Origin of the sequence: Nostoc sp. 2RC (assembly GCF_014222165.1) — a bacterium.
Taxonomy (GTDB): domain Bacteria; phylum Cyanobacteriota; class Cyanobacteriia; order Cyanobacteriales; family Nostocaceae; genus Nostoc; species Nostoc linckia.
Map to the genome: position 1 here is coordinate 1 of NZ_JACKZU010000019.1, position 41567 is coordinate 41567.

General features: G+C 40.8%; 34 protein-coding genes. 19 read left to right on the plus strand and 15 right to left on the minus strand.

The annotated features are described in order from the left end of the window. Positions 1 to 677 precede the first annotated feature (677 nt). From gshA to GNE10_RS04040, 3 genes are all read left to right on the plus strand, one after another. A complete protein-coding gene (gene gshA, locus GNE10_RS04030; RefSeq protein WP_185563759.1) occupies positions 678 to 1817 on the plus strand; it encodes a glutamate--cysteine ligase in 1140 nt (379 codons plus the stop codon). Between the two features lie 385 nt (positions 1818 to 2202). Next, positions 2203 to 2664 (plus strand): tRNA (cytidine(34)-2'-O)-methyltransferase, encoded by a 462-nt coding sequence (locus tag GNE10_RS04035; protein WP_185563760.1) that lies wholly within the window; start codon positions 2203 to 2205, stop codon positions 2662 to 2664. 801 nt (positions 2665 to 3465) lie between these two features. Next, positions 3466 to 5745, plus strand: coding sequence for a peptidoglycan DD-metalloendopeptidase family protein (locus GNE10_RS04040; protein ID WP_185563761.1), 2280 nt, complete (start codon positions 3466 to 3468; stop codon positions 5743 to 5745). Between the two features lie 512 nt (positions 5746 to 6257). Here the strand turns inward: GNE10_RS04040 and GNE10_RS04045 are convergent. Beyond that, on the minus strand, positions 6258 to 7454 hold the full coding sequence (locus GNE10_RS04045; protein WP_185563762.1) for an NAD(P)/FAD-dependent oxidoreductase: 1197 nt from the start codon (positions 7452 to 7454) through the stop codon (positions 6258 to 6260). 350 nt (positions 7455 to 7804) lie between these two features. On the opposite strand from GNE10_RS04045, the gene GNE10_RS04050 reads away from it, so the two are divergent. From GNE10_RS04050 to GNE10_RS04075, 6 genes are all read left to right on the plus strand, one after another. Continuing rightward, complete coding sequence (locus tag GNE10_RS04050; RefSeq protein ID WP_185563763.1) at positions 7805 to 8308, plus strand: hypothetical protein; 504 nt, start codon at positions 7805 to 7807, stop codon at positions 8306 to 8308. Positions 8309 to 8313: 5 nt separating this feature from the next. Beyond that, complete coding sequence (locus tag GNE10_RS04055; RefSeq protein ID WP_099070445.1) at positions 8314 to 8598, plus strand: hypothetical protein; 285 nt, start codon at positions 8314 to 8316, stop codon at positions 8596 to 8598. Between the two features lie 454 nt (positions 8599 to 9052). Beyond that, a complete protein-coding gene (locus tag GNE10_RS04060; protein ID WP_185563764.1) occupies positions 9053 to 9601 on the plus strand; it encodes a (2Fe-2S)-binding protein in 549 nt (182 codons plus the stop codon). Beyond that, a complete protein-coding gene (locus tag GNE10_RS04065; RefSeq protein WP_185563765.1) occupies positions 9588 to 10562 on the plus strand; it encodes a xanthine dehydrogenase family protein subunit M in 975 nt (324 codons plus the stop codon). The genes GNE10_RS04060 and GNE10_RS04065 overlap by 14 nt, the downstream gene beginning before the upstream one ends. A gap of 623 nt (positions 10563 to 11185) precedes the next feature. Continuing rightward, on the plus strand, positions 11186 to 12139 hold the full coding sequence (locus GNE10_RS04070; protein ID WP_185563766.1) for a hypothetical protein: 954 nt from the start codon (positions 11186 to 11188) through the stop codon (positions 12137 to 12139). A 300-nt stretch (positions 12140 to 12439) separates the two neighbouring features. Then, entirely contained in the window at positions 12440 to 14629 is a 2190-nt protein-coding gene (locus GNE10_RS04075) for a xanthine dehydrogenase family protein molybdopterin-binding subunit (protein ID WP_185563767.1), read from the plus strand. Positions 14630 to 14668: 39 nt separating this feature from the next. Here GNE10_RS04075 and GNE10_RS04080 read toward each other — a convergent pair whose 3' ends face one another. Then, complete coding sequence (locus tag GNE10_RS04080; protein ID WP_185563768.1) at positions 14669 to 14980, minus strand: hypothetical protein; 312 nt, start codon at positions 14978 to 14980, stop codon at positions 14669 to 14671. Between the two features lie 13 nt (positions 14981 to 14993). Further along, positions 14994 to 15413: a hypothetical protein gene (locus GNE10_RS04085; RefSeq protein WP_185563769.1), complete on the minus strand. Its 420-nt coding sequence runs from the start codon at positions 15411 to 15413 to the stop codon at positions 14994 to 14996. 690 nt (positions 15414 to 16103) lie between these two features. Between GNE10_RS04085 and GNE10_RS04090 the strand changes: the two genes are divergently transcribed. After that, entirely contained in the window at positions 16104 to 16328 is a 225-nt protein-coding gene (locus GNE10_RS04090; RefSeq protein WP_185563770.1) for a hypothetical protein, read from the plus strand. 471 nt (positions 16329 to 16799) lie between these two features. Here the strand turns inward: GNE10_RS04090 and GNE10_RS04095 are convergent, their stop codons facing one another. From GNE10_RS04095 to ssuD, 5 genes are all read right to left on the minus strand, one after another. Continuing rightward, a complete protein-coding gene (locus tag GNE10_RS04095; RefSeq protein ID WP_185563771.1) occupies positions 16800 to 17291 on the minus strand; it encodes a TerB family tellurite resistance protein in 492 nt (163 codons plus the stop codon). Between the two features lie 360 nt (positions 17292 to 17651). Continuing rightward, complete coding sequence (locus GNE10_RS04100; protein ID WP_185563772.1) at positions 17652 to 19007, minus strand: (Fe-S)-binding protein; 1356 nt, start codon at positions 19005 to 19007, stop codon at positions 17652 to 17654. A 60-nt stretch (positions 19008 to 19067) separates the two neighbouring features. After that, complete coding sequence (locus GNE10_RS04105) at positions 19068 to 20381, minus strand: FAD-binding oxidoreductase (RefSeq protein WP_185563773.1); 1314 nt, start codon at positions 20379 to 20381, stop codon at positions 19068 to 19070. 225 nt (positions 20382 to 20606) lie between these two features. Further along, positions 20607 to 21173, minus strand: a complete 567-nt coding sequence (ssuE, locus tag GNE10_RS04110; RefSeq protein WP_099072057.1) for an NADPH-dependent FMN reductase — start codon at positions 21171 to 21173, stop codon at positions 20607 to 20609. A 165-nt stretch (positions 21174 to 21338) separates the two neighbouring features. Then, the gene (gene ssuD / locus GNE10_RS04115) at positions 21339 to 22496 is read right to left on the minus strand and encodes an FMNH2-dependent alkanesulfonate monooxygenase (protein WP_185563774.1); all 1158 of its coding nucleotides are present in this window, start codon (positions 22494 to 22496) and stop codon (positions 21339 to 21341) included. A gap of 597 nt (positions 22497 to 23093) precedes the next feature. Here ssuD and GNE10_RS04120 point away from each other — a divergent pair. From GNE10_RS04120 to GNE10_RS04140, 5 genes are all read left to right on the plus strand, one after another. Next, positions 23094 to 23627, plus strand: a complete 534-nt coding sequence (locus GNE10_RS04120; RefSeq protein WP_185563775.1) for an MgtC/SapB family protein — start codon at positions 23094 to 23096, stop codon at positions 23625 to 23627. A 203-nt stretch (positions 23628 to 23830) separates the two neighbouring features. Next, positions 23831 to 24325, plus strand: coding sequence for a peptide-methionine (R)-S-oxide reductase MsrB (msrB, locus tag GNE10_RS04125; protein WP_099072060.1), 495 nt, complete (start codon positions 23831 to 23833; stop codon positions 24323 to 24325). 162 nt (positions 24326 to 24487) lie between these two features. Beyond that, the gene (locus GNE10_RS04130; protein ID WP_185563776.1) at positions 24488 to 24754 is read left to right on the plus strand and encodes a hypothetical protein; all 267 of its coding nucleotides are present in this window, start codon (positions 24488 to 24490) and stop codon (positions 24752 to 24754) included. Beyond that, positions 24751 to 25194: a type II toxin-antitoxin system VapC family toxin gene (locus GNE10_RS04135; RefSeq protein ID WP_185563777.1), complete on the plus strand. Its 444-nt coding sequence runs from the start codon at positions 24751 to 24753 to the stop codon at positions 25192 to 25194. Before GNE10_RS04130 ends, GNE10_RS04135 begins: the two co-directional genes overlap by 4 nt. An 86-nt stretch (positions 25195 to 25280) precedes the next feature. Then, entirely contained in the window at positions 25281 to 25727 is a 447-nt protein-coding gene (locus tag GNE10_RS04140) for a thioesterase family protein (protein WP_185563778.1), read from the plus strand. Here GNE10_RS04140 and GNE10_RS04145 read toward each other — a convergent pair. From GNE10_RS04145 to menA, 3 genes are read right to left on the minus strand one after another with little or no spacing between them, the layout of a single operon-like run. Next, complete coding sequence (locus GNE10_RS04145; RefSeq protein ID WP_185563779.1) at positions 25720 to 27162, minus strand: 2-succinylbenzoate--CoA ligase; 1443 nt, start codon at positions 27160 to 27162, stop codon at positions 25720 to 25722. The genes GNE10_RS04140 and GNE10_RS04145 overlap by 8 nt on opposite strands. Beyond that, positions 27147 to 28208, minus strand: a complete 1062-nt coding sequence (locus GNE10_RS04150) for an o-succinylbenzoate synthase (RefSeq protein WP_185563780.1) — start codon at positions 28206 to 28208, stop codon at positions 27147 to 27149. The genes GNE10_RS04145 and GNE10_RS04150 overlap by 16 nt, the downstream gene beginning before the upstream one ends. A 4-nt stretch (positions 28209 to 28212) precedes the next feature. Next, positions 28213 to 29112, minus strand: a complete 900-nt coding sequence (gene menA / locus GNE10_RS04155) for a 2-carboxy-1,4-naphthoquinone phytyltransferase (protein ID WP_099072066.1) — start codon at positions 29110 to 29112, stop codon at positions 28213 to 28215. Positions 29113 to 29502: 390 nt separating this feature from the next. Here menA and GNE10_RS04160 point away from each other — a divergent pair, with 390 nt between their 5' ends. Continuing rightward, the gene (locus GNE10_RS04160) at positions 29503 to 30915 is read left to right on the plus strand and encodes an isochorismate synthase MenF (RefSeq protein ID WP_185563781.1); all 1413 of its coding nucleotides are present in this window, start codon (positions 29503 to 29505) and stop codon (positions 30913 to 30915) included. Positions 30916 to 30930: 15 nt separating this feature from the next. Here GNE10_RS04160 and GNE10_RS04165 read toward each other — a convergent pair whose 3' ends face one another. Both GNE10_RS04165 and GNE10_RS04170 read right to left on the minus strand, forming a co-directional pair. Next, on the minus strand, positions 30931 to 32238 hold the full coding sequence (locus tag GNE10_RS04165) for a glutamate-5-semialdehyde dehydrogenase (RefSeq protein ID WP_185563782.1): 1308 nt from the start codon (positions 32236 to 32238) through the stop codon (positions 30931 to 30933). Positions 32239 to 32391: 153 nt separating this feature from the next. Beyond that, entirely contained in the window at positions 32392 to 34647 is a 2256-nt protein-coding gene (locus GNE10_RS04170) for a S8 family serine peptidase (RefSeq protein WP_185563783.1), read from the minus strand. 419 nt (positions 34648 to 35066) lie between these two features. Here GNE10_RS04170 and GNE10_RS04175 point away from each other — a divergent pair, with 419 nt between their 5' ends. Further along, a complete protein-coding gene (locus GNE10_RS04175; RefSeq protein ID WP_185563784.1) occupies positions 35067 to 36536 on the plus strand; it encodes an aldehyde dehydrogenase family protein in 1470 nt (489 codons plus the stop codon). A gap of 421 nt (positions 36537 to 36957) precedes the next feature. Continuing rightward, positions 36958 to 38166 carry a transporter substrate-binding domain-containing protein gene (locus tag GNE10_RS04180; protein WP_185563785.1) on the plus strand — a complete coding sequence of 403 codons (1209 nt, stop codon included), beginning with the start codon at positions 36958 to 36960 and terminating at the stop codon, positions 38164 to 38166. 168 nt (positions 38167 to 38334) lie between these two features. Here GNE10_RS04180 and mazG read toward each other — a convergent pair whose 3' ends face one another. Then, entirely contained in the window at positions 38335 to 39168 is an 834-nt protein-coding gene (gene mazG / locus GNE10_RS04185) for a nucleoside triphosphate pyrophosphohydrolase (RefSeq protein ID WP_185563786.1), read from the minus strand. Positions 39169 to 39220: 52 nt separating this feature from the next. Then, positions 39221 to 39823, minus strand: a complete 603-nt coding sequence (locus tag GNE10_RS04190) for a metal-binding protein (RefSeq protein ID WP_185563787.1) — start codon at positions 39821 to 39823, stop codon at positions 39221 to 39223. 370 nt (positions 39824 to 40193) lie between these two features. On the opposite strand from GNE10_RS04190, the gene GNE10_RS04195 reads away from it, so the two are divergent. Further along, positions 40194 to 41558, plus strand: coding sequence for a nitrate/sulfonate/bicarbonate ABC transporter ATP-binding protein (locus GNE10_RS04195; RefSeq protein ID WP_185563788.1), 1365 nt, complete (start codon positions 40194 to 40196; stop codon positions 41556 to 41558). Positions 41559 to 41567: the final 9 nt, after the last annotated feature.

The window sequence follows — 41567 nt, forward strand, 5'->3', positions numbered from 1 at the left end:
ACCCACCCTTAAAAGAGTGGGATTGTAACAAGGAGGTTTTATACCTTGCTGCAAGCAGTCTCAGTATAATTATTTATCTGGACTGTAGCTCAGACCCAGAACTAAAGTTTTGATTGTTACTCCTAACATAAGTGCCTTCTGCCCTGTCTTCGACACGCTGCGCGAACGAACTTCTGCCTTTCTTTGTAAAAAAATATTCCGCCCAAAAGTGTTGACCGTTGACCCTTCGACTTCGCTCAGGGTCAACTACCTGAATCGGAATAATTTATTTTTTGGAGTAACCTTACTGATATTTAGTTCATACTTAAGTAATCTTTGTACAAGATTTACCGTATATTTGACCAAAATCAACAGTATCAGTATGTATTCATCGAAAGACGACAATTTTTCCCATTCCCAGAAAGAGTGGGAGGAATTGTCGCCAAGTCATCTTAGTCATTAGTCAGTGGTCATTAGTTATTAGTATTACTGAATACGATAAATTAAATATAAGTACTAATTACTAATGACTCGAAATCCTTGTTGCGTAAAGCAGGGGAATGAGTTAAAAGTTTGTCGTCTTGATTTGGGATGAGTTGGTAATTCAATGATTCTTAACTTTTGATTGAATCAAGGTAGATCCAGAGATTCGTCTAATTCGATACAATTTATAAGCTGAGAGAGCCAAGGAGAACAAGGTGGTGTTATTAAAAGGCTTTGAGATTGAGATGTATACTGGCACGCCTCAAGGTGAAATCGTTGGTCTCTCCGACAAAATTGTTGCAGCTTTGGATGGATTTGTTCGAGAGCCAGATAGCCGCAATGTGGAATATACGACCCAGCCATCGGCTAGTTACGAGAGTTTATTATGTGCCCTACTACATCCCAGACGGAGGTTGCGAAACTACCTCAATCGCTTGGGAAATTATACCCTGATACCGGGAAGTACTTTATCTTTGGCTGGGAGCGATCGCTTTATGCGTTCCGATCCAGCCAACCCTTATCATGACTACATAGAACAAACCTATGGCACAAAAGTAGTCACCGCTAGCGTACATATCAATGTCGGCATTAGCGATCCAGAAATATTAATGCGGGCGTGTCGGGTGATTCGTCTAGAAGCACCTTTATTTTTAGCCCTGAGTGCCTCATCTCCGTTTTTGGATGGCAAAGCCACAGGCTATCACTCAACTCGTTGGGGTCTGTTCCCACAAACCCCCAAACATGTGCCGTTATTTGCCAGCCACGCCCATCATATTGAGTGGGTGGAAAATCAGCTGGCTGCTGGAACAATGCAAAATGTACGGCATTTATGGGCTTCAGTGCGACCAAATGGCGATCGCCGTCCCTACGATCTAAATCGCCTAGAACTGCGAATTTGCGATTTAGTCACAGACCCCATTGCCTTACTCGCAATTAGCGCCTTATTAGAAGCACGTCTGTTACAAATCATCGAAAATCCCAGCATCGACCCGTTAACTCAAAGTACCTTTTCTCCTGAAGAACTCGTTACTCTCAATGCTCACAATGAAACTGCGGCAGCTGCCACTAGTCTAGATGCTCAGCTCATCCATTGGGAAGATGGCAGAAACATCACAGCCAGAGATTGGATTACCGAAATGTATAAAGAGGTTTGGGCGATAGCCAAACAACAAGGCTTTAGCTGTTTCCTTTCACCTTTGCACAAAATTCTTCGCGAAGGCAACGAAGCTCAACAGTGGTTGCAGCTACACGGAGTTGGTTTTGACAGCCAGCGCGTCATTACCCAGGCTATCACCACCATTCAAGAACGGGAAATCGAACTCGAAGACAAATTGTGTTCGTCCCTGCTGGCGTAACTGAAGGTTTTAGGGACTCTGTTAACAGTTGACAGTTGACCGTTCACAGTCTACTGTCAACTATCGACGCGCTTGTATGTTTCAATCCCAATCTTTGATGCTCAATCCACAGCTGTCGTCAAACAAATGGTAGATTTTTCCGCAGACAGTACTTGTTGAAAATCACACAAACAACCACTTAACTTTACATAAAATTTAATATTTAATGATTTCAGTAAAATACGCTCTCAGGTACTATTCTGAGAGGTTTTGCAGTTCGTTTTAAAAATCTAATCGATGGAGAATGCTTGATTATTATTAACAAAACCTATGAATAACCTCTGCCTTTTGGTAGATTTTACATTGATGATAGATTATTTTATACAATACGTAAATTATACGGACAATGCCTCAGGTAGTTTTAGTTAACCCCCAAATTCCTCCTAATACAGGCAATATTGCTCGTACTTGTGCAGCTACTGACACGGAGTTACATTTAGTGGGGCCTTTAGGTTTTGAAATTAGCGATCGCTACCTCAAAAGAGCTGGTCTGGATTACTGGCCTTACGTCAAGCTGCAGTATCACGAATCTCTAGAAGCCTTCAAAACAGTACACCACAAGCGTGGAGGTAGATGGTTGGGTTATAGTGTCGCCGGAAATATTAATTATGCCAGTTTTCAGTTTCAAGCCGATGATTGGTTACTATTTGGCAGTGAAACCACTGGTTTACCACGAGAAGTTTTATCACATTGTGATGCTACTCTGTATATTCCCATGAGCCAGCCAGGAGTCCGGAGCTTGAATTTGTCGGTGAGTGTGGCTATCGGTTTGTTTGAAAGCCGCCGTCAATTAGGCTATTTACAATAGTTGTTTAACTAATTTTTAATTAAGTAAATGTACTTAATTATTTCGCAAAAACCAAGTATATCAATGATTTATAGGGGCGACTATTTGCTGGTTACGTCCGAGTAAATGTCAAAAAATACACGTAAAATTGTGTTTTTGCATAAAATGTAGTGGAAGATACTTACAAGAGGTGCGGGCTTATTATAAGAAATTTGTATATAAAATTCGGGATAATGCCAAATTTGAATGATAGATTTTGATGAATTTGCAGCATTCCATATTGGGGAACAAATGCCCCATAACTCAGTCATATAGCGCATTTGAGCTATTCTTGCTCGAATGTCCCCAAGATTCTCCCCAGAATTAGCCGAGAGTTAATACGGTTGTTTTTTAGGGAATAATCAACGTAAAGTCTCGTGTTGGGAAGACGGATTGTGTAGAAATATCTTGAAAAGATCTACAGCAGGGGGCATCGCTTTTCCAGAGGTCGCAGCAATTTGATTTTCGGTAGCGACTATGGACTTGACAAAACTGTAATAATTGGCAAGTCCCCGCGATTGACGCAAGACAGTCTCGGAAAACTGGAAAAAAGAAAACTTCCTAAATGGTGTGAGGAGTGGTTCAGACAAGTAAGCACAGCAATTTTTAAGTTTTGCTAAAACATGTGAACTTGTCTAAATCAGAGAAGCAGGTTAATCTTGCGTAAGCATCTCTGGTGAATGTGATCTCGATCTATCATTTGTTGCGATCTAGATCATTGACTAGATATCCAGCTGAAAAATCGAGGTCAGTTAAGCGCTAGTGATCGTAAGGAGGTCGTCTTTGAAACGAGCATTGAAAAAGAGAGTGAAAGCTGTGTTGAAAAATAGCCCCAGCAGCGATGATGCCCCGGTAGAACAGCTAAATTCAATTAATCCAAAAGTTAACCGTCGGGTGCGGACAAAAGCCGCCATGATTGGCTTGGCAATCTCTATGGGAGCAACCAGTCTTTTGGTGACTCGACAAAGCGATCAAGCCCAAGCAGCGGTGCCTGTAGGCAGCCAAAAGGCAACCTCAACCATTCCTGCTGTTCGTGATACTGAGGTGAAATTCGCCTCCACCAAGCTGGAATCCCAAGCAATCTCATTACCGAGTGTGCCTGAAAATCCTGTCGTGGTGGAACCAACAGCAGTCTCACAGTTGCCTGGGCTTGAAGCTAAATGGCAAGTCGCGACCAATGGAACGCCTTTGCAAGTTCCTGCATCAGAAACCTTTTCCCAAGCCACACCAGTTGATAAAAATCTCACTGGCTCAAAATCCCAACCGCTACAGGGGTCAAACAATACACTAGCTGAGACTAGCTTTCCAACAGTCAACAAGCTATCGAACCCCATTGCTGAAGATACTGTAGGCACTACAAACATAGTACCGACAGTACCACAAACAGTGGCAACATCTGGGACAGCAAACAGTGAAATAAATGCACAACTTAAAGCGCAACAAGAGTTTGCGCTCAATCGCTTACAAGAAAAATCAAACCGTTTAAGAAAGAGTCTTGCACAATTACGGTCTGGGGAGACCGAAAATTTATCACAAACTGGTATTGGCAATACTGTAGTTGAGAAAACTGTGTTAGCGCAGTCAGAAACTACTAACAATGCTGCCCAAGCCAAGCTGATATCGAGGTTAAAGCAGAAGACACAAAAGGAAATTGCATCAACTACACCAACAACGTTGATTGCTTCCTCTACTACAACAGCCTACGAAGTTAAACCTGGAGATACCCTAGCGGCGATCGCCAACAGATACAATACATCTGTATCAGAACTAGTTAAGGCAAATAACCTCAGTAATCCCAATCAACTGCAAATCAGTCAAAAACTGATTATTCCAACTGCTCAAGTTGAGGTAGCTGTAGGGACTAGACCCAGTTTTGTAGAGCCGACTAATACTCCCAAAGTTACTTCTTCTGTGACCATTGGTAGTGCTAACTCATATCTACCAGGCTCGCCATCGTCAATTATTGCTGATAACAGTAGCGTTACTGTCCCCACACCGGTAACTGCGAACAACCAAGTTCAAACAAATACTCCCATTGAGTTAGAAACAGCTCCCATTGCTCCTAGAGCTTATGGCATGGGTGGTGAAACCCCAGTACCAAAAGCCTTTGTTGAAATCCAGCAACCTGAAAAAATAACAAATAGGGTAGTAAGGGGTAACAATAACAACAACGACCGTCTACGGAGTTTACAAGCAGAAATCCAGAGGTTACAGCAAAAATATCGCGCTCAACAGTCTGGAAACTTACCAGCGCCGACAGCAACCTCTGAAATTAACACTGCTACAACATTCACTCCTGTTTCTACCCCCAGTAATTTAGCTGTACCTATCTCTGTGTCTCGACCGAATAACGTAGCGATACCAATTCCGGTTCCGACGCCAAACAGAGCTAACTACGCTCAACCAATTCAGCCTCAATTCCGTGCCACCGTACCTGCTAACGAGCCTATAAATCCAGAGTTCTTACCCAATCTAGGATCTGCTGGTCAGTGGACTCCCCCTCGCAATCCATCTGGTACCAGAGTTGCAACGCCTCCTAGACGAGTAAACGCCTCGGATTCCTTAGGGAAGTTGCGCGGAACGACAGTTTCTCCACAGGCAATACCACCTTTGGCAGCAGTCGATCAATACTTACCCAAAGTAATTGACGAAACAACAGCTCCTCCATCTAGCTCATCAGTTGCTTACCAATGGCCAGCAAAGGGTACTCTTACCTCTGGCTATGGCTGGCGTTGGGGAAGAATGCACAAAGGAATTGATATTGCCAATTCTACCGGCACACCTGTTTTCTCATCTGCTGAAGGTGTAGTAGCAAAAGCTGGCTGGAACAATGGCGGTTACGGTAACCTCGTTGAAATCCGCCATCCTGATGGCAGCACGACTCGCTACGCTCACAACAGCAAGATTCTGGTGCAACCAGGTCAGCAGGTGAGCCAGGGAGAGACAATTGCTTTAATGGGTAGCACTGGTCACAGTACCGGGCCACACACCCACTTTGAAATTCATCCATCAGGCAAGGGTGCTGTTAACCCAATAGCTATGTTACCAACAGCACGTCTGTAATTTGTTGGCTATCTATAACTAAATTATTGCCTTGTTGATTGAGGGAGTTTATCTCCCTCTTTTGTTTTTGATTGAAAAATTGCTTTATGGTAAGGGACTCAATACGGTTGGGATAAGCAGTATGAACTTCCCTTGTGGTCTGGGAAAAGGTTAAAGGGTAAGGGGATTTGGATGTATTTGAAACCTTTCCCCTTTTCCCTTTTCCCTTTAACCAAACCGTATTGGTAAGGGACTTCCAATTAAATAGGACTTACGCAACGCCGATATTGTCATTGCGACCAGAACGAAGTGTAGGGAAGCAATCCCAGCGTCAGGGGGGATTACTTCTCTACGAGACGCTCCGCGTAGCTTGCTTCTCCGTAGGAGTACGCTATCGCTCGTAATGACGGAATTACGTTATTTTTGCGTAAGTCCTGTTAAAAAAATATTCCACAGAAGACTGTTAACTGTATATTGTTGACCGTTGACAGTCAGCAGTCAAAGCGCGTTGGACGGGTTATCAAAATTTACTATCAAATTAAACTCAGTACATTGGGCTTGTAACTATAAATCCATTTGTGAAAATCGTCATTCAGCGTCATTTGTCGCTGTGGGGTGTGGTTAGAAGATGTAAAAGTGTCATCGTAGTAACGCATTTCGCCCAAAGCACTACGAGCTTGAATGATTTTTGTACGGTCGATGCGAGACTGTTCGTAGTTGGCGAGGGCTGCTTCAAGGGTGGCTGAATGGGAAAAACACTGTGCCAGTTCGTATGCATCTTCAAAAGTGGTGTTGGCTCCTTGTCCCATAGCTGGTGCCATTGGATGGGCGGCATCACCTAAGAGGGTTACTCTGCCTTGACTCCAGTGGGTTAAGGGTGGGCGATCGCAAATCGGCCCTTCCCAGATTTGCTCGGCTGGTGTCGCTTCCACCACCGCCCGAAAGGATTCATCCCAATCGGCTAATTCTTGGAGAATGCGAGATTTGACCTCATGTGCATGGTGAGAAAAAAAGTAATCAGGATAAAACTTGCGACTAATCCAACTGGTATAGCCGCCTCCCACATTGAGAATGTACATGAACTGTTTATTACCTTTGACGAAAACGAGTTCATAGTCATTAAATAACTCATGGTGGTACTTGATAACGGCACGCCAACACATACTACCAATATAATTGGGCTTACCCTCGCCAAATAAAGTTTCTCTAACTACGGAGTTGACGCCATCAGCACCAATGAGCAAATCTGCGTCTACTGATTCTTGACCATCAAAATGAATTTTTACACCGTTTTCTTGTTGGTCAAAGCCGATGCAACGATGATTGAGGTGAATAATGTCAGATGGCAATCTAGATGCGAGAGCTTGCTGTAAACGATACCACCACACAGTCAACAATGGTTGTCCGTATTGCTCTAGATATTTAGTTTGATTAGTGCGGATTGTTTCTCCCTGAATATTCTTTAAAATTGTGTGGTTCACTTGGCATCCTGAGCTTTTAAGGGTTGCCACTATACCCGGTGCGATGGCATCCAGAGAATTCAAGCCATTAGGAGCCAATCCTAGTCCGGTTCCCGCTGGGCGAAATTCTTGTGCTTTTTCGTACACTTGCACATCAATACCTTGGCTTTGAAGTGCTATGGCAGCAGCCAAACCGCCTGGGCCAGCACCAACGATCGCAACTTTTTCTACTATCGGTTTAGATAATTTCTGAGTTAAATTTTTGTTCATATACAAAGTCAGAATTCAGAATTTAGAATCTCCCCATCGATAAATCCGCAGAAGTTCTACCCTTACGTTGACAGCATACCCATAGTCGTTATTCTGGCTCCTAAATATTTTTTTAGTCAATCGTCCCCAAGGATCAACCTTGATTTACCGTTGTAATGGGTTGTCATCAGTGCTGTGGTTGATAGTGGTAACAAAAAATTCATAAACATGAAATTTTTGTTAATTTAATAAACTCGATTTTGGCAGTAAATTTGTGAAATTCTACATTTATTGACCAAAAAACTTGATATCAGGTACATAGCTTGCTGTATTATTTTTGTATTCAAAAATAATTACCAACAAGGTTTTGTATGAAATCAAAATCAGCCTCCATATATATTGCTTTAGGCCTTGTGAGTTTTTCAGTCAGTTCATTGCCACGTGTTGTAAATCCACAACAAGTACTTGCCCAAGAAGTTAGTCCTTCATGCCCTTTACCAGCTGATATTGCCATTACCTTCCTCAACTCAGAATGCAAGGAAGTCAAACTAGAGCAACCCCAAACTTTTTATCGCTACTATAGTAGCAGTAGCAACAAATATGGCAGGTATTTAACAACTGACCAATATAAAACGAACGTAGAAGTCATCAAAAATCTAGCTCTCAATCAAGAATGGGGTAATCAAGCCACTCAAATACTAACAGTAACTTTGCCAGCAGGAACCCTAACTTATCAAGGCATTGTCGGCCCTCAAACTCCTAAAGAATGCTATCCAGGTGGCGGTCAACAGACATTTATTAAAGATTCCAAAGATCCGAATATCAAGTGGTCTGAGGGAGGAAGTATTACTGTAGAAAAGTTTAGCTGTCCGTAAAACTTATGGAAACCAACACACAAGAATTTGTCAAGCTAATAGACCGAGCTTCTGAAATCAGCCAACAGATGCTTAAAGACAAACAATCTGAGTCTTCACCACGTTTAAATAACGTTATCAATGCCCTACAATCTATAAAAACTAAGGCACTGAATGGGAAACTCGAACCATCAGGAGGAGTTTCAACTCTTGGTTTGGCTCGTGAAGTAGCAGATTGGATTGAACCTTTGGATTCGCCATTACTAAAAGCTGTAGGTAGTATAGAGGAATATTATCAACAACACCTCTAAATTGACTACATAGTTTCTATAGCAATCCTATTTCAGTTGTGAAGAATATCGGTGTTAACTGTTGATTGTTGACTGTTGACTGTCAACACCCCTAATACGTAATATTCCACAAATTATTTGGGATTGCTATATATTGAATTACCGTCAAGTAATTTCAGATTTGAGATTTTGGATTGATTGCATACTCGCATCTGATAATCTATTAGGGAATTCCAAAAAATAAATAATTTTGGTTGGGGTCGTTGACGGTTTACAGTCAAGCGTCAACGGTCAACAGTTAACAATCTTCTGTAGAATATTTTTTACTTGGAAGTCCCTTACTGCTGAAATATGGGTTATAGTAAAAAATTATAAATCTTCATGAAACTTGAGTTTTCAATTTTACATTTCAAATCCAAAATTTCAGATCTAAAATTTGGTAATTGATTTAATTTTTAACATCTCCACTAAGAATATGGAAGAAAATTCCTTAGCTGCGATCGCTTCCAACTCTACAAGGCAAGAATTCAAAATATTGAGTTCCCAGGAAGTCGAAATATCTCTGAAGGTGAATAATTTATGCTATTCGCTGAAACTAGAACCTCGTGTTACTTTACTCGACGCACTACGGGAAAAGCTGGGGTTGATGGGTACAAAAAAAGCTTGCGATCGCGGTGAATGTGGCGCATGTACTGTATTAATTAATAATCGACGAATTAACTCCTGTATGACATTGGCAGTAATGCACATCGACGCTGCAATTACTACTATTGAAGGATTAGCAGAAGACGACAAACTCCACCCCCTACAAACAGCTTTTATTAGCCATGATGCTTTTCAATGTGGTTACTGTACATCGGGACAAATTGTATCTGCCGTAGGAATGATATTACAAGAACTGCCCAAATCTGAAGCAGAGATTCGCGAAAAGATGAGTGGAAACCTTTGTCGTTGTGGGGCATATCCGAATATTATTGCAGCGATTCAGGATGTGCTAGAGGAAATGGAAAATGCAGCCATTTAATTATACTAAAGTCTTTTCAGAACAAGCAGCGATCGCCACATTTGAACAAGACAAAACTGCGGAATTTATTGCTGGTGGTACTGATTTACTAGGATTAATGAAAGATGGCGTACAAGTAGCGAATACATTAGTTGATATTAATAGTTTACCACTAGGAGATATTGAATTTCACACTCATCAAATTCGTATTGGTGCAACCTGTAGATTGAGTGATGTAGCTTTTAATTCCCAAATTCAAGAATCTTATCCAGTAATTACTCAAGCTTTGCTACAAAGTGCTTCCCCACAACTGCGAAATATGGCAACTGTGGGCGGAAATTTACTACAACGAGTTCGTTGTGGGTATTTTCGTGACCCAGTTTTTTCTTGTAATAAACGCACTCCAGGTAGAGGTTGTGCGGCAATTACAGGCTACAACCGAATGCACGCTATTTTTGGGGCTAGCGAACATTGTATCGCCGTTCATCCCTCAGATTTAGCTGTGGCTTTGACAATATTAGATGCGGTGATTTGCATTCAAGGTGCAGAACAAACACGACAAATTTCAATTCATGATTTTTATGTTTTACCAGGTGAGACACCAGAGATAGAAAATTTATTACAGCCTGGAGAATTAATTATTGCTATTGAAATTCCCAATTTAGTATGTAAATCTCACTATTTAAAAGTTAGAGATCGGGCTAGTTATGAATTTGCTCTCGTTTCCGTAGCTATTGCTTTAGAAATAGAACAAAATTCGATCCAATCTGCACGTATCGCTTTTGGTGGAGTAGCGCCGAAACCTTGGCGTGCATGGGAAGTAGAGGAATTTCTCAAAGGACAAACAATCAATACAGCTACCTTCATAGCCGCAGGGGAACTAGCAATTAAACAAGCCAAACCGCAAACACACAATGAATTCAAAATTGAATTAGTCAAACGCGTTTTAATTCGTGGGCTTTCAATTTGTTGTGAAAGTTGAATTTTATATAGGAGTTATATGTTATGTAGGTATTTCCAGGTAAGTGAGGTAGAGATAATAGTTTGAAACGCAGAGGTAACCAGAGATTTGTACCTCAGCAGACTAGGAAACGGGATATGGTAAATAGTGACATTGGTCACAATAGTAGTGTGACTAATATCACTAATTAGCTATGATTTAGATTGTAATATTTGTGTGATGGCTTATAAAGTTAACAGCTAGCTCATAAATTGATACTAGCCTTAAAAGCTCGTTATCCCTCAATTCAGCCGATCGAGAAGTTAAGACTATGTTTGAGTAGTGATAAATATTACCCTTTCATACCTCAATTGTCTTCGTAAATACATTTGGGGTCTGGATTATAGATCAATACAGTTCACATAAGGCCAAAACACTTGTAGAGGCAGCGATTTATCGCGTCTGGTAAATCCACAATTTTATAGAATTAGCCTTTAACCCAAGCGTATTGGATTATAGATAAATTTAGATGAGTACTATCAAGTATTAGCAAATTGCTATGCGAAAATACATAAATTAAATTTCTTTTGATAGTAGCTAAAACTTTGAATTAGAGTTACCTAGCTCTGTAGATTTATATTGACTATTAATAAAAATTCTTGATCATGCTACAAAATATAAAAAAAAAGTTTCCATTCTTATATAACATTTGTTATGAAAACTATATAGGTTTAACCAAAAACCCTCGTTGGTTGTTGATGCGGAAAGTTGGCAAATTTCGTTTAGGAAGACTTGTAAGAGATTTTTTACCTGATGAAAAAAAATACTTCTCTCCAACATTGATAAATAAAAATTCTACTTTATTTCCAGATATTGATATTGATTTTGTAGTTAATGAACTCAAAAAAAATGGATTTTATTTGGGTCTGAACTTGCCAAAACAAATAGTGGATGAAATCACTGATTTTGCTGAATATCATCCTTGCTATGGTGATTATAAACCTCATTTAGGCTTCTTTTATAATCAAAAGGAATCGGCAGAAAAGCATTGCGGTAAAACATTTAAAATAGCTGGTTATTTTAATACTTCTTTGCTTTGTTCTGCTATTAAAAAGCTGCAAAACGATCCTACATTATTGGCGATCGCAGCTAAGTATTTAGAATGTAATCCAGTACATTTATCTAATCAATTATGGTGGAGCTTTGCTGGTGAAACAACAACATTTGAAAAAATGAGAACATTTCAAATGTTTCACTACGATTTAGATGATTATCGGTTTTTAAAATTTTTCTTTTATTTAACAGATGTTGATGCATCTGGTGGCCCCCATGTTTGTGTTAGAGGCAGCCATAATCAGAAAAAACTTTCACATTTATTATTACCTAAATATCAAACTGATGAAGCTATTATTAGCTATTATCAACAAGAATCATTAGTAACTATTTGTGGTAAAGCAGGATTTGGCTTTGCTGAAGATACTTTTTGTTTCCACAAAGGCACTACTCCAATTACTCAAGACCGCCTGATGTTACAAGTGGAGTTTGGCACAGTTGATTACAATATGCAGCATGATATAAGAGATCCATTAATTTTACAAACTATGAAAAATTCTCAGTAGCAATTTAATATGAAGACGCATACAAAGACCCCACCCGCGCTAACGCGCACCCTCCCCTTGCCAAGGGGAGGGTTGGGGAGGGGTAAAGTTCTATGCAGCTTCATGAAGAATTGGTATCAGTAGCAATTGATTTATCATATAGCAGTCCGATTTGATTAATGAACTCATCTATATAGGCATAAGTACTGTTATCTATTTAGGCAGAGAGTAGTAATGGATTGAAATTTTTAAGTTTAATTTGCCACAATTTGATATGAAACTCTACTAAATTGAATTTTTCAGGAAAAGGAAAGCAACGGTATGAGTAAAATTGTTGGTAAATCAGTAGATCGCGTTGATGGTAGACTGAAAGTAACGGGAGAAGCAGCTTATACTGCTGATATGCCCATAGACAATTTGACTTATGGCGTAATTTTTGAAAGTACCATCGCCAATGGTAAAGTTATACAAATAGACACATCAGCAGCCGCAGCAGCACCTGGTGTCATAGATATCATTACTTATGAGCAAACACCATCGTTAATAAAAGTACCTTTCTTTTCTCCTGAAAAAACTCAACCAACAAAGAAAGATGACAAAATTTATTACAATGGTCAACATTTGGGAATTGTAGTAGGTCAAACTTTAGAACAAGCCCAAACTGCTGCTGATTTAATCAAAATTATCTCTGAAGCAGCAGCGCCAACAACGACATTGGCACAGGCAGAAATATTTGAACCAGAAACACTTTATTTTGGCATTATGCCAGGTAAAATCACTAGGGGGAATATAGAATTTGGAAAAGCACAAGCAGATGTTTTAGTGCAAGAAGTTTATTCCACACCAATGGAACATCATAATCCCCTAGAGACTTCTGCAACCGTAGCCATGTGGGAGGGGGATAATTTGACATTATATGAAACTACCCAAGGCATTTCTGCAACCCAAAGAGCCATTGCATCTGTTTTGGATATTCCTCAAGAAAACGTCCGCGTCATCTCCAAATACTTAGGCGGAGGATTTGGTTGTAAAGCACTTTTAAGGTCTCATACTATTCTCTGTGCCATCGCTGCCAAACGAGTCAACCGACCGGTGAAAGTTGCCTTAGAGCGATCGCAAATGTATACTAGCTGCGGTTACCGTTCCCAAACTCAACAACACCTAACCCTGGGCGCAACTAAAGAAGGTAAGCTAACAGTCATTACTCACACTGGCACATCCTTAACATCGCAATTTGATGACTTTGTGGAACCCGTCGGTGCAGCTACAACGATGATGTACGCTTGTGAAAATTTGGAAGTGAAATATCGTTTGGGACGTATCAACGCTGGTACACCAACCTTTATGCGCGGCCCCGGAGAAGCAACAGGAATGTTTGCCTTAGAGTCAGCAATGGATGAACTCGCATGTGCCTTAAATGTTGACCCCATTGAACTGAGACTGAGAAATTATGCAGATATCGATCCTCATACAGGATTACCTTGGTCGAGTAAATCCCTGAAACAATGTTATCAAAAAGGTGCAGAAATTTTTGGTTGGTCACAACGCAACCCAATTCCTCGTTCCATACAAGAAGGTGATTTTTTAATTGGTTGGGGAATGGCCAGTGCGACATTTCCCAGCAATTCTGGTTCAGCATCAGTGAAAGTTGAAATTTTTGCCAGTGGGGAAGTTAAAGTACAAACTGGTACTCAAGACATCGGTACTGGTACGTATACAGTGATGAGTCAGGTAGCTGCGGAAGCATTGGGCTTACCAGTGCAGTTTGAACTAGGTGATAGTAATTACCCCAAAGCACCGATTACAGGCAATTCAATTACAGTGGGTAGCGTTTCTCCGGCGGTACATAAAGCAGCGATCGCCGCACGGGATAGAATGATTGAAATGGCGATCGAAGATGCAAATTCCCCTTTGTATCAATCTCAAGCAAAAGATATTACAGTTGAGTCAGGGCAAATATTTTTAAAACAAAACCCCTCCCAGCGAGACAACTACACCGATATTCTGCGCCGCCAGGGCTTAGCAAGTTTAGAAGTTACAGAACAAACTTCACCCAACCCAGAGAGTAAAAACTATTCTAAACACTCTTTTGGCGCTATCTTTGTGGAAGTCGCCGTTGATGAACTTTTGGCAGAAATCAAAATTAGACGTTGCGTAGGTGTTTATAGTGTAGGACGAATTCTCAACCTCAAGACAGCACGCAGTCAAGTTGTCGGTGGTATTACTTGGGGAATTGGCATGGCATTAATGGAGAAAACCGTAATGGATGCTAATCAAGGGAGAATAGTTAGTGCCAATCTTTCAGACTACTTGATTCCCGTTCATGCAGATATACCAAATATAGAAGTGCTATTTGTTGAAGAAGAAGATGCTTATGTGAATGCACTCGGAACCAAAAGCTTGGGAGAACTTCCCATTGTTGGCGTAGCCGCCGCCATATCAAATGCAGTTTATCATGCCACAGGTAAACGGATTCGTGACCTACCAATTACACCAGATAAGTTGTTGTAGGTCAAAATAAAATCTAGAGAATTATTCAGTTGATAACCTTCACCACTTAATAGTTTCACTGACTTCTTTGACTTCTTTTCTAAATTTTTCGATAACATCTTTTAATTTGGCTTCACGTTCTGAATCTAAATTATCTAAATTAGCTTCGACAAAAACTTTTACCACAGATCCTTGGTTAGGATTTTTAACACAGTTAATACATCTACTATCCTTTTCATAGGGAGACGCCTTAGTTTCTCTCCTGTTCGCTGCACCCTTTTTTTTTGGATGGTGCATATTTGTCACAAACTTCAATGTAGTTGCTAAAGCAGACAACCCCATTATGCTAGAAACAATTGCTATAATCTCCATAATTTCCTCCGAATTAAGACATCGATAAATACTTACAAAAAAGACTGGTAGCAAAAGAAAATAAAAATATAGCTACCGTAGCATAAAATATACTTCTATCAACGTTTTGACTAGTTGTTTTTTGACTAGTTGCTGGAAGATTTTTGATGTAAGGATAGAGTATACCAGCAGCTAATGTAGTCAAAAAGCAACTACCGATGATTAGAATTTCATACCATTGATTTAACTTAGACCTAATTAGGATATTACCTATTGATTCCGCTCCAAAGGACACAGCAATTATTAGTAACTGCCCATCTCTGTAATGTTGATAGTCAAACCATGCTTGTTGGTTAAATAGCCTAACCAGACAATCAATTCCTAATGGAAGCACCGAGACTACAAACGTAAATAGTAGCCAAACAAGTACTTCTTTTGGTATTGGAGGCAACATAATTATGTTAGATCAATATAATAACTTATTCTCTAGCAAAAAATAAAATGAAATAGCTGATAATATACAAAAAACTGGCTAAAAATTGTTTGTACTATAACTTTTTTTAGAAAAAAATTATATTTATATCTTTCGCTTAGGTACTTTTTACAAGCGCATTATGTTTAGAATAAACAATGCACCTGCACCCAGAAGTATTCCAGCATTATGTTAATACTTTGAAAAATATGCTTTCGGAAGTGGTAAGTAGTAACATAGTGCCTTAGCTTAAAGACATAACGCTAAAGCAGTTAAGTAGGTCAACTTAATTAAACATAAAACAATAGTAGGGTGCGTTATTGCAAAGCGCGACGCACCTCAATTGATATAGTACAGTCTATCAAGGTGCGTTAGCCTACGGCATAACACACCCTACATTTATTTACATCTACGTGTTAATTTTTTTAGGTTGAGCTACTTATCATCCCTGCGGAGGGCTGTAGCAATGTCGTTACTACTTCTCTACGAGATTGTTTTTCTCAAAACTTATGTAGCTTGACATGAATTTATAGCCAAGAAAATACAGAGTAAATAACTCTTAGTAAAGAATGTGGTTTTAACTACGTTATTGAGTTGAATTATTCAGATAAACTTGCCTAATGAATGTCATCAAAGTACTTAGTTTTATTTAGTAACAAAAAAGGATAACCAATGAGCAAAGAAGTAGCCAAAATAGTCTTATGGGAAGAAAATCAAAAAGATTTTCTCAAAAAGTTCTATGATTTACAATTTGTTCCTAGAGTAGGAGAGGAAATTTACCTAAAAAAGGAGAAATGGAAAGTAACCAGAGTTGAACACGATCTAGAGGTAAATGAGGTTAATATCTACATAGAATTAATCAAAAAAGTCAAGCAGGATAAATCATCTAACTCATAAATAAAAAGGAGTTAGAATTCGGGGTTTTCCAAATGGAGTAAAAGTCTCTTAATCTAACGCTAGTGGCTTATAAGGGAAAGTATGCCAGTTGATTCAACAGAGGGTACTCTCCGTTTGCGTTGCGTCTGGCAGAGAAGTTGGATGCCTAGCGGCTCTCCAACTTACGCTGTTTAAGGTTTTGAGTTCTAACACCAAGCGTATATTTACTCAACCTGATAACAATAGACTTATTGCATAAGTCGGGAAAAGGGGAAGGTGGGGCCCCTGAAGGGGATAAGGGAGTTGGGGAAAGGGTAAAGGTTTTGTATTGTCCCCTTCCCCAATAAAGATGCATCCCTTTTCCCAACTCTTGCAAAAAACACTTTTGCAAGAAACTCCATGAGCGGCGCTCACAAGGAACAATTAAAATACCTCTTCCCTGTTCCCCGTTCCCTATTTTTAAGGCAGGTATAATGTAGGGCTTTTGCTCAATTAAGCTAAAATCTCAGTCCGTAGTAGCGATTTGCGTAATGCAGTTAAGGCTTCTTCTGCGTCTACCAATTTATTCAGAGCAAGCGCAATATCATCTTCAACCTTTAGTAATTTAGCTGCTTTCTTAACAGCTTGTTGCTCTTCAAGTGAGTAACTATCATCAGCACGAGCCATTTGAATTGCATGATACAACAATGTTCTTGATTTCGACCAATTAGAAACATCAACTGTAATCTTGTTCAGCAGATCTTCTAAATCAGCATTTTTATATTCAAATGTTTTGTATTTTTCTATTGCTTCTTCAGGAGCACCAACTATACGCTGATGATTTAGTAACCAGTTAAATTCGGCTTCTGAAACCTCTCCATCTGCTCCCGCAATAGCTAGCAATGCATATCCATAGTTCAAGTATGCTTCAAGGGGAGCTGAGGAAATTCCTAAATTCTTTTTCATGAATTCTGAAGCAGGCACTAGTTGTTGAATATCGCTCATAAATTACCTCTTTTTTGTTTGTAAATTCTGACTCCTGAATTCTGCTGTGAGATTTCAGCCCTAACAATACATAAGTGCTTTGCTGTGAAATTTTCACTTCAAAACTATGTTTTGAGGCTATTTCAGGAGCCAAAAATTAATGTTCTTAATCAAGATTTCAGATTTTTAATGACAATGCAAGGACAGTTAAGACAGTTAAGACAGTTAAGGAGATATTTAACAAAGGCTTAATAATTAATTCAGCGATCTGCTAATATCACCCCAGGTTGAAGTTATCCCACTCTGAAGAGAAGAAGGATAAATTTTTGTTATATTTTGGCATGATATTAACATGTCAACTTGTACTGAAATTTTTGTTTTTCAAACTTCCAACTTCACACCCCGAATGGAATAATCTAATAACTCCATCGGGTGAATTACTGAAATCTTCTTACCTTGCAACTGCAAATGCTTAGTAATTTGCAAAGTACATCCAGGATTAGGAGAAGCAATTAACTCAGCACCAGTATTCAATAAATTCTGTACTTTTTGCTGACCCAATTCTTCAGAAACTTCTGGTTGCAACATATTATAAACCCCAGCGCTGCCACAACACAAAGCTGCATCTAGAGGTTCTTTTAACTTCACCTCCGGAATTTGCCGTAACAACTGACGCGGTTGGACGCTAATCTTTTGACCGTGCAATAAATGACAAGCATCTTGATAAACTAAATTCAAGGTTTTATCAGTCAATGGTGAAAGTTTAGCTGTTAAACCAACAGTTGCCAAAAACTCTTGGGCATCTCTGACTTTGGCTGCAAAATCCTTAGCTTTTTCGCGATATTCTGGGTCATCTTCTAATATATGACCGTATTCTTTTAAAGTATGACCGCAACCAGCAGCATTGATAATTACAAAATCTACATCACTCTTAGCAAAACTATCAATCATCTGCCTTGCTAAAACCTTCGCTTGTTCTGTTTGTCCTTGGTGTTCGGGAAGCGCCGCACAACAACCTTGAGATTTGGGAATCACAACTTCACAACCATTGGCTGTTAAAACCCGCACTGTCGCTTCATTCACAGGAGAAAAGAACAACCGTTGCACGCATCCTAAAATTACCCCAACGCGGTAGCGCTTTTCACCTTTAGCAGGAATTACAGTAGGCAAATTATCTTGAAAAGATTTGAGAGTAATTTTTGGCAGAATCGATTCCATTGCTGCCAAACGCGGAGAGATTTTATTGAGTAAACCAGTAGTCCGGAATAACTGACTCAAACCCAACTTTTGATAAACCAATAAGGGAACTAATAAAATTCGTAAAAGCTGGGGATAAGGAAACAGAGAAAAGATTAACTGCCGAAATAATTTATCTGGCAAATTCCGGGGATAATTGCGTTCAACTTGGTGACGAGTTGCAGAAATTAACTTGTCATACTGCACCCCAGAAGGACAAGTCGTGACACAAGCAAGACAGCCCAAACAAGAATCAAAATGTTCTACTGTTGCCGTATTGAGAGCAATCTTATTTTCATTAATTGCATCCATTAAATAGATGCGTCCTCTTGGAGAATCCATCTCCTTACCCAACACCCGATAACTCGGACAAGTAGAAAGACAAAACCCACAATGCACACAACTATCAATTAACTTCGGTGCTGGTGGATGACTTTCGTCAAACCCCTGCAAATCTTTCAAACTAGCCGTCTTATTCGCAGAATTTTTTGAAACTTGCATAATTAATTTTTCCCCTCTATTCCTTGGCTTTCTGGGCGTATTTGCGGTTATTTTTGACAACTAAATCCCACCCAAAAACCGGCCAGGATTTAAAATATTTTTACTATCAAACTGTTGCTTAATACGCCGCATCAATGCCAAACTATTCCCCGTATAACCCCAAACATCTACTTGTTCTTTAACCGTCGCTGGTGCTTCCAGAATTGTTAAAAAACCACTATAAGCTTGAGTGCGATCGCGGATTTGCAAAACCTGATTTTTATCCCTTAATTTTAACAAACCCAAACCACTACTAATATGAATTAAACCAAGCTCTACCTTAGACAAAATTGCCACCGCATTTGTGGGTAACACTCCTATTTTGCAGCTAATTAGAGAATCTTCAACAGGAGAATATATTTGTTCTTGCAATCTTTCCCATAGATGAGCTTCATGGCCATCTACATAAACTGCACCATCTAAACCCAATTTTTGTCCTAGTTCCAAAACTCGGTTTGACTGTTCTTGAACGCTTTCACGAATACTTTGAAAACGAGCAATTAATCCCAGTCCTCTACCCACATTTAAACCGGATACCAATTTAGTCGATAGCAAATCAGCCTGGACTGGTGTTAACCCCGAACCCCGCAGAGTATTAGCCGCCTGAGATATAGCCTCAGCTTCCCCAGTTAGTAGCACCGTTACCGATGCCTCTTGTAACGGGTAGAGCCGAAAAGTTACTTGACTAATAACCCCTAATGTGCCGTAAGATCCTGTAAGCAACTTCATCAAATCATATCCGGCAACATTTTTAACTACTCTTCCGCCAGCTTTCGCAATTTGTCCATCAGCACGCACAAAACTAATACCTAATAATTGGTCGCGCACGCTACCATAACGCTGTCGTAGAGAACCCGTATCACCTGTGGCGACAATACCGCCAATAGTTGCCGACTTTGGCGCTGTGGGGTCAAGGGCGAGAAATTGCCGTGAATTTGTCAAAAGTGCTTGTAAATCAGAAAATTTCATCCCAGCTTCTACAGTCACAGTCAAATCACCCACAGCATGTTCAATCAGCTGGTTGATACGTTCTGTGCTGACTACAATATCAACGCCCTTAACTAAACCACCCCAAGAGAGTTTACTACCACTACCACAGGGAAGAACACGCCAGTTATTTTTGTCAGCTGCGGCGAGGACTGCGGCTAGCTGTTCTTGAGTGCGGGGATAGACAATACAACTGGGAAAATTTCCAGCAACTATACCCTGTTGAATCCGTTTTTGTTGATTTTCTTCGATATTTTCCCAAAGGCAAACAGCATTTTCTTCACCGACGATAGATGCAAGTTCCCAAGGGTAGACGCCTTGCGGCTTGTCGTTAGACATCGCTATCATTGAGTTTATTTTTTTACGCCCTACATCTAATTTACTGGGTAACTTGACCAAAAAAGCGGATTGGTGAGGTTGGGGAGGTGGGGGAGACAAGGGGACAAGGAGAAAAATAATTCTTCAGTCAACAGTCAACAGTGAACAGTCAACAAATCGGTAATTAAAAAAAGGTAGCAGATGGGTAAAAATCACCCTACTGCTACGAATTAACGGAGGTATAAACTTGATTATTTAATTGGCATGAACCAATTCTTCAGGGGCTGCGGCATCATATTCTACAGCTTTCACAAATTCCTTAACAACGTCTTTGAGTCTTTGGTCAATTTCTTCATCTAAGATGACGCTATTATCGGGTTGTCGTTGGACTTGTTTGTCTACTGCATAAACAGTAGCTAGGATATGCCGTGCCCCTAATTCAGATAACACAGGTTTTAGGGCGTATTCTATTGCTAATAAATGAGCGATCGTCCCACCAAGGGCAATTGGTAGTACAGGTTTACCTGTTAATGATTTTTGTGGAAGCAAATCTAGAAATGCTTTCAGTACTCCTGTGTAAGCAGCTTTGTAAATTGGAGTGGCAATAATCACACCATTTGCATTTGCAAGTAAGGCTTTTGGTTCTTCTAAAGCAGGGCTGTCATATCGCCCAAAAACTAAATCTTCCGCAGGCAAATCCGTAGCTGAAATAATGTCTACATGCAAGCCTTGTTGTTGTAAAAGCTTAGCAGCGTATTCGATAACACCGTAAGTTCTAGAAGGATGAGTTGGACTACCAGCGATCGCTAAAATCTTTGTCATTTAATTAAACTCCTAAATTAATGGGCATTGGGCATGGGGCATTGATTGGGAAAGGGGTAAGTGGAAAAGGGGAAAGATTAAATTTATTCCTTTTCCCTTTAACCTTTAACCTTTTCCCCTGCCCCCCATCTTCCCAGTCCCCAGTCCCCAATACCCTAAACTTTACTAGGATATGGATGTAGCTTTGTTTTTATGCTGCTGAGGAAAATCTTCGTTTGCTACAATCTCGCCAAATGGACTCAAGACGTGTTGTTTCTCGACTACGGGTAGATTCGTTAAGGGCAAATGAGGAAATAATAGTTCTGCAACTCGATAAGCTTCTTCTAAGTGGGGATAGCCAGAGAGGATAAAGGATTCAATACCCAAAGCAGCGTATTCTAATATCCTGGCGGCTACGGTTTGGGGATCGCCTACTAGGGCTGTTCCGGCTCCACCCCGTACTAAGCCAACTCCCGCCCACAAATTCGGGCTGATTTCTAATGCTTCCCGGCTACCATGATGTAGTTGAGTCATGCGCCGTTGTCCTTCTGAGTCCATGCGGGAATAGGCTTTTTGGGCTTTGGCGATCGCTTCGTCATCTACATATTTAATCAATTGATTGGCCGCGTCCCAAGCTTCACTCTGGGTTTCCCGCACAATCACGTGTAGGCGAATACCAAACCGCAATGTCCGACCTTGTGCTTGTGCAAGTCTTTTTACTGCTGCAATTTTCTCTGCTACTTGCGCTGGTGGTTCGCCCCAAGTTAAGTAAACATCCACATGTTTGGCAGCAATTGTTTGGGCAATGGCAGAGGAACCACCGAACCACAACGGCGGATGTGGCTTTTGCACTGGTGGAAACAGCAGTTTGCCATCTTGGATGTTGAAGTAATCTCCCTGGAGGTTGGCTTGTTCGCCACTAGCAATGGCTCGCCATACTGTCAAAAATTCATCTGTTAATTCATAACGGCGATCGTGATCCAAATGCAAACCATCTCCGGCTAACTCTATGGGATCGCCGCCTGTAACCACATTAATCAATAAACGCCCACCAGAAAGGCGATCGAATGTCGCCGCCATCCGTGCTGCTACTCCGGGTGATACCAAACCAGGGCGAATCGCCACCAAAAAACGCATCTGCCGCGTCAGTGATACCAACGTTGACGCTACAATCCAAGCATCTTCACAAGAGCGACCAGTTGGCAATAAAGCCCCCGTATAACCAAGGTCATCCACCGCCTGGGCAATCTGCCGCAGATAGGCAAAGCTCACTGCCCTTCCGCCTGTAGCAGTTGCAAGATAGCGTCCGTCTCCGTGGGTTGGGATGAACCATAGTAGCTGCATGAATCTTATCCTTTTAAACTACGGTAGATTGATAAAAATACCGTACTTTATTTACAGCTTTAGAGTATTACATATTCAACTTTACTAAGCAAGAAGTTTTTTGAGAAACACGGGGTGTGATGAGTGGTGAGTGGTGAGTGATGAGTTATGAGTTATGAGTTATGAGTGGTGAGTGGTGAGTGATGAGTTATGAGTTATGAGTTATGAGTTATGAGTTATGAGTTATGAGTTATGAGTTATGAGTGGTGAGTTATGAGTGATGAGTGGTGAGTTATGAGTGGTGAGTTATGAGTTATGAGTGGTGAGTGGTGAGTTATGAGTGGTGAGTTATGAGTGATGAGTTATGAGTTATTATTTTCCCTTGCCCTCTGCCCCTCTGCCACATCTTCCTGGTCTTCCCAGTGACCGGTAAGAATCAAGAAATCACATCTTTGCGTATATTATTTTGCTTATTGCTTACCTTTTGTTAAATTATTCTTAATGTACGACAAACCTATTGATTTATTGTAGTTAATTTTTTATCTCTAGACGTGGGTACTTATCCAGTCAACTAGCAATAGGCGTCCAATTTCGTTCTGTCTCCAGGAGAATAAGACAATGGGGCCGATGTTTATTACTGCCAATGATTGGCCGCATATAGCGTTAAGACTGTCTTTAGCGTTGGTGGTTGGTTGCATGATTGGATTTAACCGTCAGCAAGGAGGTAGACCCGCAGGGATGAGAACTTTTATGCTAGTGAGTATGGGTGCTGCATTATTCGTCATGATTCCTTTGCAAGCTGAGGGTGATAGTCCCTATGCTGCTACCAATGCACTGAGTCGGACAATACAGGGTGTAGCTACGGGAGTAGGATTTCTGGGAGCTGGATTAATTTTACAAGAGTCCCCTAGAAAATCTGCGACACCAAAAGTACGGGGGTTAACCACAGCTGCGTGTGTGTGGACAGCAGCCGGATTGGGGGCTGCTATTGGCTGTGGTCTATGGCAAATGGGATTATTAGGAGGGTTATTGACTTTAGTCACCCTTAGTGGTGTGAAGCGGCTCAATCGCTCGCTTATGTATCTGACTGGTCAGAATAAACACGGCAGTACTCAAGAATTAACAAGTTCTGATGATGAAAATGATGATTAAAGGGAAATCGAGAATTTAGTGGATTAGTGGATTCGGATTTCCGTCCAGTATTTGATTTAACGATAATTTATTGTTTCTTATCTAATTCTAATGAGACTATCAGCAGTAATTCAGAGCGATCGCTAATGCTGAATAATTAAAGCAGGGAATACCGTACTGGAAGTGATTGGCCAGTGAGGCAGGAAATAGAAAATAATAGATATATGGACAAGCGGTATTTTTTACAGGCTAGTGCAGTAATAGTAGGCACAGCTTTATTATCAAGGTATATCAAATGGGGGTCAGAAGAAATGACAACTTCTAACAGTAGATTTGAAATTAGCAAACCTGAAGAAGAATGGCGTCAGATTTTAACGCCAGAACAATTTCGTGTCTTGCGTAAACACGGGACTGAACGCGCTCACACTAGCCCTCTAGATAAACAATACGATGAAGGCACTTACTATTGTGCTGCGTGCGAACAACCACTGTTTACATCTGAGACCAAATTTAACAGTGGTACTGGCTGGCCTAGCTTTTATAAACCAATTGAAGGTGCTATCAGTACTACTGTAGATAGGTCATTGTTTATGACCAGAATTGAAGTGCATTGTAGTCGCTGTGGTGGTCATCTGGGTCATGTTTTTGATGACGGCCCCGCACCTACTGGTCAGCGCTACTGCATGAACGGTGTTTCGCTAAAGTTTGTTCCTGCATAATTTATTTGGTTCATGCACTGCTGTTACTAGAATTGCACGCAACTGAGAACCGCTGTAGATGACTGTTGACTGTTGACGGTTAACAGTCAACAGTTCTTCTAAAGTCCCTCCCTGTTTGCATCGTGCTACCATTAGCAATAAATTCTTTTGGGAGGTCAATCAATGGCTACCCTTCATGCGCTAAATATACCTGATGAATTATACGCACAGCTGCAAGAGTTAGCTAAAGCGGAAAATAATTCCATTGATGCTCAAGTTATTACAATTTTGCAGAATGCTTTGCAGGCAAAGATGCAACCTACGGAAGATGAAAGGCGAAAAAATGTCCCAAAACTTCTAGAGGAAATTAGTCACCGTCGCCGCTTGAATCCAGCAGACTTTGGATTACCTGATAGTACTCAACTAATTCGAGAAGACCGCGATAGATGAGTAATCCTCTCAGATGCGTTATTGATACCAGTGTGTGCATTAAGTATTTTATTGCTGACCCACTAACTACTAAAGTTAATCAACTCTTGGGTCATCTTGCCAATCCACAGACTGAAATTTATGTACCAGACCTTTTTTACATCGAGTGTACTAACGTTTTATTGAAGTACGTCCGTGCAAGGATGTACACTGCTGCTGAAATACAGACAGATTTAGCAACTCTCAAAAGTTTTCCCTTGCGTGTGGTCTCTACGGCTGATTTGATGGCTGATGCTGTTAGTATTGGCTTGACTTATAAAATCTCTGCATATGATGGTTCTTATGTTGCGCTTTCACAGCAGGTAGGTGCTATTTTGCTGACTCTCGACGCTAAGCTAGTGAAAGCTTTAAGTACTTCGTCTTACAATATCTGCTTGTTTAATGATTTTCAGGTTCCATAGTTGCGGTTAATATAGAAGCGATCGCCAATTTAACAAAGCAGGCTGATTGCCTAGTATTTTTCTTTTTGAATATCAAATTATCAAAAATGGCTTTTACTTATAACCGCACGGTTCGTTTTCAAGATACTGATGCTGCTGGAGTAGTTTATTTTGCCAATGTTTTGGGTATTTGTCATGAAGCCTATGAAGAATCTTTAGAAGCATCAAATATTAATCTCAAAGATTTTTTTCATAATCCATCTCTAGCTTTCCCCATTGTTCACGCTAGTGTGGATTTTTTGCGTCCTATGTTTGTAGGGGACAAGTTATCAATCGATTTAATTCCCCAGAAATTAGGTGTTGATAAGTTTGAAATTACTTATGAAATTACTGTGGGTGAGGTGGTAGTTGCGAAGTCGATTACTAGGCATGTTTGTATTGATGTGAGTAGTAGAGTTAAGCAGGAATTACCTGATGAGATAACTCAGTGGTTGGAAACGAACCGCAGAGGCGCAGAGGACGCTGAGAGAAGAAGGGCAAGGGAAGTTATTTGAGGGAATTTTGTAAATATTCTATTGCGATTTTTTCTAGTTGTTGACGGTTAATTTTACCTTGGGAGTTACGAGGTAAGTTTTGCTGGGGAATCCAATATTTTGGAATTTTAAATTTGCTGAGTTTGTCTTTAAGTAATGTTTGGATTTTTAAACTACAGATATTTGATTTTTTAGGAATATAAATTGCTGTTAAGGCTTGTCCCCAGTGTTGATCTGGAATACCTATCACACAAATATCAGTAACGAGTTGAGTTTCTCGTATGGCTGATTCAATTTCTGCTGGATAAATATTTTCTCCGCCTGTAATGATTTTATCGCTGCTACGTCCAACAATATTTAAATATCCTTCGTCATCTAAAAAGCCTAAATCATCTACTCGGAAATTATCATTGTTTGGTTTGATTCTAGGATAATAACCAAGGGCTAGAGATTGAGCTTCGATAGTAATATTTCCTATTTGATTGGAATTTAAAATTTCGCCTTGCTGGTTACAAATACTTACTTTGGCATGGGGGAGAATTCCACCACTACTATTTTTACCATTGAGAAAATCATCTGGTTTGAGGGTAGCGATTTGAGAAGCGGTTTCTGTCATGCCATAAGTTGGTGCTAAGCGAATGCGGTGAAATCTGGCTTTTTCTAATAGTTCGCTCCATGCTGGCGCACCTCCTAAAAGCACGGTGTGGAATTCCGTTAGCCATTCTATTAATTGGGAGTTTTGTAGAAGTCTTTGTAATTGAGTTGGTACTAAAGATAGGAAAAATTCTGATTGTTTAATATTTAATATTGTACCAGATGCTAAAGTTTTGAATGGCAGAATAGCTAGTTTACCTCCAGTGGTAAAAGAGCGTAAAAATTGCATTAAACCACTGACGTGGTACAACGGCAATACACAAAAACAATTGACTTGGTTTAGCTGAAAGTATTTTCTAAATCCTTTGACAGACGCTATGAGAGTTTCCCAAGTATGGATGGCAAATTTAATTTGTCCTGATGAACCACCTGTGGGAATCATGATAAGTGGGCATTGGGCACCGGGAGTGTGAAAAGGGTGGGGTAGTGGAGTGGTGAGGTGGTGAGTGTAGTTTCGCACATCTTCCCATCTTTCTATCTCCTCATCTCCCCATTTCCTATTCCCCATTCCTAAAATCATATCTGGCTGTACTAAATCTAGGACTTGTTGCCATTCTTGGGTTCCCCAGTCGGGATTACAAAGAAAAAGTTGGCAATTAGCTGCACAAGCGGCGAGAAAACTTGCTAAAAATCTTAATGGTTCGCGTTCGGCTAAGATAATTTTTGGTGATGTTTGAGGCGTTGATAACTTTGTAAATTCTAAATATAACTCTTGAGCTATTTGGTTAAATTCACGGCTATCGTAACCAATTAACCAATCATTTTCCACGAGATTATTAAGATAGTCTAGAGGTTTTTCCATAGACTTTGAAGCCAGGTATCTTCTTGTTCAAAAAAGTGGTCAATGCCAAAACCGACTGCCCTGTTATTTAGAGATAATTCTGCTGCTAGTTTGAGTGCTGCAACTCTACCGATCGCACTTTCAAATACCGATGAAAATACAGCATCAATTTTATTTTCTTGGCAAAACTTTCTCAACCGAGATGGCGATCCAATTATCCCAGGTTTGATGACAAAAATTTCTCGCCAACCTTGTTGATAACAAGCTATCAGTTGCGCTAATGTAGCCACAGATTCATCTAAAGCGATCGCTGTTCCATAACACATACTCAATTCCAACATCCCCTGAAATTGTTCAACAGGTAGCGGTTGTTCGATAAATTCAATTTCTGGGGCTTGTTTCCCGTTTGCTTTAAAATTGTCGCAAGTCCACAGCCATAAATTAGCTTCTTCATAGCTGAGTCCACCGTTAGCATCTAATCGCAGTTTGCAACCAGCTGGTAAACTGTCGCTCAACGACTCAAAAATTTTCAGTTCATTAGCAACGACATCCACACCAATTTTCCATTTAAACGTGCGATATCCTTGCTGCCATAAACTTTCCCATTGATTTAAAGCCGCTTTTCCAGCAGGGAGTAAGGCGCTAAGTTGGGCATTGGGCATTGGGCAAACAGGGAATGGTAAAAGGGAAAGGGGTAAGGGGGAAAGGTTAAATTTATCCCTTTTCCCTTTACCCTTTAACCTTTCCCCTACTTGTTCATCCCCCTCATTCCCACTTTGCCACTCCCACGCTGACTCAAAGCCAAATTGACAAGCGGGTAACTCATCTGGAATGGAGAAAATCGTTTCCTCTGTAATTTCTGCTGGGAGTTGGCGACAAAAATCTAATGCTTGTTCTATGGTTTCCGAACCAAACCAACTAATAGGCGCGATTTCTCCCCAGCCAACTCTACCTGATTCGTCGGTGAAACAGAGAATAATTCCATCCCGAATATCCCATCTACCATGACTTGTACTAACTGTCCGTACAAATCTTCGCCGATAGGGACGAAATTTAAAAATAGTCATTTGACTAAAACACAAATCCCAAACCCAATAGCAAGCAACTCCAAAAATGCACGGCTACGGCGATGAATTTACAGTTACTCACTTTGTCTGGTTGATGATGATTTTCTTGGACGTGGCGGCATAATTTGACGGCGAAGGGCAAACTCAACCAACTTAGCAATGTCCAAACTGGAAAAATTCCCGACAATACGAACACTAAAGTCAGGGGATAAATGCTGCCAGTGAACCAAAATAGAAGCTGGGCACCTTTTTCGGTTCCGAGACGAACGATGGGCGATCGCTTGCCTGCGGCTATGTCATCCTTAACTTGGTGAAAGTGGGAGCAAAATAAAATCAAAGTTGTGGCGATACCAACAATTACTGAGGCTGCTAAACCTGCGGTGATTGAGAAAGTCTGAGTTTGACTGTAGTATGCTGCCTCCACTCCTAAGGGGCCAAAGGCAAAAAAGCAAAGAATTTCGCCTAAACCCTGATATCCTAAGCGAAAGGGAGGCCCTTGGTACATATAGCCCAAAGCACAGCAGAGCAAAATTATACCGATTACAGTTAGGTCTTGTTGCCAAAAAGCGATCGCTACTATCCCCAGCAATCCCAAAGCCAAACACAAGTTTCCTAACCAAAATATTAATGGCTTATTACCTGTTAAATTCACCAGAGAATGATGTTTATTTCCATCGATACCTGTTTCGGAATCAAAAACATCATTACTGATATTTTCCCAGGCAAGAATTAAAATTGCCGCAGCTAGAAAAGTAGAAAATATTGCCCCATTAAAAATTTTGGTTTCGGCAAATGCTACTGCTGTTCCTACCCAAATGGGCATAATGGCAACGCTGTACATCGGCGGTTTAATGGCTGCCATCCATAACTTAGTGTTCGGATATAAAATCTGCTTGGTAGTCATCAGTCGTGATTAATTAAAAATTCAGAATTCACTAATTCAGAATTCATCAATTCAGCAATTTTTTAGCGGGTAATTTACACCCGCTACTTTCTTACAAAGTAATAGCGTATTTTACTTCTGAATTATGCTGTACCAATCATACTAGACTCTTTATAAATTATGACTCTTGGATGCCCAATTCTTACCTTTTGCTCTTGGGTTTCCATTCCCCACTCTGAGGCTGAAGTTGCAGTCTTGACTACAACTGGCTTCTTAGGCTCTCGGAACACCATCAAAAGGCAAATCTTACGCTGGTGAAATGGCAACTTAATATGTTACCTGTAAAAATACGACCACGATTAATTACACTTTAGGAAGTTAACTTAAAAAAAATTTACTATCGATAGATCCATGACAGTTTCACCATGTCCTAGCAACTTGTTTGTACAGCACAAAGATTTATATCAATTTCTGTTAGCAGTGCAAAAAAAGTGCATCAAAAATAATTACAGGCAAATTGTCAGTATCTCCCAAGAGATCGATTTAGTTGACCCTTTACTTGTATTGGATCGATTTACACAAGCAAATGAAATAAATTTTTACTTTGAGGATAAAGGCAAAGGAGAAGCGATCGCTGCAATTGATTCTGTAGAAAAGTTACAAGTTGATGGCGCAGACCGTTTTAATAAAAGCGAATATTTTATCAAATCTTGCCTAAAAAATATAATTTATTTTGGTAACTCTAACTTGCCTTTTTCTGGGCCTCATTTTTTTTGTTATTTCAGCTTTTTCGATCAAAATTCCCAAGTAGATTATCCATTTCCCTCGGCTACGATTTTTCTCCCCCGCTGGCAAGTAGCCGTGAAAAATCAGCGCTGTATATTAGTAACAAATTTAACGATAAATGCTGATGTCAATATTCCCAAAATATTAGACACCATACAAACAAAAATTGAATTTCTACAATCTTTAGAAGATTATTCTTTAGATATCAATTTTTCCAGCAAATTTTACCAAAAATCCCTCGCCAATGCCGAAATATTTAAATATTCAGTAGCTTCTGTTTTAGAAAAAATCCAATCTAGCCATTTAAGCAAGATTGTGTTAGCAGATATACTAGATGTCAAATCCAGTAATCATTTTGATTTAGTTAAATCATTAAACAATCTCAGACAAATACATCCTAATTGTTATATTTTTTCTACAAGTAATGGCAAAGGACAAAACTTTATCGGTGCTAGTCCGGAACGGTTAATTAGTATTAATAATCAGCAGCTAATCACTGACGCCTTGGCTGGTTCTGCACCACGAGGAAAAACCCCTGCTGAAGATGCAGCCAAGGCCAATCGTTTGCTTAATAGTGAAAAAGAAAGACACGAACATTCACTGGTGCTAAATTTCATCACTCAAAGGCTATGCCAGCTAGGTTTGTTACCGCAAATATTAGCACCTCGTCTGCGACAATTATCCAACATCCAGCATTTATGGACGCCAATTAGTGCAGTAGTTCCTGCTAACATCCATCCGTTAAAGATTGTTGCCCAATTGCATCCTACACCAGCAGTTGCTGGTGCGGCACGAGATGTAGCATGTGCTGAAATTCGTCGTTATGAAAATTTTGAAAGGGGTTTATATGCTGCACCTCTAGGTTGGATAGACGCTAAGGGAAATTGCGAATTTATTGTGGGAATTCGCTCAGCCTTAATAGATGGCGATCGCGCCAGGTTGTATGCTGGTGCTGGTATTGTTGCTGGTTCCGATCCTGACAAGGAATTTGCAGAAGTGCAACTTAAACTTCAGGCTTTATTAAAAGCATTAGTTTAAGTCACCTCAACTAATTTATTTCAAATCCCGATGAGTAAAGGGTTTGGCATTTGCGCCAGTGTAGGTAGCGACAATATGACCTTCACCAGTCATTTGATATTTATATGTCACTAATCCTTCTAAGCCAACAGGGCCGCGGGGAGGCATTTGTTGAGTACTAATTCCCACTTCTGCGCCGAAACCATAACGGAAACCATCAGCAAAACGGGTGGAACAATTGTGGAATATATTGGCTGAATTCACTAGTCCTAAGAAAGTTTCCACAGCCGCAGCATCTTCAGAGATAATTGCATCTGTGTGACGGGAACCATATTCATTGATATGAGCGATGGCATCTTCAATGGAGTCTACAATTTTAATCGACAAAATCAAATCGCTGTATTCTGTTTTCCAATCAATTTCTGTTGCCGTTGCGATATGCGGTAAAATTTTTAAAGTCCTAGCATCGCCTCTTAATTGTACATGCCGTTGTGCTAAAGCCTCAGCAACTTTGGGTAAAAATTCTTCAGCAATTGATGAATGGACTAGCAAAGTTTCAATAGCATTACAAACAGCAGGATATTGAGCTTTCGCATCTACTGTAATGGTAACGGCAAGGGAAATATCAGCAGCTTTATCTATATATAAATGACAAATGCCATCAGCGTGACCTAGTACAGGAATGCGGGTATTTTCTTGGACAAATCTCACAAAGGAATTAGAACCTCTAGGAATAATTAAATCTACATATTTATCTAACTTTAAAAGTTCTAAAGTTTCTTCTCTAGTTGTGAGCAACTGCACTGCATCAGGGTTAACAGCAGTATGAGATAATCCTTGTTTAATTGCCTTGACTATGGCTTCACAGGAACGCACAGCTTCCTTGCCACCTTTGAGGATAACACCGTTACCAGATTTAATTGCCAAAGAAACAATTTGAATCGCTGCTTCTGGACGCGCTTCAAAAATAATCCCCAAAACACCCAAAGGACAAGTAATGCGCTTGAGAATTAAACCTGTGTCGAGTTCCCGGTGAATTTGCACCTTACCAACAGGATCGTCTAGCTTACCAACATCTCGTACCCCGGTGATGGCATCTCTTAATTTATGTTCATCCAACTGCAAGCGCTTATAAAGCGGCTTAGCAATTCCTTGGCTACTAGCAGCTTCACAATCAGCAATATTCGCTGCGATAATTTCATCTTTAGCTGATTCTAAAGCCAGAGCGATCGCTTCAATCGCATAATTTTTAGCCTCAGTAGAGAGAATTGCCAGCTTACTTGCAGCTTGCCGAGTTTGCGCTGCAATGTCTATTAAAGAAGACCCAACTTGAAAAGTAGTCACGTCGCTTCCCTCCGAATTCAAAATTCCAAATTAATAATCCCCATAAATAAATAATGGAGCTTTTATCATGAGTTTGTTTCGGTCATATTAGAAAAAACCTTCAACTACTCAATATTGGGGATAGGGCATTGGGCATTGAGCATCCCCTATGCCCTAAACATTAACCGCAGTTTGGGCAACAATCTCCCGCACTTGGCTACCGGTTAAACTTGGATTGGCACTGAGGATTAAGGCTGCTACTCCTGCTACGTGGGGAGCGGCCATGGAGGTGCCATTATAAAAGCCGTAAGTTTGATTTGGTAGGGTAGAGTAAACGCTAACCCCTGGCGCAGTCACATAAGCCATGTTGAAATCACTTCCGGCTCGGTTAGAGAAATCTGCTAAGTTTTTATTGCTGTCAACAGCTCCAACGGCTAAACCCCAATTTGTAGCATAGTAAGCAGGGTATAAAGGAGTTAAACCTGCTGAATTACCTACTGCCATGACTACAATTACACCCATACTGGCGGCGTATTGAATGGCTGCTTCTAAACCACTGTCAGGAACGGTTCCATTTAAACTCATGTTAATGACTTTTGCCCCGTTGTTGACAGCGTAATAAATTCCTTGGGAAAAACCAGAATAAGTGCCTTTGTTATCATCACCCAACACTTTCACAGGCATGATTTTGGCGTTATAGGCAATACCTGTAACTCCAAAATCATTGTTGGCTGCTGCAATGGTACCAGCTACATGAGTACCGTGACCGTAAACGTCTAAAGTATTGTTATTGTTACTAACAAAGTTCCAGCCATAGAAATCATCAACGTATCCATTGAAATCATCATCGATGCCGTTGTCAGGGATTTCTCTAGTATTTGTCCAGATGTTTGAACTTAAATCTGCATGGTTATAGTCCACACCGGAATCTAATACCGCAACAACTATTCCTTGACCTGTGTAGCCTTTTGTCCAGACTTCCGGAGCTTTGATTAAATCTGCCCCCCAGTTATTACCACCTAAATCGGGAATACCTGCAAAGGTAGGTAGACCAATGGCTTTAGCAACAGCAGCAGAAGCATTAACTAAGCCATAACCATTGATCGAGCTATAATTTGGCAAACTGTTGGCAGAATGAACATCAATACTAGCTTGGTTAGCTTCATTAAAAACATTGGCTAAATCATCTTTGCCATCGCCATTAAAATCACCAGCTAGCCATTTTTGCTCGTTCCAAAATCCATCTTGTTGAGTTGCCCATCGCTGATTTGTGAAGCTGTTACCATTGGAGAGATGAACATCAATACTGGCTTGATTGGCTTCATTAAAAACATTGGCTAAATCATCTTGTCCATCGCTATTAAAGTCACCAGCTAGCCATTTTTGCTCGTTCCAAAATCCACCTTGTTGAGTTGCCCATCGCTGATTTGTAAAGCTGTTACCATTGGAGAGATGAACATCAATACTGGCTTGATTGGCTTCATTAAAAACATTGGCTAAATCATCTCGTCCATCGCCATTGAAATCACCAGTTAGCCATTTTTGATCCTCTGAAAATCCACCTTGCTGAGTTGCCCAGACCACATTTTCTAAGCTGTTACCGTTGGAGAGATAAACATTAATACTAGCTTGATTGGCATCATTAAAAACACTGGCAAAATCATCTCGCCCATCACCGTTGAAATCACCAACTAACCATTTTTGATTATTTGCAAATCCACCTTGTCGAGTCGCCCAGCGTCCAATTGTGAAGCTACTACCATTGGAGAGATGAACATCAATACTAGCTTGATTTCCGTCATTAAAAACTTTTGCTAAATCATCTAGTCCATCGCCATTGAAATCACCAACTAGCCATTTTTGGCTATTCCAAAATCCACCTTGTTGAGTTGCCCAGCGCTGATTTGTAAAGCTACTATTATTGGAGACATAAACATCAACATCGGCTCGTCTACCATTTTGAAAAACGTTTGCTAAATCGTCTCGTCCGTCGCCATTAAAGTCACCTGTTAACCATTTTTGTTCATTCCAAAATTCCCCTTGTGCTGTTGCCCATCGTCCATTGATAAAACTACTGCCAACAGTGGCAACAATTTCTGAATTCAGAGAGGAGGAAATAGATTCTGTACTCAAACTATTGATATCTGGAGGGCTAACATAATCTTCTGGCAGTCCAGTTAAAGAATCAACTCCGGTTATTGTTTGGTCTGTTGTATCTGGGGTTTCTGGAAAACTCAGGTTACTTAGTGCTTGGTCAATGGCATCAATGTCAAACCCGTAATTCAAAGAAAGTTCGGGCTGTATAGTTGGCGAAATAGATAACAACGCTAGATCTGATGGATTAAAAGAAATAACACTATGAGAATTGCTAATAGGATCGGCAGACAACAAGCTTAAGGAGTTGGTATCCAATACAGTCGGGTCGGACATCTAGCGTATTCCCCCAATCATTTTTTTCAATTAAGTTAAATTTGTCATCGCTCAAAAATCATAAACAACTGAAACTAGCCATTGAATAGAATACTGGAAATCAATGTAGGAATCCGCTTTGATTCCTGAAATTATTGGCGAAGAGAGGGAACAGAGAACAGGGAATAAGGAATCAAAGTGTACTGAGTTTTTTTCAAAAATCAAATACGAATCCTATAGAAAAATCTTTGTTGAAAGAAATTTTTCCTATTATTTGTCATCTGAAAATTCAAATTTCAGATACGTGTATAACATTTAAATGTAAATAATATTGTAAAGCAAAACTAAAGATTTTATAAAATAATCTAGACAAGATGCTGTATAGCAACAAACATAAGAAATAGATTTAAGCAATTTTTTCTAAAGCTTAAGGAAGTCTTATGGTTACAGCAATAGTACCAGGACAACAGATCAAAGTCGGCCCGACGCAACTGCTGATTAACAATGAATGGGTAAATAGTATCAGCGATCGCCGATTTGCAACAATCAATCCCACTACAGGTGAAGTAATCTGCGAAGTTTCAGAAGCAGACGCCCAAGATGTAGATAAAGCAGTACAAGCAGCCCGTACTGCCTTTACTTCTGGAGAATGGGCAAAGATTTCTGCCACCCGTCGCGGCGAGTTACTTTATCAGTTAGCTGACTTAATTGAACAAAATATTGATGAGTTGGCACGGCTAGAAACTCTTGACAATGGCAAGCCGCTACAAAACTCTTTGGGTGACTTGGGCTTAGTCATTGCTTGTTACCGCTACTATGCAGGTTGGGCTGACAAAGTTCAAGGTAAGACTATTCCCATTAATGGGCCGTACTTTTGCTACACTCGCCACGAACCCGTGGGTGTGGTTGGTCAAATTATCCCGTGGAATTTCCCACTGTTAATGCAGGCTTGGAAGTTAGCACCTGCTTTGGCAACTGGTAACACTGTAGTCATGAAAACCGCAGAACAAACACCCTTATCAGCATTGCGGGTGGGTGAGTTAATTGTTGAGGCTGGTTTTCCACCCGGCGTGGTGAATATTTTATCAGGATACGGGCCAACCGCCGGGGCTGCAATTTCCGGTCACATGGATATTGACAAAGTGGCATTTACTGGTTCCACTGAAGTCGGCCATTTAATTATGGAAGCTGCTGCTAAAAGCAACCTCAAGCGCGTTACCTTGGAACTTGGTGGCAAAAGTCCCAACATCGTGTTTGCTGATGCTGATATGGACAAGGCGATCGCTCTTTCCCATGAAGCCTTATTCTTTAATCAAGGACAATGCTGCTGCGCTGGTTCGCGAGTGTTCGTAGAAGAAAAATGCTACGACGAATTTGTTGCTAAAAGTGTTGAAAGAGCAAGGAAACGCGTTGTTGGTAATCCCTTCGACACCGACACCGAACAGGGGCCGCAAGTAGACAAAGAACAATTCGATAGAGTCATGAGCTACATCGAATCGGGAATGCGCGAAGGTGCCCAAATGCTATGCGGTGGTAATCAAGTTGGTGATAAGGGTTTCTTTATCGCCCCCACAGTGTTTGCCGATGTCCGCGATGAAATGAAAATTGCCCAAGAAGAAATCTTTGGCCCAGTGATGAGCATCATCAAATTCAAAGATATCGACGAAGTAATTCAACGGGCGAATAACACCATGTACGGACTGGCCGCCGGAGTGTGGACTCAGGATATCAGCAAAGCCCATGCTATTGCTAACAACGTTCGTGCTGGTACAGTCTGGGTAAACTGCTACGATGTCTTCGATGCTGCTGCCCCCTTCGGTGGATTCAAGCAATCGGGTATTGGTAGAGAGCTAGGTGAGTATGGCTTGCAGCAATACACCGAAGTGAAGACAGTTACCATTAAATTGTAATTTGACTACAGTAGACTTCTAAGAGAAGTGGGGAAAAGGGTAAGGGGTAAAGGGGAAAGGGCAAATAAAAACCCTTTTCCTTTTAACCTTTTCCCCCTCTTGCAAAAGTGATACCAGTTCTTTGTGAGGCTGCGCCAAATTTTCTTTCTTTCTTTGTGTCCTTTGCGCCCTTTGCGGTTCCTTCCTCATATAGTTTGGCGCATCTTCATACAGAATTGGTATGACTTTTGCAAGGCAGGTCTAGTTTAGTTTTAGTGTTGACTGTTGACTGTTAACGGTGAACAGTCATCAGTCAGCATAAATAACCCCGATTTTCTGCCAAAATCAGAAAAAAATCGATATTTTGGCCATCGATAATGTGATATTGAGTATGGGTTGGGCATGATAAATAGGACATAGCACACAACTCAAGATAATTCCGATGATAAATGCGATCGCTACTAAATTTCGCCAAGTGATGGCTGGGAGGAAAAACCAAATTGCCTGTTTCCACGGGCATAAACGCAAAAACCAAACCAGACTTTCCTTAGTACTGTATATCTGTATAGGATTAGTGGGTACAACTCTGGCATTGTTGTTAATCGCGTCTCCAGGATTCACTCAACAACCACAATCCCAACAACCCTTAGTAGTAGCTACACGAGTCATACCACCCTTTGTCATACAAGATAAAGAAGATAAAGACAGGCTATCGGGATTCAGTATCGACCTCTGGCGTAGCATCGCTAAGGAAATGGATGTAGAGTCTAAATTTGTTCAATATCCCACTGTATCGGAACTACTTGCTGCTATTCAGGAAAACAAAGCCAAACTGGGAATTGCAGCTATTTCCATTACAGCCGAACGCCAGCAGTATTTTGACTTTTCATTACCAATTTTTGCTGGAGGACTGCAAATTCTGGTGAGAAACCCAGAAAACGAAAACAGCAGCGCTCCTAATATTTTACAACTGTTTTTTTCCGCCAGCCTCTTGCAAGTAATAGGAATTGCCCTAGTACTAATTGCCGTAGCAGCCCATATTATTTGGTTATCTGAGCGCAATCATAAAGAAGGATTGGTTCCCCACTCGTACTTTCCTGGCATTTTTAAAGCTTGTTGGTGGGCAGCTGCCACATTAGCAACCCAAGCCGATGAAATGCCCAAGGGAGTCGTAGGACGCTTAGTAGGTATTGTTTGGATGTTCATCGGAGTGCTTTTCGCCGCCTACTTTACAGCCAGCGCTACCACCTCATTAACAGTGCAGCAACTTCAAGGCGATATCAAGAGTATCGACGATTTGCCAGGAAAGATAGTAGCCACAACTGCCGGTAGCACAGCCGCAGCATACCTGCGAGAACATCATATTTCAGTTTTACAAGTCCCTAAAATCGAGGAAGCTTACAAAGCGCTAATGACCAAAAAAGTTGATGCTGTGGTGTTTGATGCACCCGTACTTCTGTTTTATGCAGCCAATGAAGGCAAAGGCAGAGTACAAGTTGTTGGTAGTGTCTTGCGTGAAGAAAGTTACGGCATCGTTTTGCCCAATAACAGTCCTTATCGCAAACCAATTAATAAAGCTTTGCTGAATCTCAGAGAAAATGGCACTTATCAATCTTTGTATGATAAGTGGTTTGAAGGCAAAGAATCTTGAGGAGGGGAATGGGGCATTGGGGAGAGGGAGATTTATAACTTAAATTGGTAAGGGCGAACAGCCGTTCATCCCTACTGAACTGTATTAGGTTAAAGGTGCAATTTCCAATCTTAATAGCTCAAGCTTCAATCTCAAACTCCCTAATCTCTATGCCCAATGCCCTATTCCCTATTCCCTATTCCCTTGTTGTGCAAGTTTAATTTTTGCCTGTTGCCATAATTTTTCTAACTCATCCAAACTATAATCACTCAGGGGACGGTCAACAACTGCTTCCATTTTTTCTAAGCGTTGCACAAATCGCTGATTTGTACCTTGTAAAGCAGCACTAGGATCGAGGTGATACCAACGGGCTAGCTGAATGAGTGCAAATAATATATCACCTAATTCTGCTTGTTGTCGTGCTGGTGTTTCCTGTGCTATGGCTTGTTGAAATTCTGCTAATTCTTCGTGAAATTTATCCCAGACTCCATCAATGTTTTCCCATTCAAACCCCACAGCCGCAGCTTTTTGGGAAATCTTCATGGCCGCAGTTAATGGGGGAAGGGTACGCCCATAACGACTGAGTTTGGTACTGAGTTTTTGAGTTTCTGGGGAGGATTCACCTTTTTCCGCAGCTTTGATTTGTTCCCAGTTTTGCCGCACTTCATCGACACTTTGCACTGAGACATCACCAAATACATGGGGATGGCGGCGAATTAACTTTTGGGAAATGCCTTGACTAATTTCTTTGAGGGAAAATTGCCCAGACTCGCTGGCAATTTGAGCTTGTAATACTACTTGTAATAATAAATCTCCCAACTCTTCAGCGATCGCTTCTTTATCCCCATTTTTAATTGCGTCCACCACTTCATAAGCTTCTTCGATGACATAAGGTGTCAGGCTTTCGGGGGTTTGTGCCAAATCCCACGGACAACCGTCATCGGGCGATCGCAATTTTGCCACTACCTCTATTAATTCTTGTATGGCTGCCAAAGTATCACTATGTTTTTGATTTGATTCCATAAGTTAGACTATTAAGCTTTAAATTGCACGGTTAACTGTCAACCGTCAACAGTCAACGACTTTTAGGATTTTTGGGTTTAGACTGACGCTGAGTGCGATTTGTAACTGGACGCTTCTTTACTTTATTATTGGGAAGCAACCCCCGAATTCCTTGTTTTTGAAACCGCTTGTATGCAGAACCGCTCCAATCGCTGAGAGAATGACTCATGGCACCGAGTTCTAAACCCAAGAACAGAGCTACATATTCAGTATCATAATTCACGAGCGATCGCCCGACAGTCCTACCCAAATCTTGCCAGGTAAAGTTAAAATTCCACAGCTTTTGGGCAATTGCCAAAACAAAAATAGCCGAAATAGCTAGCAAGCATCCCAGATAAAGCACCCGTAGGGTTGTACCAATAATCGGCCCGTGGGATAAAAAGGAGCGATGGCGGAGACTTTTTTGATAAGGTAACCAAATCCAACGTAACAAACCCCAGCGTTGGTACTGCACAAAAAAAATATCTAAATCCGGGCCAAACATCAATCCGCCGAACAGAAACCCACCTGCAACCAACAAAGTTGCATTGCTACGGCGATTTTGCAAAAAAGTTACACCCGCCACAAATGGCAGAGTATATAGAGTAATGCTATCGTGCGTCCGACCAGAGGGCATCCTGAGTCCTGTTAGCTTTCTTCTCTACGAGAGGCTGCGCCAACGAGGCGTTCAGCCAGTGCCGAATACTGAGAGATTATAAGCTAATAATGAAACTTTAGACAGAGAAATCAGTTGAAGAAGAATACAGAATTCAGAATTCAGAATTCAGAATCAAGACGCTCTCTACGAGACGCTACGCGTAGCTTGCTTAAGAGCAGGGGTACGCGGACACGGCTTAGCTGCGCTATCCGCCAGTCGTACAAAAAACATTGCTGAATTCTGACGACTGACGCCTTTATTCTGTTTTGATAAAGTTGGGTAAACAGGCTTGAAAGTCTGTTTCCATCATACTTTTATGAGCAAATAAGAGTAAAAAATAGTGTAATTTATGACAAAAATCACGCCAGTTACAGAGCAAGTATTAATCGCCGTTGAAGAGGTAAACAAAAGCTTTCCGCTTCCCGATGGCAAAGGGGAGTTTACTGTTCTGCGTCACATTAACGCCAGGGTAAATTCAGGTGAAGTTGTGGCTTTACTCGGTCGCAGTGGTAGTGGTAAAAGTACTTTACTGCGAATTATGGCAGGCTTGATTCCACCCAGTGAAGGACAAGTCATTAGCAATGGGAAAGTCTTACGCAGTGCTAACAAAGATGTGGCAATGGTTTTTCAAAGCTTTGCTTTGTTACCCTGGCTGACAGTACAGGAAAATGTGGAACTAGGGCTAGAAGCACAAGGGGTGAATCGAGAATTACGACGACAACGCGCCCTCAAAGCTATTGACTTAGTAGGTTTAGATGGTTTTGAAAGTGCTTATCCCAAAGAATTATCCGGTGGGATGAAACAGCGAGTTGGCTTTGCGCGGGCATTTGTAATTGAACCGCAAGTATTATTTATGGATGAGCCATTTAGTGCTTTGGATGTTTTGACAGCTGAAAACCTGCGGGGTGAAATTGATGACCTCTGGAATGCCGGGGGTTTTCCTTCCAAAAGTATATTAATTGTCACTCATAACATTGAAGAGGCAGTATTTTTAGCAGACCGAGTGATTATTTTAGGAGCAAATCCAGGGCGCATTCGTGGTGAAGTTGTAATTGATTTACCACGTCCTCACGATCGCACTCATCCACGCTTCAAAGCTTTAGTAGATTATATATATACAGTGATGACCAACCCAGAAGCCGAAGTCACCGGAGAAGTTGCAGTCGCAGCCACCAAACCACCAACACAAACATCTAAATCACCCTATAGCCAATCATTACCTCACGTCCGAGTCGGTGGGATCAGTGGTCTTTTGGAATTAATTGTTGAGCAACCACAAGGCAAGGAAGATATTCCTAAGTTAGCAGAACGGCTGCAACTGGCAGTGGATGACCTTTTACCGATTCTTGATGGTGCAGTGTTGTTGGGTTTCGCAAAAGTAACACAAGGTGATGTGCAACTAACTGATATTGGACGTGACTTTGCTACCACGACAATTTTACGAAGTAAAGATCTGTTTCAACAACAGGTTTTGCAAAATATACCAATGTTAGTCAGTATGGTACAAACACTGCGCGAAAAACGCAATGGTTCAATGCGCGCAGATTTCTTCCTAGATTTACTGGATGAACATTTTCCCCATGCGGAAGCAGAACGACAATTTGCTACCGCAATTGACTGGGGTCGCTACGCAGAACTATTTGAATATGATGCCAGAGAAGAACGTCTCTATTTACCAGAACCAATGTTGGGAGATGGGGGGATGGGGGGATGAGGGAGATGG

Bases quoted from the DNA above. Each gene is read 5' to 3' on its own strand.
- GNE10_RS04150 (WP_185563780.1), bottom strand. From the start codon at position 28,208: ATGACTATTTTTAAATTTCGTCCCTATCGGCGAAGATTTGTACGGACA.
- GNE10_RS04120 (WP_185563775.1), top strand. From the start codon at position 23,094: ATGGGGCCGATGTTTATTACTGCCAATGATTGGCCGCATATAGCGTTA.
- GNE10_RS04195 (WP_185563788.1), top strand. From the start codon at position 40,194: ATGACAAAAATCACGCCAGTTACAGAGCAAGTATTAATCGCCGTTGAA.
- GNE10_RS04090 (WP_185563770.1), top strand. From the start codon at position 16,104: ATGAGCAAAGAAGTAGCCAAAATAGTCTTATGGGAAGAAAATCAAAAA.
- GNE10_RS04175 (WP_185563784.1), top strand. From the start codon at position 35,067: ATGGTTACAGCAATAGTACCAGGACAACAGATCAAAGTCGGCCCGACG.
- GNE10_RS04105 (WP_185563773.1), bottom strand. From the start codon at position 20,381: ATGATAGCGATGTCTAACGACAAGCCGCAAGGCGTCTACCCTTGGGAA.
- GNE10_RS04160 (WP_185563781.1), top strand. From the start codon at position 29,503: ATGACAGTTTCACCATGTCCTAGCAACTTGTTTGTACAGCACAAAGAT.
- GNE10_RS04190 (WP_185563787.1), bottom strand. From the start codon at position 39,823: ATGCCCTCTGGTCGGACGCACGATAGCATTACTCTATATACTCTGCCA.
- ssuD (WP_185563774.1), bottom strand. From the start codon at position 22,496: ATGCAGCTACTATGGTTCATCCCAACCCACGGAGACGGACGCTATCTT.
- GNE10_RS04140 (WP_185563778.1), top strand. From the start codon at position 25,281: ATGGCTTTTACTTATAACCGCACGGTTCGTTTTCAAGATACTGATGCT.
- GNE10_RS04080 (WP_185563768.1), bottom strand. From the start codon at position 14,980: ATGGAGATTATAGCAATTGTTTCTAGCATAATGGGGTTGTCTGCTTTA.
- msrB (WP_099072060.1), top strand. From the start codon at position 23,831: ATGGACAAGCGGTATTTTTTACAGGCTAGTGCAGTAATAGTAGGCACA.
- menA (WP_099072066.1), bottom strand. From the start codon at position 29,112: ATGACTACCAAGCAGATTTTATATCCGAACACTAAGTTATGGATGGCA.
- GNE10_RS04045 (WP_185563762.1), bottom strand. From the start codon at position 7,454: ATGAACAAAAATTTAACTCAGAAATTATCTAAACCGATAGTAGAAAAA.
- GNE10_RS04075 (WP_185563767.1), top strand. From the start codon at position 12,440: ATGAGTAAAATTGTTGGTAAATCAGTAGATCGCGTTGATGGTAGACTG.
- GNE10_RS04055 (WP_099070445.1), top strand. From the start codon at position 8,314: ATGGAAACCAACACACAAGAATTTGTCAAGCTAATAGACCGAGCTTCT.
- GNE10_RS04095 (WP_185563771.1), bottom strand. From the start codon at position 17,291: ATGAGCGATATTCAACAACTAGTGCCTGCTTCAGAATTCATGAAAAAG.
- GNE10_RS04050 (WP_185563763.1), top strand. From the start codon at position 7,805: ATGAAATCAAAATCAGCCTCCATATATATTGCTTTAGGCCTTGTGAGT.
- GNE10_RS04100 (WP_185563772.1), bottom strand. From the start codon at position 19,007: ATGCAAGTTTCAAAAAATTCTGCGAATAAGACGGCTAGTTTGAAAGAT.
- GNE10_RS04085 (WP_185563769.1), bottom strand. From the start codon at position 15,413: ATGTTGCCTCCAATACCAAAAGAAGTACTTGTTTGGCTACTATTTACG.
- GNE10_RS04070 (WP_185563766.1), top strand. From the start codon at position 11,186: ATGCTACAAAATATAAAAAAAAAGTTTCCATTCTTATATAACATTTGT.
- ssuE (WP_099072057.1), bottom strand. From the start codon at position 21,173: ATGACAAAGATTTTAGCGATCGCTGGTAGTCCAACTCATCCTTCTAGA.
- GNE10_RS04065 (WP_185563765.1), top strand. From the start codon at position 9,588: ATGCAGCCATTTAATTATACTAAAGTCTTTTCAGAACAAGCAGCGATC.
- GNE10_RS04180 (WP_185563785.1), top strand. From the start codon at position 36,958: ATGATAAATGCGATCGCTACTAAATTTCGCCAAGTGATGGCTGGGAGG.
- GNE10_RS04135 (WP_185563777.1), top strand. From the start codon at position 24,751: ATGAGTAATCCTCTCAGATGCGTTATTGATACCAGTGTGTGCATTAAG.
- GNE10_RS04060 (WP_185563764.1), top strand. From the start codon at position 9,053: ATGGAAGAAAATTCCTTAGCTGCGATCGCTTCCAACTCTACAAGGCAA.
- mazG (WP_185563786.1), bottom strand. From the start codon at position 39,168: ATGGAATCAAATCAAAAACATAGTGATACTTTGGCAGCCATACAAGAA.
- GNE10_RS04170 (WP_185563783.1), bottom strand. From the start codon at position 34,647: ATGTCCGACCCGACTGTATTGGATACCAACTCCTTAAGCTTGTTGTCT.
- GNE10_RS04130 (WP_185563776.1), top strand. From the start codon at position 24,488: ATGGCTACCCTTCATGCGCTAAATATACCTGATGAATTATACGCACAG.
- GNE10_RS04145 (WP_185563779.1), bottom strand. From the start codon at position 27,162: ATGGAAAAACCTCTAGACTATCTTAATAATCTCGTGGAAAATGATTGG.
- GNE10_RS04035 (WP_185563760.1), top strand. From the start codon at position 2,203: ATGCCTCAGGTAGTTTTAGTTAACCCCCAAATTCCTCCTAATACAGGC.